A 57,671-nucleotide genomic window follows, 5' to 3' on the forward strand; every position below is an offset into this window, starting at 1 on the left:
ATCTGGTCATGATCACTCATCATGCTGCCACCTCCTTGAGAAGTTTGTCATAAAGGGTTAAATCAACTGCCGGAATATGGATATCATCTGGTCCGGCAACAGGGGCATTGGATTCCATAAGGCGCTGAACCGCATCTTTGCTGATTTCATGGCTTTCGTTTATTAAAACCGTCAGAGCACTGTCTACAGCCACTTCACTGTCTTTTGCGGCAAGGTATAGAATCTTCAAATATCTTGAGGCAGCGCTTTGAACAGTATAGCGTTCTTTTAAATAGTCATAGGCAATCCGGAAACGGCTGGTGGGAAACATGGCATCACGATAGCGGTAGTTTTCAAACGCCCTCGGCTTTTTGACCAGGCTGTCAATGATATGCCGGTAATTGATTTTGTGCTTCCCCTCACCCCGTAACCGTGGCAAGGTGTCGATCTTTTTCTGTCCGTACCAGATTTCCAGACATTCCATGTAAAGACGAACCTGTATTTTTTCTCCTATGAGCCTGCTGTTCACTGAGTAGACATTGTGATTGACTCGTATGGTACTGCTGGGACCGACTTTTAAATCCAGTTTTTTACATGAGTCGATCCGGCGTTTGGGGAGCCGATGCAGGAGTTCCACTTCTTCTGCAAGGCGGCCTTTTCGGCCGGCATTCAGTTGCCCAAACAACCTGGACAGAAAACTCTCATACTCTTCCCGGTCTTTAAAATCCCGGTGACCTCTCAATAACAGGGCTTGTTCAACGGCTTTTTTGAACCGGTAATTGCGCTGCTCCACATCACCATTTTCATTGGGGCTGGACGGGTTCGTTTTAGAAGGAGTCAGACCGTAATGGTCGACAAGATCCTGATATCTGCGGGTGAACTCTTCCGGGTGGGTCTCCTTGTTGACAGCGGCAGCCAAGCGATCTGTGCGGTGATGATACGGTACACCGCCCAATTCCCATAAAGCATTTTGCAGGCCCTGGCTCAGGCTTTCAAAACTCTCGGAGAAACATATGGTACCGGTTTCCCAGTTGGAATAGGTTAAAACAAAATGATAAATCATGTGATCAAAAGGAACGCCGGATATGGTGATGCCCAGCTCATCCATATGGGTGAAGTCAGACTGGCATAATTCGCCCGGCTTATGAATTTGAGCGAAGAAAATTTCTTTACCCGGTCCTTCTGTTGCCCTCCAATGTTTTATCCTCCGTTGCAAGGTCCTCAACTGCCCATCGGCAAATCGGCTTGGCTGGTTTCTTTGAAGATCCTCAAAAATGGTTTTGGCTTCCAACCCCGGATTTATTGATAACATTCCTTTGATACCATCCCATACGTCTTCAAACGGGTCCTTACGTGTTCTCCAGTTATGCTCCTGTTTAAGTTCGCTTGGCAATTTGCCCATTTTACGGTACTTTCGAGCCGTTTTTTCATCCATACCTGCTTTCATTGCTGCTATCCCGAAATTTTTTTCAGTTTGAATCAACTTGAATAACCTCCTCACTTGCTGGTCCGTTACCATCCAAATCTCTCCTTTCATAAGATTTGGCGGCTTTTACCATTTTTTTGATTTATATTTCAGGAATTTTAATTGTCGTTCGGCGGGTATTATATATGACGCTGATCACAATATGTCTATTTATGTTGGGTGTAGCCCTTGCCAGTAAAGGTGTTGACTTCATTTGTTATTGTTGGCTTGATATGCAAAATTTGGCCGATCAAACCGTAATATTTGAGACGCTGTTTTCATTCAAAAAAAGTCTCGTTTTACCGCTTTATATTATGAATTGGTTTCCACATTTCCGGCATTTTAATTTTGCTGGGATTTCCACCCCAAAGCATAATTTGTAAATCTCTTGGCAACAATTGTACGACTTCAGTATCATGAGGCCACCAACTGATTTTTCCCTCTGAGTATCTTTTTATACACCATTGAATTCCATGGCCATCATAGGTTAATAAGCCTATTTGGGTTTCGTTTTCATCTCTGAAGGCATAAATATCCCCTGAAAAATAATCTAATCTGTATCTTTTACAAATGCCTGTTATTTGATCGATAGGAATATCAAAACTGATATGTTTCGGAATCGCAAAAATAATTGATTGTGGTGGTATGTATATCATGTTTTTTGTCGATTCCTTAAGCCTGTCACCGGGTTAATCAACGCTTTATCCAGCGCATTCATTGGTTATAAATCAATAATCAAGACCTGATGATCAGCCTGATCCGATCTTCTTTCCTTCTATTCTTCAGGTTTCGGTAATGGCGGTATCAATGGCAAGATCTCCTCGAACACATTATTGAACGAGTAATCGCTATTTCCTTGCCAATGCTGTATGGCAATTATTTCCCGCAAAGAGAGACGCCCCTTTAGACTGGATATCCCATCTTCATAGAAATGAATGGGCATACGTTCAACTTCCGGAATGGATTTTTGAAACTCTTCCATCATTCGGGGATATGCGGCATTGATTTTTTCCATGGGGTTTTCGATAGTGGACGTAACCCTCTTCAGGTCGTTGATCACCTCCAACCCCTTATCGAAATAGTCCTGGTGTTTAGGGATAAATCCTTTCGAACCATCATGAAACTTATTCAAAAAAGTAATATCTTTAACCTTAGCAGCCTTTCTTGGTAAATATTTGTCGAAAAATACGACTGCTTTGATGGCCCGATCAAAGGAATTGAGGTCAAGAACCATTTCCCTGTTGTTCCTGAAGAAAAAAGCCCCAAGAACGATCGGCCTTCTTTCAATAGGGATATCCTTATATGTGCCCTTGAACTTCAATCTCTTGGCTTCCGCCTTGTACAGCCATACCCATCTATCTCGAAACGGATCATGTTGCATACAACGAAGTTTTAAAAATACCCGATGTATTTTTTCTGAATCCAACAAATCATAATGCAATCTGGCCAGCATATAGATTTCTTTGGTCATGGTAGTTAGGAGCCTTCTGTCCTCATTCCCTCCTTGAGGCATTAAATCCTTTGACACCTCTACTCTGGGGGCTGGCGATTGCCTGTTGGCGGCATTACGGATTGACATCGTTTTTTTAAGTCTTCTTTTATTCTTCTTTTTGCTTTTTTTTCCCACAAGCTACTCCCAATGATGAATCCACCAGCAAAACGTACTTTTTCCGATTTTTAAATTTTTATCTTTACCCTCTATCTCGTTCAGATGCAATTCATATATTTCCCAAGCCTTTATTGAAGCGGCGTGGGGTACTTTTGTTATTTCTGACCTGGATCGAAAATTTGGAAAATCAAATCAAGGGTCTGAAGTGAAGACTACCTACGTAACAATGTCCGCGTTTCATACGAATGAACACAGTAGACTATCCCTGTCAATCATCACTTACCTAACAGGATAATGCCCAAAAAGTAAAATATCCAAATCAGCTTAATTTCCCATAATATCAATGAAAAAATTCTTACCACCATCCGAAATAGTTTGCAAAGTTTTATTCAACTCATCATATAAGTGTGGCACAAAACGTTTGACAATAAATCAAGGCTCATGTTGTGTTTCAGGGTCTTTTAGACCTCAGTTGCTCCAACTGTTTGAATTTATTTAAAATTTGCCAAGATTTTACAAATTATAATCTTGGGTATTATTTCCAATTATTTCAAACAATTATGGCTCACCATAAAAATAAGACCCCGGAATCCAACAAGAGCCTAAATCAAAATAGATTTAATGCTTTGAATGTTATTACGGGGAATGTCTAATAGGTTGCATTAGTAATGGCCATTTTCCTTTAAAAGCAAGGCTGTCAGTATAAAAATGCAGCCTGAAAGACATTCAGGGTAATAAATGTCGAAAAATTCAGAAGTTTCGATTTTAAGGACTGCGGACAGGCGACAGATATTCACGATACTGATATTCCTTTTCCCCAGTTCCACGCTGCTGATATATGTTCTATCCAGGTCTGAAAGTTCAGCCAATTTTTCTTGGGATAGGCCTTTTGATGTTCTGAGCGAACGTAGTTTCTTCCCGAAAGCAGTTTTAATATTCTGGCAATCAATATCCATGATGCCTTAATATATTTGCCTTGACGACTATCAGTCTACGGACTATAAGTCACATAAGTGTATTCTTGTTTCCTTTATACAAGGGTCCGATAAATGCCAAAAAATAATTTCATTAACTCCGTTTGCATCATAATTTTTAGATTGTGCAATCGCTACTAAATATTAAGAGGATGATATGGGATTTTTAAAAAACCTTACGATTAAAACCAACACTAAACGTGTTTTTTCTGACTTCAATAATGCTTACATGAATTTTTTTTCGAATAAACCGGAGGTTGGTATTAATGAGGCTCTTCGAGACTATTCATTTCTACAGACTATACCTGTTAAAGGTTTAACTGGAGGTGCTATGGCGGATGCGTCTATTTTTCATGAATATATGACGACCCTTCCAGAGGATGAAAATTTCATGCTCCTTTTCCAGCTTATTTGGTCAATTGTATCTTATGAATTACAATACGATGATACGATAGGAAACGATAAGGATATGCAACTTGTGATGAAGACTTTAGAATCCCAGATAAATAAAGGAAGAAGTAGGTATTCCTGATGTCTGTCAAAAAAAGGTTATGATTGAAAAATCGATTATAATGTTAGAGCGAAGTGATAGCCAAATGAAGTTCTGGCTTGTTATTTAAGTTTTGTTAATTTCAAGAATTGGTACATTTTGTACTCATTCTTGAAATGATTTTCCAGAAAATGTAATAAATCGTTTATGCGAACGGGCCTGATAGCTGGAAAAAAGAGATTATATTGAAGCAGTTAGCGAAAGGTGTAGTATAGGCATAGGAAACAGTAAAAGGAGATAAAGGCATGAATCATAAAGAATCTTACGTTGGAACTGCGATGGTCGTTTGGTTTATCACGTCCATTGTAGGTTTTATTGATAGTGGAGGCTGTGATGTAAGATTTTTTTCCTTAAAATTCTTATTTTTTCTTTTGGGTGGAGTCTTTATTCTTTCGAGCATTTTTGGATATATTTTTACAATGTTATTTGGATACGCCACATCAATAGTTTTAAAAAACTCTGAACTTGTCTCATTTGATCCAGAAAGGGAAAATATCGCCCTCATCCTAAAGATTGGTAAAATAATAAAGTAAGCGATGTTTTAACCCCACTCAGGGGGCGGAAGGTCAAGCCAACTGTTTTTTATCGACATTGTATGGAAGCAACGCCTTAAAATCATCTTCCGTCATAGCCTCAGGCAAGTGTTCAAACAGATATTTGAGATACCAATATGGCTCCAGCCCATTTGATTTGGCTGTTTCAATCAAGCTGTAAATCAGTGCACTGGCCCGGGCACCCTTAACGGTGTCCGAGAAAAGCCAATTCTTTCGTCCGACCACAAAAGGTCGGATGGCATTTTCAACCAGATTGTTATCAGGCCTGATGATTCCGTCGGTCGTGTATTGGATGAGCCTGTGCCATTGGTTGAGAGTATAATGGATCGCCTTGCCAAGCAGACTTTTGGGAGGAACTTTTTCCACTCTTGCATCAAGCCATTTCTTGAACTCTTCTAAAATTGGAACCGCTTCTTTTTGCCTCCGAGCATATAATTGGTCAGGCGTTAATTCCTGCACCCGGGCTTCTTTTTCAATTTTATAAAGCAGACTGATATACTTTAAAGCGGTGCCGGCATTGCCCGACGAACTCTTTTTATTCCCTGCAGCTTTTGTTACATTTTTAAATCCCCTGCGGGCGTGAGTCCAGCATGCCACATGAATGATATCTGTTATTTTGTCCAGAAAATCATATCCTTTATAGCCATCCGTCTGAACAATGCCTTTGTATCCATTCAAAAATGATGCGGCAACATCTCCGGATCGTGTCGGATGATATTGGAATTGAATAATTGGCATATCAGGCGGACCACCTCTAAAAATCCACATATATGATTTTGATTTCCGGGGGCCCTTTAAGACCAGAAGAGGTGTTTCATCAGCACCAATCATCGGGCTTGCCAGTATGTCCTTTTGCATCATGTCGATTAGAATATCACAGGCGTCAGCGACTTTCATGGCCCATGTACACATGGTCGACCGGCCAAGTTCAATACCGATCCTGGTAAATTGCTTTTCCTGACGGTAAAACGGCAGGGCATCTGCAAATTTTGCGGTCAGAATATGTGCCAGAAGGCCCGGGGTAGCAATGCTTTTGGGGATAATCTGTTCAGGCATCCTGGCAATTGACACGGTGGGGCCGTCGTCTTCCACACCTTCACAATTTTTGCAGGCGTATTTATACCGGATGTTTCGAAGTACCCTTACTTTGGCAGGGATATAGTCCAGTTGTTCTGACTCTTCCTGGCCGATGCGTTCCTTAAGGCAACCGCAGTTGCACTGTCTTTCATCCTCGCTGAGTTCATGTATAACATCTATACGGGGAAGATCGGCGGGTAAAGGCTTGCGGCCACGTTTTTTACGGGTATGTTCACCAATCGTTACGTCTTCCTCCTCTTTTTCCAGGATAGGAAGTTCGGGTTCAGGCATATCGAACAGAGACATTTGCCCGTCATCTTTAGGCGTTTTCTCTGATTTGCGACCAAAGATCATATTCTGAAGTGATTTAACCTGCTCTTTAAGGATTTGATTCTCATCAATCAAATCACAAGCAATTTTCTTCACTTCATCCAGATTCCGATTACCTTTTACCTTGCCTTTAGTCATGGACTGTATATACCATAACCACGGGCTTTTTCATAGTTTTAACATCAATAAATCATGGAATATTTCAAGGGTTTATGTGCCTGATTTATATTCAGGCCGTCAACTAACCAGGACAACTCTCGACTGGTAATATTCATGACATCGTCAGATGTTTTCGGCCACTTGAAACGGTCTTTTTCAAGACGTTTCTGCCACATACAGAAGCCATTTTTATCCCAGTATAAAATTTTTAAAATGGTCTGCGTCCGGTTGCAGAATACAAACAAGTTGGAGGAAAATATGTCAAGTTGCATCTGTTCACTGACAATGACGGACAATCCGTTAATAGCTTTGCGCATATCCGTTGCGCCTAAGAATAGATAGACCTTGGTGTCTGACGGAAAATTCATCATTGGACAGCCTTCAATACAGAAAGCACCTGCTCAAGGGTTTCTTTCTTAAAACCGTCAGGGATTTCCACTTGCAGTTCCCGGCCTATATTCAGTTTTAGCCCTGCTTGACAAAAGTGAGTCGGCACAGGAACCTGAACCAGTCCTGTGGGCTGATTTGGTTTACCGAATTTAATCTTCCAATAGGTGAACCTGTTCGGCCTCAGGCCATTCTGGCGGCAGTACTCTATTTGGGACAGGCGGGATTCAGTCCATTGATCGATATGTGTTTTCCAGAATATTGCCTTTTCTTCGTTTATTTTCTTCCACGATTTGCTCAATACACACCTCCTTTTTGAGAAGAGATATTAAGCGAAATCTGGAGGCCTTAGTAGATGGGGTTTAATTACCGCTTACATAATAAAATATTTAGAGGTTGTTATAGTTTTAATAATAACGGCATTTTGTTTCAGAGCCATATTCTGTTAGGGTTAACCGCCCTTTTTATTCCAAGCATAATAATACAATTACACTGTCTGCCTGACATATACATCTCATAAAGACTTCTTTGCGAAACCATAATATAATTATGCTAATCTCCTGTCTCTCTCTTTTCCAATTCTATCAAATACTCAGTCAATCCAGTGATTTTAATTCTGTCTTTCTCTAATCCAAGTTCTGCTGACTTTAAAACCTTAAAGGCCCTTACAAGATCCACCAAGGAAGCATCCTCTATTTTTTCCGGTGTTACTGCTTCAAGAATCCTTGCCTGTAATGATGTCAGCTGCAGAGTTTGTAAAGACCTGTATTTTAGTAAAATCCCTTTTTTTGATTTTATCTCAGCAATACGCTTTGCCAACGTAACGTGAGAAACTCCAAGTGTTTTGGCAATTTCCTTCTGGGTCATTCCCTTAGAAAACATCGAATGTAACACAACAGGATTTATTTCTTTTCTCTTTCTTCCCATAAGAACCTCAGTTTATTTTTATTGAACCATTATTGAACTGGATTTCTTTCTTTTTTCGTTTCGTTTTTGGGGTTGAATGTTGCGCGAATTGCCGTTTTATGGGCCGTAATAGGCCATATAACGGGCGTTGGCGCATTACCGAATATCAATGATCAATTAAATGTTTGCCGCATTATGATTGATTTTAATTGATTCGGAATAATGGAAGGAATGGAAGGAACAATAAGACTGCTTCGATATCAATAGAATGATTTTTGAAAAAATTTATTTTTATTAAAAATCATTCCATTGTTCCAATCATTCCAGATAATACGAATAATCTTGTTTTAAGCCAATACCAAGGTAGTATATGCCGTTAGACCGTTTCACCTTGAATTTTTTTCTAATTTCTGCTCCAAAAGATTTTAGTCCTAATGCATCATAGCCACTATCCCTACACCAATCTTTATATGCTTCATACAAATTGCTCGATTTAATCTGCTGGCCATCTTTTTCAATACAGGCCTCATCAATAAACAGCCTGATTGGATCACTCTGTTTTTTATATTCAGCGGTTGCCAAAAGAACTTCCTTTGGAGGTTTTAAAGTAATCCTTTGGTATTCTAAACAGCCTTGAACAAGCCAACTCAATATCCCTTCAGCTTCTTCCTTGAGTTTATCGGGCAAATCTTTGTCGATTTCACATTGTGAAAGCCCTTTTGGATTTTCAACAAAAGAAACATTAAAAGGTACAAGGTGAACTCTCTTCCAAAATGCGAATTCATCTTCTCCGCCTGGTATTTTAGGTTCGTGGTTAGTTATTAGCAGCAAGGTATGACTTGGGGGAAAACGACGTTCCGATTTACCGTACATCGGTCTGCCTACTAATTCATCCCCTCCAGTCAACCATTTGACTACTCCTGTATCCAATTTATTTTGTTTATTCGTCTCACTACACCATATAAGTCTTTTACCCTTTAAGTCTAAAATGTCTGGATTAGGTGATGAGCTCGATATTGTTCTTCCTTGATCAAGTAACAAACCAGATTTTACAGGACCACCTAAAGGGCCTAAAATATGGTACATAATTTGAAGCAATGTGGTTTTCCCGTTACGACCATTTCCACACATTATTACAAAGATATGTTCACGAGAAGTTCCTAAAAGGGAATATCCAAAAAGCCGCTGGATATAATCAATGATATCTTGGTTGCCATTGAAAACACCCTTCAAAAAATTCAAAAAAGTTAATGGGCTTGGAGAATTCGCAGAATATATTATTGGTGAGGCTGATTTTATATACTGACCAGGCATCCCTTGAGTAAGTTTACCGGTTTTTAGATTTATTATACCGTTGGCACATGGAAATAGGTTTGAAGCGTTATTCCACTCATCTCCGGAAATACCCAAAGAGTTTTTCCCACTGGAAGCAAGCTGCAGAACCGCCTTTTTACGATACATCGTATGCAGAGCGCTTATTCTTTTTTTGATATATTTAGAATAACCTCCAAATGTCTTGGAAGCTTCATCATCTCCGTCTTTTGTAGCTTCAACAGATTGAATACTGTATTTAGTTGCAAGCCTGCCGTAGGCATAAATAAGCTTTCCGAATCCATCATATACTTCTTGAACCTTGTCTATTTCCCAGAAATTACCGTTAAACTTGAACCAAGTTTTGTCTGAATGGTCATAACAAAACCTTCCTTTGTTCAATTTTATAAAAAGCTTCGTATCACCATCCTGATTTGATTCTAAGGCTTCCCAAATATCTTTTTCTGAGAAGAGTTCTCCCGTGGAAAAATCTGAATTTATTGGTTTTGGCATAGGTATCAAGGGAACACTTTAAGCTTAATCAATTTCGCGAGCGCGTAAGGATAACCAATCGCACAGATCATCAACATGATACACGACCTTCCGGCCAACTCTGTAGCGTTGTGGACCAAGGCCCTTGCTATCTAAATTGGCGAGGGTTCTTGGGTGAAGGATACCACCCGAAAACTCTCCCACTTTTTCTCTGGAAACATAAGTAGAAGGCCATTTATCAGCCATTGAATGGAACTTTTTTAGAATTGATGAAAAGGACATAACACCTCCGTAAATACATTCGTTATCATTTACGTATGGTTATACCTCATTGTGAATAATATGAACCGGGGATAGAATGCGGTGTCAGTATTATTCCGGGATTAAAATGTGTTTTCTATATCCACCATTTATAAGCTCTTTCGCAGTTTTATAGTTCTTTTTAACCTTGCCATTCGCTGGATAGTCTGTATCCCTATTATCATCATTCGGATAAATCTCAGATGCAATCTCCCTGGTTTTAGCATTGTCAGAATATCCATCAAATATTCTTAGATAGACAGCGAATTTATCCAAATGTGTTTTTGGGGATTCGACCTTTAATTTATCAGTTTTCTTCAAAGCTTCTTGTGTGTGAAGTAAAAGTTCTTGAGCCTTTTTAAGTTGAGGTTTGATTGGCAATCTTAGATCGAAAATCAGATTTGCTTTGCCATCTGGTACGTTTAGCGGTTTAATTTTTTCAATATCATCAATGGGTGTTCCGAGATGGAACTCATTTAGCCGACTGAGTTGGATATCCCCGTATTGCCTCTCAAAAATAATATATGGACTATTAACATCTGGATTGCATAACCAGCAAAGTCCCCATTTTGATACTGTGGACTTCTTTTGAGGTGCAATGAAAAACCATGGATCATTAATGTCCAAATCTTCAAAACCCTCCAGCTCCTTTTTTTCAAGGTAATGCTGTAATTCGCGTTCCCAATCCTTCCGATACTCAGCATTCCTTCTTATAAATTGCCAAGCGTAAAATTGCTTTTCGGTCCAAAAACCTGGCTTAAAGGCATAATCATCTGGATTGCGCCAGTCAGGTGACCTGACAGTTTTTTTATTTGATTCCAATATATTATTCTCCTGTTGCATATCGAAGGTGGACAAAGTCTTACGCTCCCATTATAAATCTACTTTCTCTTTAACCCTCTTTAATGGGAAACCTTCCCATTCGATCTTTTAACAATGGAGTTTTGCTCCATTGCCTTTACAGCCTGTTTTAAGTCGTCGTCGGCCAGCTTGCTATACCAGTTCAAACCGGTTAATTACTCCGATTCTATCCCAGGGAAGTGTTATCAGCCATTTTTGTCTTTTCAAGTGGGGCAATGTTATTTTTTATAACCTTTTCATCAAAGTTTTGTGCTGCTTTTTTTAAACCATCAGGCCTTAGATGGCTGTAGCGCTCAGTAAGTTGTATGGTTGAATGCCCGAGTAAATTTTTGACTGTGTAAAGGTCAGTGCCGTTCTGAACATGCCAGGATGCAAAGGTGTGGCGGCAAGTATGGAAGGTGACTTTATCACGCCGGTCAGTGACACCATCATTAAATCCAAGTTCTTTAACTGTTCTATCAAAAGTATGGCTGATAAATTGAATTTGTTTCCCGTTGGTATCTTTAAACACCAGTTCAGAAGGGGATTGACCTTCATAGATTCTTTCAAACATGGCTTGTGTGGCATCAGTTAGATAAACATGACGTGGTTTTCCTTTGGCATCTCGTACTAATGCAAAACCATTTTCAAGATCAATAACTCCCCAAGTCAAAGAAAATATTTCTCCGGCCCTTACTCCGGTATGTAATGATAACAAGGTCATATCATGGATTTTTTGGCTTTTGATTTTCAAGCTTTTCAAAAGGATTTCAGCTTCCTCATGACTTAAAAAACGTAATCTCTGGTTTTCAACTTTAGGTAATTTTACATTTCGTGTTGGGCTCTCGTTATTAATAAGGCCATTTATTCGTGCATGGTTCCATATTTGTCTGAAAGTTGCAAAACAATATTGCACGCTTCTTGGCGCTCTTCCTTCATCAAGCATGTTCTTTCTTAAACGTTCCAGATCAAAACTGGAAATATCTTTAAATGTTTTATGGCCTATTGCTGGGTTAATCCATGTTCTGAATAAGGATTCTTCTCTGATATGTGTTTTATGCTTTTTTTCTTGCTGGATAGCAGGGTAATAGGTCTTGTAAAAATAATTTTTTATGGTAATAGCATCTTTTTCTTTTCGTGCTTTTTCTTTCTGGATCTCTATTTTTTTTATTCTGGCTTTTTCCCGTTTCTCAGATAATCTTGTCTCGCCGTTTCCAGTAACGGCGGCCTCTTTTAACTCTGCAAGTTTCAAAGCAGCTTTTTGCAGAGTCCAGCCCCCAGACGTCCACCCCAGGCCCTCTTCTTTCCTTTTGCCGTCTCTCTGGTATCGAATAGCAAAATATTTATCAAATGAAACACCGTGCTTTCTGGTGGGGTGTTCCCTGAATCTGACACCAGGATATTTTGAGCTTTTCCATTTGGCCATATTTCTCCTTTAAATTGATAGTCTGCTTGTTTGGTCTGTCCCCATTCTGTCCCCATTTTTTTGCTGAATATTGATGTTGTTGAGTGATAATTAATGAAACCTACAGATATAAAATAGGTCAAAAAACTTTTAAAGTCAATGCGTTAATTATGAATAATGACGATATGTGAAATTAAATAAAGCGGACTTCTAATCCGTAGGTCGCAGGTTCGAATCCTGCCAGGCGTACCATTTAAAATCAAGGGTTTTCAGCTTTTAGTTGAAAACCTTTTTTGTTTCAAATCGTATTCATTAAAAAATTGTGAATAAGGCGCAATATCATAAATAAATAGTCCGCAAGAAAATTCTGTAATTGCTGTCTGAAATTTGGAAATAGTGAGCTGTGACCAAACCGTTTATAGGCAAATTGAGCCGATGGAACATTTTAATTTGATACTGCGCCTAAGCGTGTAGTGGGCCTGCCTTTTGGGAAAAGAGGGGGGTACTGTTTTGTGTAGAATATTGAGTTTATTTATCATCAAACCAACGCAGCTCATACAGATCGGTTCGTCGATTCTCGGCATTTAGCACGCTTCCCATCGCTCTTATCTCCTTGATTAAATCTAAATCCAGATTGGCAATTAAGGTCGTTTCTATACCTGGTGTTGCTTCGGAGGCTATCGCATCGTGAGGACATGAAAAATCTGATGGGGTAAAAATTGCAGACTGCGAATATTGGATGCCCATGGTTTCGACTTTAGGGATATTGCCTACGCTCCCTGAAATGGCAACATAGTACTCGTTTTCAATCGCTCTGGCCTGCGCACACCGCCGAACCCGTAAATAGGCAGTCTTGGTGTCGGTCCAGAAAGGCACTAACAATATCTTTACACCCTTTAAAGCCTGCAATCTGGCCAGCTCTGGAAACTCGACATCATAACAAATCAGGATTCCGATCTTGCCCACATCAGTATCAAAGACTTTTAAATCATGACCGCCGGAAAAACCCCAGTCAGTAGCTTCTTCCGGGGTTATATGTAATTTTTCCTGGCTGTCCCAAGTACCATCTCGTTTGCACAAAAAACTCACGTTGTACAGTTTCCCATCATCCCTCAGCTGCGGAACACTGCCTGTTACAATATTGATGTTATAGCTGAGTGCCATTTCAGTCATGAGCATGCGCATATCTTCCGTATAGCTAGCTAACATTCGCATGGCATCAGCCGGGTTGTTACCTTCATAGGTATGAATGAGTGGTGCATTGAGCAATTCAGGAAAGAGGATTATGTCAGCTTTGTAATCGCTCACAGTATCGATAAAGAACTCAACCTGCTGCATAAAATCCTCAAATGTGTCGAAACGACGCATTTTCCACTGAACGACACCAAGCCTGGCAATGGATTTGGTCTTGCCAATCAGCTTGGTTTTTTTTTGATAATAGATGTTGATCCATTCCAACAGGACTGCATTGCCGCGGGATTGAAGATCTTCCGGCCAGTAGTCATCGAGGAGGTTGCGGACATGGAAATCGTTGGAGAGCTGGAAGGTGAGTACCGGGTCGTACAGTTCTCGATTTTTCACTTTAAGAATGTACTGCTGGGCCTTCATCTCTTTAGAATATTTATGGTAATCAGGTATGCGTCCGCCGAGTAAAATTCCTTTGAGGTTGAGATTTTCTGCCAGCTCCCTGCGAGCGTCATACAGGCGACGGCCAAGACGCATTCCCTGGTATTCCGGGTTTACTGAGATATCTATACCATAAAGATAGTCTCCTTCCGGGTCGTGCGATTTAAAGGTTCCGTCTCGAACAATCTGGTTATAGGAGTGTTGATCCCCGAACAGACTAAAATCGATAATCAAAGACAGGGCAATGGCAACTGGTTTTCCCTTATCCTCAATACATATCTGGCCTTCTGGGAATAATTTAATTAATCGATTTACTTGTGCCTCAGTCCAGGGAGAGGCAATGTCTTTATAGACTTTATTAGAAAGATCATACAATACTGAGTAGTCATCCAATCTGAGATGTCTGGTTTTAAGTTTGTGCTTTATTTCATCAATCATTTTTCAATTGTCCTTTACAATCTAAGAAACTAATTTTGAGAATACACTTTTACCTTTCTGTAACTTTTGCCTGAATTCAGCATGGCAGGCAATCATGACAATATCTTTATTGTTATGGATAACCTTGTTTTGATTGGTGATAGTGGTGATTTTGCCTCTGTTATGGCCATGGCGAAATATCTGCATTATTCTTAATTATGTGATACAGAAATACGTCTATTGTCAATAAATACGATTAGTTAAGTTTAGGATGGAATTTACTTTTTGTCAACAAAAGTATCAAATTTAATGATTAGCTAAGGTGAGTTTTATGTGTTCATTAAATATTAGTGTGAACTGAATTTGATCAAAAAGTATTGATCCTCTGTCTTGTTGATGTTATTTTGTACAGAGCCATTTTTGAAGAGATTTGGTTTATGATATTTGATTGGGTCGAAATAAGCATTATGAGTATTAAGTTTGAGGTCTAAAATGGAAAAAAAGGACGAAAAATACGCTCCGCCTCAGATGAGTCCCTATATTTTTACAATTTTATTGATCGGGTTTGGTTTGTGGTGCTTTTGGGATGGTTGGCTGACAAACAACCCTGATATGGTTGAACATGAAACTTTATAATAAGGTGTTAAGTGTGATTCTGCTTCCATGGGGCGTTTATGATTTTTTTAAAATAAAAAAGAGACAAAAGATTAAGAAACAATCAGAAGATTAACACGTTATAACCACTATTAGTTGCAAAAAAATTAAATCTAATACTCTCTTCTAATGATCTGAAATTATTTAAAATTTGTCATGATAGAATATTTTTCTGTTGATAAATAGAAAAAATGCTGTTAGGTTTCAACCCTTAAAATTTAGCGTATAAGGAATTCGAAGTTAATGAATTCAAATAATAATATAGATAAAAACCTTTTAAATCAAATTAATAAACGCAGAACTTTTGCGATCATAAGCCATCCTGATGCAGGCAAAACAACTTTGACTGAAAAGTTACTTTTATTTGGCGGTGCCATACAGCAAGCTGGCGCTGTAAAATCCAGAAAAGTTGCAAAAGCTGCCACCAGTGATTTTATGTCCATTGAACAGGAAAGAGGGATAAGTGTGTCTTCTTCTGTTATGAAGTTTACCTATCAAGGATATGAAATTAATCTTCTGGATACTCCAGGGCATAAAGATTTTTCTGAAGATACTTACAGAGTTTTGACTGCTGTTGACTGTGCAGTCATGATAATCGATAATGCAAAAGGGGTTGAACCACAGACTCAGAAATTGATGGAAGTCTGTCGAATGAGAAACACTCCCATCATTACCTTTATTAACAAACTGGATCGAGAAGGAATGGAACCGCTTGATATTTTTGAAGATATTGAGGATAAACTACAGATTGAGTGTGTTCCTTTGACCTGGCCTATTGGTATGGGCAAGCGGTTTAAAGGGGTTTATAACCTTGAAAAAAAAGAGCTGGGTATCTTTTCTTCCGGGTACACACCAAAGAATAATGATGGTGTTATCATTGATGATTTATCGGATTGTCGGCTTGATGAACTCATTTCCGAGAGTCAGGCTGAGCAGCTCAGAGAAAGTGTGGAATTAATTTGCGGAGCATCAGATCCTTTTGATATGGATTTGTATCTAAATGGTACTCAGACCCCTGTTTTTTTTGGTTCGGCCATTAATAACTTCGGGGTAAAAGAGATGCTGGATACTTTTGTGAAAATTGCACCTCAACCAGGAGTTAGATCTACGGCTACACGGGATGTGGAACCCCATGAAAATGCATTTTCCGGATTTACCTTTAAGATTCAGGCTAATATGGACCCGGAACACAGGGATCGAATCGCTTTTTTCAGGATCTGTTCCGGAAAATTTACCAAAGGAATGAAAGTAAAACACCATAGAATTGGCAAAGAAATTAAAATTTCCAATGCCACAATTTTCATGGCCCAGGAACGAAATAATATTGAGGAAGCTTATCCCGGAGATATTATTGGAATACATAATCATGGCACCATCAAAATTGGTGATACATTTACAACCAAGGAACCCTTAAAGTTTTTAGGCATTCCCAATTTTGCTCCCGAGCATTTCAGACGGGTGATTTTAAAAGATCCAATGAAGGCAAAGGCACTTCAAAAAGGATTGACTCAGCTTTCCGAAGAGGGAACCATACAGGTTTTTAGACCGTTGCTTGGAAATATGCATATTATTGGTGCTGTTGGGGTGCTTCAGTTTGATGTGACCATGGCGCGGCTTAAAGCGGAATATAATGTAAATGCCGGTTATGAAACAATTGATTTGTCCGTTGCAAGATGGGTAACCTGTGAAGATGAAACAATATTAAAAGATTTTAAAAGAAAAAATGAATCCAGTCTTACAATGGATTCAGAAGATTGGCTGACCTTTTTGACAACTAGTGAGTATCAGTTGGGATTTGTCATGGAAGAGTGGCCTCAGATTCAATTTCATAAAACCCGTGAACATAATTAACGAACTTATTAAAACAAAAGGAAAACGATGACAGACAAACGAATTTTTAATTTCAATGCCGGACCTGCTGCTTTGCCTTTACCTGTTCTGGAAGAAATAAGGTCTTCTTTTTTGAATTTTAATCAATCTGGTATGTCTATCACGGAAATCAGTCACAGGTCTTCTTATTTTGATGATGTTATCAATGATGCCGTTGATAGGACAAAAAGGCTTTTAAAACTTGATAACCGGTTTCATGTCCTTTTTTTACAAGGCGGAGCTTCTTTTCAATTTGCCATGATTCCTATGAATTTTTTATCTGAAAATGATACGGCAGATTATATCAATACCGGTACCTGGTCAACAAAAGCCATAAAAGAAGCTCAGATTCAAAAAAAGAAGTATTGTGTTGTGGCATCTTCGGAAGACAAGGATTTTTCATATATTCCAAACAATATCAAGTTTTCAGGCAATGCCAAGTATGTTCACATGACGTCAAACAATACCATTAAGGGAACACAGTTTCAGCAATTTCCGGATACAAACACAGTTCCCATTATCTGTGATATGTCTTCAGATATTTGTTCGCGTCCCCTTGATATGGATAAATTCGGATTGATCTATGCCGGGGCTCAAAAAAATCTTGGACCGTCAGGAACCTGCATGGTTATTATCAGAAAAGATATGCTGGATGCGGCCAATACTGATTTGCCAACCATGTTGAAATATTCTACCTATGCATATAAAAATTCCATGTATAACACACCTCCTTGTTTTGGAATATATACCATTAATCTTGTGTTGAAATGGATTGAGCAAGAAATGGGCGGACTTGAAAAAATGGAACAATATAATATTAAAAAGGCCGGTCTTTTGTATGATTTTATTGATACAAGTTCCATTTATAAAACAACTGTGGAAAAATCTTCGCGGTCTTTAATGAATGTAACCTTCCGGTTGCCAAGCAATGAATTGGAAAAAAAATTTATAGCCCAAGCCACTGAAAAAGGCTTTGGAGGACTCAAAGGGCACAAATCGGTTGGCGGTTGCAGAGCATCCATTTACAATGCAGCAACCATGGAGAGTATTACAGCGTTAATTGAATTTATGGAATCCTTTGAAAAGGAGAATACATAATGAAAGTTCTTGTCAGCGATAATATAGGGGAGGCAGGCGTTGAAATATTTCAACTGCAAGAAGGCATTGATGTTGATGTAAAGACAGATTTGACAAAGGATGAGTTAAAACAAATCATTGGCGAATATGATGCGTTGGCAATCCGAAGTGAAACAAAAGTGACCAAAGAAATCCTTGATGCGGCAACCCGTCTTAAAGTGATTGCAAGAGCCGGGATTGGTCTTGATAATGTGGATATTGACGAAGCCACTAAAAAGGGTGTGGCAGTGATGAACACCCCGGGTGGAAATACAGTGACTTCAGCAGAGCATGCCATTGCCATGATGATGGCAATGAGCCGGAATATTCCAAGGGGCACTCAGTCTATGAAAGCTGGAAAATGGGAAAAACATTTGCTTCAGGGAACGGAAATCTGCAACAAGATTTTTGGTGTGATAGGTTTTGGCAATATCGGCTCCAGAGTGGCAAGCCTTGCAAAAGGCTTGAGAATGAAAGTTATTGTCTTTGATCCCAATATTTCTTCGGAACATATTAAAAAGGCCGGGTTTGAATATGTTTCTTTGGAGCAATTGTATGAACGCTCTGATTATATCTCCATCCATGTTCCGAAAATTGATACCACCATTGATTTGCTGGATTTTGAGGCCTTTAACAAGATGAAAAAAGGCGTCATGATCATCAATTGTGCCAGCGGTGGAATTGTTAATGAGTCTGCCCTTTATGATGCTGTCTTGTCAGGTACGGTTGCCGGTGCTGCTTTGGATGTTTTTTCCACGGAACCTCCAGGGGATCATCCATTATTAAAGCTTGACCAGGTCATTGCAACTCCCCATATAGGAGCATTTACCAAAGAAGCCCAGACAAATGTGGCAGTGGCTGCAGCAAATCAGATTATTGCTTATTTGTTGCATGGTACTGTTATGAATGCAGTCAATGTTCCATCGGTTTCCGGTGAATTGTTAAAAGAGCTTAAACCCTTTTTGTATCTTGCAGGAAAAATGGGTAAGATGATGGCACAGATTACAAAAGGCGGCATAAGGCAACTGGACATTGAATATATCGGAAAATTTCCTGATCTGGACCTTAAACCCGTTACCATATCCGCCATCAATGCATTGCTTGCCCATTTTGTTCAAGATGAGGTTAATTCGGTTAACGCAATTACCTTTGCCAATGAAATGGGAATTAAAATTTCAGAATCTACGTCCAAGGAAGCCGGTAATTTTTTAAATCTTATCAGGGTAACCGCAGTCACAGACGAAGAAACCAATCTTCTTGAGGGCACTATTTTCGGCAAGGATGATGCCAGGATTGTCAGAATTAATAAATTTCGCTTAGAGGTTATTCCAGAAGGGCATCTTGGATTAATTCATAATCTTGACAAGCCTGGCTCCATAGGTTCAATGGGCATCACCCTTGGAAAACATAATATCAATATTTGCCGTATGATGGTGGGCAGAGAAGAGGATGGGGACAGGAATATTATATTTTTGGAAACAGATACACCGGTTCCGCCTGAGGTTATAAAGGAAATCGAAGACCTGGAACTTGTTATCAGTATGAAAACCTTTGAATTGTAGCAATTATGGATTTAACAAGGAAAATACCCTATAATTACACTTCAGCCGACGATGATCAGATAATTAAACATCTTTTCGGATTTGATCTGCTCCAAGTCATTAAAAAACTGGAGTTTCAAAAAGATACCGGCAGATCCTCCAGGCTTTTGCACAGATTTATGGGTGATTTGTTTATTATCCAGAGGAATCCGTTTCTTTTTCAGGAACTTGTTGAGGACCCATTGCTCAAAAAACGCTTGTTTCATGAGTTTAAAAATGACCTTGACTTGATTGGAAATCGTGTTCAGCAAGAAGATGTTCTTGTGGTTCTGGAACAGTGCAGACTTGAACTGAAAAGACTTGCAAAAAAAATCAAAACCATCCGTTCTTATCAGAATAAAATTTTAAAGCAGTTGTCGCCTATTATAGGTAAAGGCAATATTTATTTTGATCCGTTTAATATTCTTGCCCATGCAACCGATGCGACTGACTGGCGTCTTTATATGCCGCTTGCAGTTCTGCGTCCTGATAAAGAATCCCAGGTGCCAAGCCTTGTAAAAAAAATTGAAAGCCTGGGACTTCATATTATACCAAGGGGAGGCGGCACCGGTTTGACCGGAGGAGCAACTCCGTTGACCCAAACCTGTGTTATGCTCAATACTGAAAAATTGAATAAAATTTCAGATATTGAGTATGAAAAAGATAAAAACAATATCCCGTATGCTGCTATTACTCTTGAGGCAGGTGTCATTACACAGGATGCTATGGCAGCGGCAAAAAAACACGGACTTATCTTTGCTACAGACCCGACCAGTTCATGGGCATGCACCATTGGCGGGAATCTTGCGGAAAATGCAGGTGGGAAAACTGCTGTATTGTATGGCACTGCAATTGATAATGTCCTCTCCTATAAAATTACCATGCCGGATGCGGTATCCTATACGGTCAAACGAAAAGATCATCCCTTGAGAAAAACACTTCCCGAAGATATTGTTGTGTTTGATATTTATCATGAAGACGGTCAGTTGAGCCATACGGTTACCATAAACGGAAATCAAATGCGTAAAAAAGGTCTTGGCAAAGATGTTACCAATAAGACCTTGAACGGGCTTTTTGGACTTCAAAAAGAGGGTTGTGACGGGATCATAACTTCTGCCAGATTTATTTTATATCCTGAATTTAAATTTAAAAAGACATTCTGCATTGAGTTTTTCGGCAATGATATGAGCCAGGCAGGGCTTGTTATTGCTGATATATGTAAGGCATTTGCAAATCATGATCCGGCTTTGATGGCACTGGAACATTTTGATGAAGAGTATGTTAAAGCCATTAATTATAAAACCAAAACATCCGTGGGAACAAGGCTTATTGCGGTTCTTCTCGTAGATATGGTTTCCAATGATCAACTTCGGCTGCAAACTGGGGTTGATACCCTTGAAAAAATTCTTGAGCCATATGACAAAACCGGTTTGAGTATTGCCGAAAATGACAGGCAATCCAAAAGGTTCTGGCAGGACAGGAAACGTTTAGGAGCAATCGCCGCCCATACCAATGCATTTAAATTAAATGAAGATATTGTTTTGCCCATTGATTCATTGGCTGAGTTTGCAAAATTTGTGGATCAGTATAATATTGAAGAAAAAAAATTCAACCAGACCCAGATCATTCAAAATATTGTTCATTATCTGGATACGGCAATTCCTTTATCAGATCCTGAATTATTGCAAAAAAGGGTAGGGCAGGCAAAGGATCTTGCCTATAAAACAAGAAAAAAACTGGATATTGCTTCCAGAGACGCTCTTGAAGCCTATATCCATTCTAAAAATTTTTACCGGGAAGTCATTGGCAATCTGCGAGGTTATACGCTTGTAATTGATAATGTGAACAGGATCTATGAAGAAACCAAGTCACGGCTGATTGTCATTGCTACCCATATGCATGCGGGTGATGGAAATGTTCATGTTAATATTCCTGTTTTACCCAATGACCGCCAAATGATGGAAAGAGCCAATCAAACAGCTGACAAAATAATGGAAAAAACCATTAGCTTGAAAGGAGTTGTTTCAGGTGAACATGGAATTGGCATTACAAAATTTAAACATCTTGACCAGGAAACAATAGACGAGTTTACCGATTATAGAAAGAAAATTGATCCTAACGGATTAATGAACCCTAACAAGCTTTTTGAACCGGATATTATTGAAAAGGTGTTTACCCCTTCTTTGAATCTGCTGGAACTTGAAGCCAGGATTTTAAAACACGGGTCTTTGTCAGAACTTGCCATTAATATTGCCAATTGCGTACGGTGTGGAAGATGCAAACCCAAGTGTCCGGTATTTGTTCCGGCCAAAAATATGTTTTTTCATCCGAGAAATAAGAATCTATCCATTGGTGCATTGATAGAGGCATTGCTGTATATAACCCAGAGAACACAATCCACTGGTTTTAAAGTTTTAAAAAATATTGAACAGATTGCCGATCATTGTACCATTTGCCACAAGTGTTTTACTGAATGTCCCGTTAATATTGATTCTGGAAATATTGCCATCAAAGAGCGTGAAATCCTTGATAATATTGGATTCAAGCATACACCCATATCAACTAATATAACTTTGAAATATCTTTCAACTAAAAATAAAATTTTAAATCCTGTTTTGAGAACCGCCCTTCTGGGTATTGGTGCAAGGGTTCAAAGGACAGCAGCAACTGTTTTATCGCCGTTGAAGAATGTTAAGGGGTTGAAGCAGACAAGAAATTTTCAGTTGCTTCGGACACCTGTGGCAAAACCGGAAGGTAAAGCCTTAAGCAGGCTGTTACCCAATACCAATAAAAACCAGGCCATTATTCTTGAACCAGAAGGTGAAGCTCACACAACTGTTTTTTATTTTCCCGGATGCGGAAGTGAACGGATATTTTCAAAAATATCAATGGCTTCTATTTTTTTATTGCTGGAAAATCATAACAGGGTTATTTTACCTCCTTCATACATGTGTTGCGGCTATCCTTTTTTGGTCAATGCCAAACGGGATGACTATGAAAGGATTACCCTTGAAAATATTATTATTTTAAGCCAGATAAGAGATATGTTCAGGGAGTTTACCTTTGATGCCTGTATTATCAGCTGCGGAACATGTATGGAATCGCTCAAGGAAATTGATGTTTCCAGTATATTTGACTGTTCCATTCAAGATATTTCAGAATATATACTCAAAAGTGATGATACATTTGAATTACATAAAAATTATTTATATCATGCACCCTGTCACGATTCTTTAAACGACACTGCACTGGATTTGTTGAAATCTTGCTGCACGGACAATGTTATTCAAAAAATTCCATATTGCTGCTCTGAAGCCGGGACCCTTGCGCTTTCAAGGCCGGATATCAGCAATGGCATGCTGGATCGAAAAAAAGATGCCATTAAAAAAGGAATGAAGGAAAATTCATTTCATACGATACTCACCAATTGCCCTTCCTGTCTGCAGGGACTTGGCAGGCATAATGATTTGAAATTAAAACCAATCCATCTGGCAGTGGAACTTGCGTCTCTTAAAGGCGGAAAAAACTGGAAAAAAAAGTTAAAACGCCTTTTGCGTAGAAATGAGGTGGTAACATTTTGATATGAATCTTGTTCTGTTGGGAAATGAGGATTTTATTGACAAGAATTATGTCGTTATTCAAGGAAGACGTTTTAAGCATCTCATATCGGTAAACAAGGTTGCAAAAAATGATCGGCTGGCGTGCGGACTTTTAAATGATAAAATAGGTACTGGCCTGATAACAAAAATCTCCCGTGATTTTCTTGAGATGAAAATTCATCTTGATACTGACCCCCCAAAACCATTGCCGTTAACCCTTTTGTTAGCCCTTCCAAGGCCAAAAATGCTCAAACGGATCATCGAAAGCGTTACCAGTATGGGGGTCAAACAAATTTATCTGATCAATTCGTGGAGAGTGGAAAAAAGTTTCTGGCAAAGTCCATGGCTGAATGAAGATCATCTTAGAAAGCAGATGGTTCTGGGTCTGGAACAAAGCCGGGATACGGTATTGCCTCAAATTCATCAAAAACGATTTTTTACCCGGTTTGTAAATGAGGAACTGCCTTTGATTTCAAAAAACACCTTGTGTATGACGGCTCACCCTAAAACACCAACTCTCTGTCCGTCCGGTGTGAACAAGGCGATAACCCTTGCTGTTGGACCGGAAGGGGGATTTATCGATATTGAAGTGCAAACTCTGGAAAAACAAGGTTTTTTTTCCTGTCATATCGGACAAAGAATTTTAAAGGTTGAAACAGCGGTTACATATTTGATTTCTCGGCTGTATTCTTAAAAAACAAGAACTCTATTTCAAGGAACTTTTATATGAAAGATAAAAAGAAAATTGATAAGGAACGGCAGATGTCCTATGACAGCTTGCCGCCGAGTATTAAAGAAAGCTTGACTGAAGAAGAAAAAGAAATTTTTCTTTATGCTGAAGTGTGGCCTGATTCTTTGTTTGAAAAACTCGATGAATTTATTGTTAAAGATTAAAATTGACAGTTTTGTGCGTACCCTCTAAATTTGTCAGCAGTTGAATTCATTATTAAAGGGGTATGAATGGGTAACCCATTTGAAAAAAAAATTGATTATGAAAAATATGTAAGATATGCCCAGATACTTGAAAAAACAAAATGGGCCAATGAATTTTCCTGGGATCACATCCGTACAATTTGCCTTTATATCCATCCGGTAAGTGCAAAAAAAGGTGCGGTTATTTTCAAGGAAGGACAAAAAGAAGAAAGCCTTGGCATTATTGTTAAAGGATCAATTGATATCTTTAAGAAAAACAATGATCAAATTAAAAAGATAGCCAGACTTAAAAATTCACAAACATTTGGAGAAATGGCTCTGCTGGATGGTGAGCCTCGATCTGCAACAGGCATAGCAGTAGAAGATTCTATTATTTTTTTTATTTCAAAAGAAAATTTATTGGATATTGCCGAAGACCATCCCAAGTTAGGGTTTCAGATTTTATGGAAAATTTCAAAATTAATCAGTCAGCACCTGAGAAAAACCACAGGAAAATTAGTCGATTATATGGAAAAATAGGATACTAATCTTTTTTCGTATTCGTTTTTAGAATGGAAGAATGCTGCATGATTTTATGCTGTGACATTTTTAACAATTCAACGGATTTTGAAGCCGGAATTTGAAGGCGGCTTTCATAACTTGCTGAAATTTTGATTATTTTTTCTCTGATATGGCTATCTCCCATGGAAAAATTAATATTGCACAATTCATTTGAGAATGCACAGATAGTGCGTTTAAATTCCTCTATGGTCATATCTTTTTTTAAAACATTGATATCTTCAACCGGTTTCATGGAATGGATGATAGACTCGGGCAAATTCCATTTTGATACCATAAATCTTCCCAGCATGCCGTAGGATATGCCAATGATGGATTTGGAAGCCTGATCCCTTGTCAGGTGCTTTTCGTCTACAAGCAGTTCTATTTTGATAAAAATTTCTGGTGAAAATAAGGCAACCAGATATTCTCCAAAATCATACAGCATGGCACTGATTTGAATGGCTTCTGCATCTTTGAGATCTTCATCAAGTGCTATTTGCCGGGCAATGATACTTCGTTGCAAGGCTCTGAGTGTTTTTATTTTTAAAACTTTAATGTTTGAAAGATCCTGCATATGGTCATAAATTTTAAGGCTGGCCGCTGCAAGTTTTATCTCTTGTGTTCCTAATATGATCATAGCTTCTGAAATTGATGTAATCCCCTTGTGTGAAAATTGACCATAAAATGAAGAATTTACAAGCTTTAATAATTTGATTGTAAGTGCCACATCCTTTAAAATAATATTGGCAATATCATTGGCGGAAGAGTACTTCATTTTTAATATTTGATTCACATTTTTAATTTGAGCGGAAAATGATAAGAACGAGGTATTATCAAGCATTTTTTTTAAAATGTATTTAATAAAGGCTTTATAATTTATTTTGCCGTTGCTCGAGTTTAAGTTGCTTTGAAAAACAGACTGGTTATTTTCTTTGGATAAATCAATTACATCCAATTCAATACCGGCATGAGGTGTTGCACAAGCTGTCATTTATTCTCCAAATTAATAAAACAAAAAAAATTAAAAAACCTTTGTATTTAGCAATATAATGTGTGAATAATAGACTTTTTTTATGCCATTTTCAATTGGTTTGTATTTATGCATAAAAGGTCTTTGATATCGGTAAAACGAATAACATATTAACCGCTCTTAAAATTCAAATTGAGAAAAACCGCTTTGCTTTTTCCAATTATAACATGGTCAGAATGCGGGAGGCTGTTCGTAATTTAAGCACAAAAAAGTTAGAGATTTTTATAAAAATACCGTTTTTGCTGCACATTAATTCTCCAGGATACCCGGGATTTATCGAGACAAGGGTTCCAGCTCACGGTATCTGGAATTTTGAGCAATCCGGGTTCTATAATGAGATCATAAAAGCAAAAATTTTTCCAAAATCAATCATTGAAAATAATCAGATTGATAGCCCGGCAATTCTTGGATTTTATCATATCGGAAGCATCGGCACCTTTACACAGTCAATTGGCTCGGATTTTGATTATTGGATCATCATAGATAAAAAAAAGTTTTCTAAAGAACGCTATGACGCCCTTGAAAAAAAACTTGATGCCATATTGAGATACTGCAGGGAATCATATGATCAAAAAGTAAGCTTTTTTATAATGGATCAAAGGGAAATTAAAAACAATTGTTATGCTCCGTTTAAGGGTGAAGAAACGCTTACCGTACCCAAGATATTTTTAAAGGAAGAGTTTTACAGAACATTTTTGATGATTGCCGGCAAAATTCCTGTCTGGTCTGTTTTGCCCGGAAAAAAGGATTTGGAAAAAACGGGTATATGGAATTCGGATGGCTTAACCGCACAGATTTTATCCATGTATGATGATTTGATTGATCTTGGACAGATAACTTCCATTCCCATTGAAGATGTCTTAAAAGGATTTTTGTGGCATATTTGTAAGTCCAAAGCTGATCCGATTAAAGCCGTTATCAAAGCCACAATGATTTTTTGTTATGGGTTCAGCCAAAAGTTACCCCAAACTTTATTGTGTGAAAAAATAAAACAGGGATATTCAACAGCCGGGATTGACGATTATGGAGTTGATCCTTACAAGGCTCTCTTTGATCAAATCCTTGAATTTCATGACATTGAAGATCCCAAAGGACTTTCTTTGATAAAAAATGCTGTTTTCTTCAGGTTGTGCGAGTATCCTGATGTAAAACTTCCTGATAAAAATACTCCCAAAAGGTATTTGCTGGATAAATATATCCTCAGATGGAAGTTGAATAAAAATCAGGTAAAAAAGCTGTTATCGTATTCAAACTGGTCAGAGTCGGAAAAACTGGTTCTGGAAAAAACATATATTAACAGGCTTGCCCAGATGTATAATTATGCTATTCGGAGAATAGGCAAGATAAATAATCGTTTTGACAGCAGAACTGAAAAAAGAAACTGGATTATTTTAAGAAATAAAACAAAAGAGAGACTGCGAAAAAGTGCTGATAAAATTTGTGAATGTTCAACCTATTTAAAGCGAAGACATATTTTGTGCCTGGATATCATAAAAAAAACAAATTTATGGGAAGTTAATTTTCAAACTCAAACCGGTCAAAGAATGGATAAGATTTATAAGCATTCCAATTTCTTAGGAGTTCTTGGGTGGATTTTAGAAAATCAGCTTTACCGGCGACAAACAGCATCCATAAGCCTTCATACAAATTTTTTGCTGTTTGAATCATCTGATACTGCCATTACTGCAGATACGCTATATATGGCATTTCAGCCCTTAAAGCCCTTGTCGGATTCTTGCTATGATCATGATGCATCATGGTCAAAAATGATGATTCTTTTATTCTATGATACTCCCGGTATCATTAAGGCTGAGTTTCTGATTTCCAATAATTGGGGTGAGTTATTTCTTGACAGTATCGAGTTTGCACTAACAAACAACAGGCAGGTGCAATGCAGCCAAATGGCAAATCTCATGTTAAAGTACTCAGATGAAAATTTAAGATTGTTTATTTTTCAATTTTCCGATACCCATGATCCTGATATTGTTTGTCAGCTTAAAAAAGCATATTATGAACTGGCTTGCCCGGACAGTGCTGCCATGAGCATAAAGAAAAAACCATATTTAGACAGATTGTAGGGGGCTTTTAGACAATATTACAGGGGACTGGATGGAAGAAAATAAGCAGATTTTATTAGTTGATGATGACAGGCACAAATTGCAGCAACTGGACACAATGATAAAAACAGTTGGGTTTAATCATGTACTATTGGCTGATGACGGGGATACTGCATGGGGTATTTTGAAAGACAGAAAAATTGATTGTGTAATTGCAGCTTATGAAATGAAAGAAATTTCCGGTCTTGCATTGCTTAAGATTATCAGACGGGATGACAGCCTTTTTGATACTCCGTTTTTTCTGGCAGACAATGCATTTACAAAAATTAAAGTTATAAAAGCAGGGCAGACAGGTGTAACAGGTCTTTTTGTGACACCTTATGATGAAAAAGTGATACTCCGTAAAATACCGTCTGCCCTTAAAAAGCTTAAAGCACCTGTGGTCCGAAAAACTGAAAATACAGTCAATCAAGGCATCCGATTAATAGAAAAAAAAGAATATGGTAAGGCGATAGAAGTTTTTACCTCAGTTATCAAAAAAAAAGAAATTGCTCCTGAAATCTATTTTAATATCGGGTATTGTAAAACATTACAGGGTAAGCATACGGAAGCAATTGAAGCTTTTTCCATGGCAACACGCCTGGACAAACTTTTTGCCAAGGCTTATGAAGAGATGGGCCGGGTTTACAAGCTCATGGGGGATTTTGCAAAGGCAGAGGAGTGTATGCATCAGGCAGCTGAAATATATATGGATTCGGATAAAATAGGTGCTGCAGAAGAGGTACTCAATGAAGTTCTTGAATCCGGGACAAATTCACTTAATATATTCAATACTCTTGGTGTGTTATACAGAAAAAAAGGTGAACCACAAACTGCACTGACCCAATACAAAAAAGCCTTGAAAGTTCATCCGGATGAACCCTATATTTATTATAATATTGGTAGACTCTACCTGGATATTAAAGACATTTCAGCAGCAAAAAAAAATTTTCAGCAAGCCCTTGAAAAAGATCCTGAATTTCAGGAAGCAAAACAGGTTATAAAGGCCATTGACCTTGGGATGGTTTAATGTGAAGCTCAATCAGCGCCAGCTTTTTTTTCTTCAAGATATTCCCATCTGTCATACAGCTCTTGAACCTGTTCTTGTGTCTGTTTGAGCAAAGAACAATAGTGCTTCATTTTTTCCGGGTTACTGATAATTTCCGGATTTTGAATTTTAGCTGTCAGGCCTTCAACCTCATCTTCAGCCTCAAGAATTTTTTCTTCAATATGGTCTAACTCATATTTGTCTTTATATGAAAACGCAATGTTTGCGGGTTTTTTCTTTGTTTGTCTGTTTTTTTCCTGTTTTTCAACTTTTTCAGGTTTTTGAACCAGGGTTAGGCTTTTCCGGTAATTCATAATTTGTTGAAAATCTTTAAAAAAACGGGCTTGTGCAGCCGTATCAAGATATAAAATTTTGTGGCAGACTTTGTCCATAAGGTAACGGTCATGGGAAACGAGGATAACCGCTCCTGGAAATTGCCGTATGCTATCCTCAAGGACTTCCAGGGACAATATATCAAGATCATTGGTGGGTTCGTCCAGAAGAAGTATATCACAAGGGGTCAGCATGATATTGGCAATTATGATCCTTGCCTTTTCACCGCCGGAAAGACTTTTGACCGGCATATCAAGCTGGTCCGGCATAAACAGGAACCGCTTTGCCCAGGTTACCACATGGATGGACCGGCCTTTATAATTAACACTGTCTGAGCCGCCTGGGTTGAGGGCTTGTTTCAAGGTGTGCTGGGGATTCAGACTTGAACGGGTTTGATCAAATACGGATATTTTCAGGTCTTGTGCCCATTCGACCTTGCCATCATCAGGCAGGATTTTTTTTTCAAGGATGGATAAGAACGTAGACTTTCCGCTGCCGTTTTCTCCAACAACTCCAAGGCAAAATCCGGGACCGATTTCAAAGGTAAGATCAGAAAATAAATTTTTCCCATCCATGTTTTTTTTCAGATTATAGGCCCGTAACAGTTTTTTAGTCTGTCTGCCTGTTGCGTGAAAGTCAATCTCCACCTTGGCTGTATTTTTATTCCTGTCTTTTAAGGCAAACAATTCCATTCTCAGTTTTTGGGCCTGTTCAATTCGATATTTTGCTTTGGTGCTTCTGGCTTTGGGGCCTTGTCTGAGCCATTCATCCTCTCGTCTCATTTTGCCAGCTAAAGAGATCTGTTTTTTTTGTTGGGCATCTAAAAATTTATTTCTCTCTTTTTCAAATTTTTGATACTGGCCCTGGATTTTAAAATACCCGGAAGCATAATATCTGCCGATTTCCATCACATTTAAACATACATTTTCAAGAAAGGTTCGATCATGACTGACAACGATAAATGAAAAATCAGCTGTTTTTAAAATGTCTTCCAGCCATAAAATACCGTTAATATCAAGATGATTGGTTGGTTCGTCCAATAAAAGAATATCAGGTTTACAGCAAAGGGCCCTGGTAATTGCTAATTTTTTTTTCCATCCGCCCGACAATTGTTTTGACGTCATGGTCGGATCGACAAATTTGCCTTTTCCCAATAATTTTTGAACAATTTTATGGCGCTGTTTATCATCAAAAGTGCTGTCTTTAATACTGTCGTATAAGAGTTGTTCCACTGTCTGATCCGGATTAAGCTGATCTTCTTGTGGCAGATAGATAAATCTTAAGCCTGTTTTTGTTATCAACTCACCAGTGTCGGGTTGGGTTTGACCGGCAATGAGTTTTAACAGCGTTGATTTACCCGATCCGTTCATTCCGATAAGCCCAAGCTGTTCATTTGATTTAAAATCAATGGACAGGCTCTGAAAAAGGGTGTCATCTCCATAGGTTTTTGAAATGTTTTTAAGGCTGAAAATTAGACTCATAAGTTATTAATTGGTATTGTTTTTAATATGACGGTAGACCCGGATCATTTTAATTAAAAAACTGATCATCAGGGTTAAACTAATCAAAATAATAAAACTTGCTGCAAAAAAAGTCATAATAAAATTAAAAGGATTATTCAAAGAATAGGCACTGATTAACAGATCCAATCCAAAGATCAGAAAAAAAATAGAAACCAGCGTCATTATAACCTGAAAAAACCACCACCTGTATTTCATAAAGAAATATTTTCCTTTTGTCATGTTTTATAATTGCAACATCAGGGGGCTGATTCTACAGTGTTGATGCTGAAAAATCAAATCTATTTGCTTTTTAAAAATCCACAGCCTGACTTATTTGTTTTGGGGAAAAGGTAACCTGGGCAAGATTGGGGTTTAAAATAAAGTCAAGGGGAAAGATTCTCGTAAGATCCTTTTTATAAAACAATGGTTTATTATTAATTGCTGCTGTCGGCGAGGCATTACCCTGGGTGTCCTGGCTTAAGTTCCTGCCATTTTCATCCACAGTTTTATTATTTTATCTTTTATGTGTCTGTTTGAGTCGTCCTGTTTACGGTGATATCAGTAGCCTGCCCGGGCAGTTAAATTTTTATTTCGTTTTTTCGAAAGGATGGGTTACAAAAAAGCGGTTGACCCTTTAATTCCAGGTTTGATATATTCATTTGTTTATGATGATGAAATTTAAGTTTTTTTAAATGAAGGGGAAAAATATGTCTACAGCAAAATCAGAAAACCTTTTTAAACAAGCTCTGGATTTAATACCGGGAGGGGTAAACTCCCCGGTAAGAGCTTGTGGATCTGTCGGTGGCCGGCCAGTGTTCATAGAAAAAGGAAACCAGAGCAGGGTTTATGATGCTGATGCAAATGAATATATTGATTATGTGCTTTCCTGGGGTCCTTTGATTTTAGGACACCGACCGCCTTGTGTTATCAAAGCCTTGAAAAAGGTAATTGAAACCGGGACCAGTTTTGGTGCGCCAACTGAACTTGAAACAGATCTTGCCCGTCTTGTGGTAGAACTTGTGCCTTCTGTGGAAAAAATAAGAATGGTTAATTCAGGCACGGAAGCAACCATGAGTGCGGTTCGTCTTGCCCGCGGATATACCGGCAGGGACGTAATTATAAAATTTGACGGCTGTTATCATGGTCATGCCGACACCCTTCTTGTAGCAGCAGGGTCCGGGATTGCAACACTGAATATCCCGGGAAGCCCCGGTATACCCAAGTCAGTTATTTCAAATACATTGTCTTTGAAATTCAATGACATTGATGGGTTTGTAAAAATAATGGAAGAAAAGGGAGACAAAGTTGCCTGCGTCATTGTTGAACCTGTTGCCGGTAATATGGGTATGGTGCCTCCTGTAAAAGGTTTTCTTGAAACCTTGCGGGAAGTTACATCAAAATTTGGGTCACTTCTTATCTTTGATGAGGTGATGACAGGATTCAGGGTTGCAAGAGGATCTGCCCAGGGTCTGTTTGGCATAACACCGGATCTGTCCTGCTTTGGAAAAATTATTGGCGGTGGCTTGCCTGTCGGGGCCTATGGCGGCCGCAAAGAGATAATGGATCATATCGCACCCGTGGGAACCGTGTACCAGGCAGGAACTCTTTCCGGCAATCCTCTGGCAATGGCAGCAGGAATTGCCACTTTGACGGAGCTTAAGAAAAAAGGTGTTTACAAAGCCCTGGATGATAAAACAGAAAAATTGATGACCGGTTTACAGTCTGCTGCGGACGATAACAACATCAGCTTGAAAACAGGCCATATCGGTTCCATGGCAGGATTCTTTTTTACAGGAGAAGATGTTCATAATTTTGATGATGCTAAAAAATGTGATTTGGAACAATTTGCAAAATTTTATCGGATCATGCTTGAAAAAGGGGTATACCTTGCACCATCACAATTTGAAGCCTGCTTTTTGTCCCTGGCCCATTCTGATGATGATATTGATAAGACCATTGCAGCTGCACAGCAGGCAATGGCAGCTTTGTAACCTGACATGGTAAAAAAAATACATTTGATTGCCGCCTGCGGCACCGGAATGGGAACCCTTGCCTGCATTTTAAAGGATATGGGATATTCAATATCAGGTTCCGACCAGAATGTTTATCCGCCCATGAGTGATTTTTTAGCAGACAAGGGGGTCAAGCTTTTTGAAGGATATGATGAGGCAAATCTGGATCATTCGCCTGATCTTGTGGTTATCGGCAATGCAATAACACGGCAAAATCTTGAAGCCCAGGCAGTATTAAAAAAAAAAATTCCCTATATATCAATGCCCCAGGCCGTGAATAAGTTTATTGCAAAGGATAAGAAAATCATTCTGGTGACGGGAACCCACGGGAAAACAACCACCTCGTCCATCATGGCTCATATTCTGTTTGAGGCGGGAATGGACCCGTCTTTTATGATCGGAGGTATTTTAAAGGATTTTAATTCAAGTTTCAGGATAGGAAATGGTGAGTATATGGTGATTGAGGGGGATGAATATGACACGGCTTTTTTTGATAAAGGGCCCAAGTTTATGCATTATGATCCCGACATAACCATCATGACAGGAATTGAATTTGATCATGCAGATATTTTTACAGGCATTGATCATATCAAGAAAGTTTTTTCAAAGTTTGTAAAAAAAAACGAAAAAACCAGTCATATCATCGCATTTGATAACAATGACAATTTAAATCAGATTCTTGCCGCTTCAAAAGCATCTGTTGAGACCTACGGAAATAAGGGTCAATGGTCTTTTTCAAATCATATGCAAAAAACATCAAAAACTTTTTTTGATGTTCAAGGGCCTGATAAAGCCATTTGTGTTGAAACAGACCTGGTTGGCCGGCATAACCTGTTTAATTGTCTTGCCTGCATTGCTGCAGCCCATAGGATCGGCATTAATGATCAAATCGTATGCCGTGCTTTGAAAACTTTTTCCGGCATCAAAAGACGACAGGAGGTTAGGGGCATAAAACACGGTATTACGGTAATGGATGATTTTGCCCATCACCCCACAGCAGTCAGAGAAACCATTAAGGCGGTAAAACCATTCTATAAAGACGGCAGGGTGATTGCAGTGTTTGAACCCAGAACAAACACAAGCATGCGAAATGTTTTTCAAGATATCTATCCTGATTCATTTTTGGATGCAGATATGGTGTGTGTTTGTGAGCCGGGAGTTAAAAAAAATATACCTGAAAAAGAAAAATTTTCCACCCGAAAACTTGTGGCAGACATAGAGACAAAGGGGATATCGGCATATCATTTTGAAAACAGTGATGCAGTTATAAATTTCTTGAAGCCTGAATTAAGAAGTAACGATCTTGTTTTAATCATGTCAAATGGCGGATTTGATAATATTCACAACAAATTACTTGAGTCTATTGAATGAAAAAAAAGATCATATTTCGTATTATTGGAATTGGTATCTTTCATATGGTGTTATATTTATATATTGTTCCTTTTTTGATTTATCCAAAATTTGGCGATAGTGGGTTTAATTTTGCAGTCTTAGTTGCCATTATTATTTCTATAGCTGTTTTGGGAACAATGTTTTTTGAAAGAAGAATAAAAGGAGATAAAAAATGATTGATATTGAAAAAATAGAGTGGGACCCCAAATATAGCGTTGATATTGAAGAAATAGATGTGCATCAGAAAAAGATGTTTGAATTGTTCAACCAGTTGATTGACATGAAAAAAACAAAAACAGACAACAAAGACTGTATCAATATGATTTCCGATATAAACGAATACAGTAAATTTTATTTCAGTTCAGAAGAAAGATACTTGAAAAAAAAAGGATATCCTGACTTCGGAGCCCATGCAAAGGCACATCGCCAATTTACCAAGGCATCCATCACTTTGCGGCGAGAGATTTCCGACGATATTGGAAATTTAACAGGTGAGGTCATAAAAGAATTAAGAGACTGGTTGATAGATCATATCCTTACTTTGGATTCTTTGTATATTCCGTTTTTAAGAATTGATAAGTATATAGAAGACTCAAAACGTAAAAATTAAAAGCTTTTTTAATTTGGGAATACGGAACATTATCAATTAATCATGTATGTGAAAATATTTTGCGGACAAAGGATAATTTTGATATACAAAAAAGAGTTTTAACCTGATTGTCATGGCTATAGCCGTGATTATAAAATGATGATAACGACTGTTTTTTTTAGTTAATCAAAAAAACTTTGACGGCCCTTTATCGTATCGAAAAAAAACAAACAAGAAAGAAAGAAAAAATTTTGAAAAAAAATCAAACAATTCCCGAATTAATCTGGCGGTTTTTTTGTTCTGTAAAACTGACCGTTTATCTGCTTGTGCTTCTTGCCAGCACATCTATTATCGGAACGGTTATCCTTCAGAATGGAACAGGCCAGCAATATGTAAAACTTTATGGCGAAGCGTTTTATAAACTGATTAAGGTTTTAAATATTGATGATATGTATAATGCATGGTGGTTTCTTGCCCTGATCTTTATGCTGTGTATCAATATAGTTGTGTGTTCAATTGAAAGGCTTTCCTTTACATGGAAAATTATTTTTCCCAAAAAAATTACATTTAATCCTGAACGATTCAGGAAACTGAAAAATTGTGAAGCTTTTACGGTTGATAAAGATGCTTCATCCTTGTCCGAAGCTTATGAAAGCGTTTTATTCAAAACAATTGGAAAAGTCATTAAAGAGAAAAACGACACCGGGATAATGATGTATGCGGAAAAAGGAAGGTGGACAAGAATTGGTGTGTATGTAGTTCATTCCAGTATTCTTTTGTTGCTCATCGGGGCATTAATCGGGTCTGTTTTTGGATTCAAGGCCAACCTGCAATTGGATGAGGGAGAAACCTCTGACACGGTTTTTGTCGTTAAAAAAAGAGTGCCGGTAAAACTTGATTTTTCCATCCGGTGTAATGACTTTGATGTTAAATTTTATGATACAGGCGCACCTGAAGAGTTTAAATCAAATTTGACGATAATTGAGAACGGCAAAGAAAGCTTTACCAAAGATATCCTTGTCAATCATCCTCTCAGATACAAAGGCATCAATATTTTTCAATCCTCTTACGGCACGGCTAAACCGGACAGGGTCCAGCTTGATATGATCCAACATTCTGACAACCATGTTACAAGCAAAATCGTAAAAATCGGAGATGAAATTCAATTGCCCCAGGACCAGGGATTATTCAAGCTTGAAGGGTTTTTGCCCCATTTTGATTTCAGAGGTCATAATCTTGGAGAAGCATTTATAGGAAGAATCACACAAAATGACGGCAAAAGTTTTCAAATTGGTATTCCCGTCAAATTCCCGACTTTTGATAAGATGAGAAAAGGGACCTTTGCCTTTGTCATCAAAGAATTTGAAAAAAAATACTATACAGGTCTTCAGATTACCAAAGATCCTGGAATATGGTATGTTTATTCAGGCTTTATCCTGATGATTATCGGATGCTGGATTACTTTTTTTATGTCGCATCAGTCCTGTTATATTGAAATTAAATCCTCCCAAGGCAATGGTTCAAAGGTTTTTGTTTCAGGCAGCACCAATCGAAACCGCCAGGGAATGAAACTTAAAATTCAAAAAATTGTAACAAAATTAAAGGATAAGTAATTCTTATGAATAGTTCTCTTGCATTATCGTCTGCAACATTTATTTATGCGCTGGCCTCGGTTTTTTATATCGGGTCTTTTACCTTTAAAAAGCAAGTCCTTTCAAAACTTGGTTTTATTGTTCTGGTAATAGGGTTTTTGGCGAATACCGCCGGCATCATTCTACGGTGGATCGAGTCTTATCAGATGGGATACGGTCATGCACCTTTTGCCAATATGTATGAATCCCTGGTGTTTTTTTCCTGGACGGTTGCCATCCTTTATATTTTTGTTGAACTAAAATACAAAGAACGTATTATCGGCGTATTTGCATCTCCCCTGGTATTTCTTGCCATTGCCTATGCATCCCTTTCTCCTGATATCAGCAGTAAAATTTCCCCCTTAATCCCGGCACTGAAAAGCAATTGGCTCATCGCCCATGTCATTACCTGTTTTTTAGGTTATTCAGGTTTTGCCGTAGCTTTCGGTTTCAGTATCATGTATTTTGTCAAACCCAAAAACCCTGATGCCAAATCCATATTTGCAAAGCTTCCTTCGTGGGAACTCATTGATGAATTGACGTATCAGATGGTGGTTTTCGGATTTCTTTTCCTTACCATCGGCATTATTACCGGTGCGGTCTGGGCCAATTCAGCATGGGGTAAGTACTGGGGCTGGGACCCCAAAGAAACCTGGTCTCTTATCACCTGGTTTGTTTATGCTATTTTTATGCATTTAAGAATGATGAAAGGCTGGTATGGCAGAAAGCTTGCCTGGGTTTCCATTATCGGTTTCATAGCTGTTTTGTTTACTTATTTCGGAGTAAATTATTTGCTTAGCGGGCTTCATAGTTACGCTTAACCATCCTTGATCATTGCCGGTGTTGTCTTAATTTGTCTTGACAAGAAAACAAGATATTAATATAGATTAACGCAAATTATGGACGTGATTGCAAAACAGTTTAAGATAACTGTCTGCAAAGGAAATAGTCCGGGTTAAAGCTTTGATAGATTGTGGCCCGGATAAAATGGTTAACGTATCATCAACATTTTAAATTGATGGAGTTTTCATGAGTGAAATAGAAAACAAAACTGAAAATGGTTCTATGGAGAGTGCGGGGGAATGCACTGCCGGAGATGCAAAAGATGATAAAGGATTAGGACTTGGCATCATCTTTTTTATTGTTGCATTTGTTGTATGCTTTTTATCCGGTACTCTGTTGTTTCCCAAATTGCTCTATTCAAAAAAAGAGCAACCTTTTAATTTTGATCACGCGCTTCATGTTGGTGAGGCCGGTGATTGTGATGCTTGTCATTCTTTTAGAGAAGACGGCAGTTTTACCGGTATCCCCAAGCTCGCTGCCTGCCTGGATTGTCATTCTGAAGAGCCATTGGGTGAGACAGAAGATGAGGCCCTGTTCGTAGAAGAGTATGTGGCAAATGAGAAAGAAATCCCATGGTATATTTATTCGCAACAACCGGATTGTGTCTTTTTCTCCCATGCGGCACACACCCAGGCTGCTGGTATGGATTGCGTAGCATGTCATGGCCCGATTGGAGAATCAACATCTTCAAGACCCTATGAAGAGAACAGAATTACCGGCTATAGTCGTGATATCTGGGGTAAAAATATCTGGGGAATTAAAAAACATTCCTGGGATCGTATGAAGATGGATGACTGCGCAGAGTGTCACAAAGAGGAAACAGGCCACCAGGGATATTGTTTCCAGTGCCACAAGTAAAAACACCTGAAACACAAGAATTCAAAACTTTATAGAGGAATAATTTATGAAAGTTGACAGAAGAAGCTTCTTGGGATTGGGACTTGGCGCAGTTGCGGGTATTGCAGTTTCCCCTGTGGGGATTAAACTTACAGATGATTCTTCCATCTGGACCCAGAACTGGCCATGGACTCCTGTCCCTGTTGACGGAGAAGTAAAATATGAAAGTTCGGTTTGCAGCCTCTGTCCCGGAAGCTGTGGTATAAATGTCAGGAAAATAGACGACAGGCCCGTTAAAATTGAAGGCCTTGCAGACCATCCTATAAATGCCGGCGGTGCCTGCCTTCATGGAATTGCCGGTCTTCAGTATTTGTATGACCCTTCAAGAGTTAAAACTCCATTAAAAAAGAATGGTGATAACTTCGAAGAAATATCCTGGGATGATGCTATTGCACTTGTCGCTGAAAAACTTTCTGCTATACGGAAAAGCGGATCACCTGAAAAACTTGCCTGCATCACAGATAATGATCAGGGATCGGTTTGCGGCCTGTTTAAACGCTTGCTCAAAACATTTGGTTCTCCCAATTTTTATACCATGCCAAGCCTTGAATCTTATCTTGAAATGACGGCAGCAACAGTACATGGTAAAGGGAATACAATTGGATTCGATCTTGAAAATTCAAGTTTTGTTTTAAGCTTTGGCGCAGGGATCATCGAAGGTTGGGGGTCTCCTGTTAATTGCTTTAAGGCAAATGCATCCAGAAAAGAAAGGCATGCAAAACTTTATCAAATTGAGCCTCGGTTATCCAATACTGCTGCAAATGCTGATAAATGGATACCCATAAAACCTGGAACCGAAGCGGATCTGGCCCTTGGAATGTGCGCGGTTATTTTGAAAAACAACTTGTTTGACAGTGCAGCTGCAGCTAATTTTAAAGGTGGATTGAACAAATTGGATGCATTGCTCCAAAAGGATTATACTCCTGCAAAAACGTCTGAAATTACCGGGGTAAAAGTCTCTGATATTGAAAAAATCGCCACTTTGTTTGCCAAATCAAAGATGCCGGTTGCAGTTTTTGGCAAAGGCCGTGGCAATGGTTCCCAAAGTCTGAAAGAACTTGTTGCTGTTCATACCTTGAACTGTCTGGTGGGCAATATCAATAAAAAGGGTGGTGTTTTTGTCCAGCCCCAAAATGAGTATCTTAAGTTTCCGAATAAATTAATGGATGGCGTTGCAGATACCGGAGTTGCAAAAAATAGAGCAGGACAAGAAATCAACCAGCTTTTTGAAACAATAACCAAATCTTCAAAACCTGCTGTTGAAGCTCTTTTTGTCTACAATGCAAATCCGTGTTACGAGTTGCATGATTCCAAGCGTATCAAGCAGGCCTTTGAAAAAATTCCTTTTGTTGTGAGCTTTTCTTCGTTCCTTGATGAAACAGCAAAACAAGCGGATATTATTCTGCCAAGCCATACGTTCATTGAACGACTTGAAGACGTTCCTTCAGGTGGCGGGCTTTCAAAGAAGGTTGTAGGGCTGACCAAGCCTGTGAGCAAACCGGTATTTAACACGAAAAATCCCGGAGATACTCTCATCTTGATTGCAAAAGCCTTGGAAGGCAATATTGCCCGGAGCTTTGACTGGGAATCTTATGAACAATGTCTGGAAAGTGTTACTCCTGGCATCTGGGATGCCTTGTCAGAAGACGGTTATGCTGTTTTGTCCGAAGGCGTTCCAACCCGTTTAGTATCTGTTAATGTCTCTTTTATTGCCGATAACCCTGCAAAGGTTCAGGCCCAGGGAGATTATGAGCTTACATTGATCCCCATTGACAACATAAGACTGATCAGTTCAGGAACTTCTGCATCTCCTTTTGCCGTTAAGACGGTTTCAGATAAGGTTTTAAAAGGCATGGACAGTTTTGTAGAGATTAATCCTTTAACTGCCAGGGGCTTTGGTCTTAAAGATAATGGTTATGCTACATTGACAACACCCATGGGCTCAGCCCGTGTGATGGTAAATTTTAACGAAGGAATGATGCCGGGTGTGATCGGAATGGTCAAAGGCCTTGGTCATACCTTTGATAATAAGTATGTGTCAAACAAAGGTATCAATGTAAATGACTTAATCGGCCCGGTAATTGAATCTGGTTCAGGACTGGATGCTGCCTTTGGAATTAAAGCAAAAATTTCCAAGGCCTAAATTAAGGATAAATTGCTAAAGAGGTTCTTAATGAAACAAGAAAATAACAAAGCACATAAGTTCGGAATGGTTATTGATCTGGACAAATGCACCGGATGCGGGTCGTGCATGGTTTCGTGCATGTCTGAGAACAATGTTCCGTTTAAGGAGGATGAGTCCAATAAAAAGGATAGCATCACCTGGATGCGTGTTTATAAATTAACAAATGGTAAATCCTTTCCTGATACTGAAATTGCATATGTACCAAGGCCTTGTCAGCACTGCGGAGGAAAAGGTGATCATGGTCACTCTCCTTGTGTTTCCGTTTGCCCTGCCACTGCAACCGACTATGGCTATGATACGGGAATTGTCAGCCAGATTTATACACGCTGTTTTGGATGTCGATATTGCATGGGAGCATGCCCCTATCATGCAAGGTATTTTAACTGGTGGGACCCCAAATGGCCCGAAGGCATGGAAAAATACCTGAGTCCCAATGTATCTCCGAGGATGAGAGGGGTCGTGGAAAAATGCAGCTTCTGTTATCACAGATACCAGGCTGCAAGGGATACTGCATACGTTGAAGGCCGTGATGATATTGAGGAACACGAATATCAGACTGCCTGCACCACAGCTTGTCCGGCAGGTGCAATTGTATTCGGGGATCTTAATAATCCCGATCATCAGGTCCATAAGATTGTCAAACCTGATCCCCACCCTGATCCAAGAAACAAACATGTGGTCGGAAAATCAAGAAATCCTAAAGTATTCAGGCTTCTTGAACGACTTGGAACCAATCCAAAAGTTTATTATCTTTCCGAACGCGAATGGGTTAGAAAAGCAGGTGATAATTACCTGGATGGCGAGTGGGATAAATTTAAGAATCATCATGGGTCTTCATCCCATGATTAAGATATCCGAAATCTTATTTAGGAGTGAATAAATATGGATTCTGCATTAATACCTGAAGGTGCAAAACGGTGTTCATTTCCAAAATTCACCATTGGAATTGCAATCGTTGGTGCCGTACTTCTTTGGGGCGTTTATGCCATGTTCCTTTGCTGGTTTAAAGGCCTGAACCAGACCAATATGAATGATTATTACGGATTTGCCCTTTGGATCTGGGCTGATCTTGCCGTCATTGCAGTTGGGGGGGGCGCATTTTTTACAGGGCTGTTGCGATATATTTTTAAAATTGATGAGCTGAAAAATATCATAAATTTTGCCGTTATCATCGGTTTTATCTGTTATAGTTCGGCATTGCTGATTCTTGCCATTGATATTGGACAGCCGCTTCGGGGCTGGTTTATTTTCTGGCATGCCAATGTTCATTCAATGTTGACAGAGGTGGCATTTTGCCTGTCTTGTTATTTTGCGGTATTGACTATTGAGTTTATCCCCAATATTCTTGAAAACCGTCAGGCTAACAAAGTGCCGTTTTTTCATCACCTTGCACATAATATGCATGGTGTGATGGCTATTTTTGCCGCAACCGGTGCTTTTCTTTCTTTTTTTCATCAAGGATCTCTTGGCGGGGTTGCAGGCGTAATGTATGGCCGTCCTTTTGCCGTCAGGGAAGGTCTGTTGATCTGGCCCTGGACTTTCTTTTTGTTTACATGGTCTGCGGCTGCATTCGGTCCTTGCTTTACCCTTCTGGTGACAAAAATAACTGAAGTTATTACCGGAAAAAAACTGGTTAAAGATAATGTTGTAAATCTTCTGGCCAAAATATCCGGTTGGATGATAACCACCTATATCGTTGCCAAAATTATTGATACCATTTACTGGGCAAGCGTAACAGTCCCAAGTCTTGGATTTAAGCTAAGTCATTTTTATACTGACAACAGTTTTTATGGATACTGGATACTGCTGACTGAAATTGTATTATGCGGCATTGTTCCGGGTTTGATTCTTATCAAAAAATCAACGCGTGAAAATCCGGCTTTGAGACTTATTGCAATTACTCTTGGTGTTATCGGGGTTTGTCTGAACAGATGGGTCATGGTTCTTCAAATCATGGCGGTTCCGGTAATGAGTTTTGATACCTGGGCACTTTATATTCCAAGCTGGCAGGAAGTTGCAACTACTGTTCTGCCCGTGGCCTATGGAATCATCCTGATTGCCATTACATATCGTTACCTTCCTGTTTTCCCCCAGGAGCAGGAACTTAATTCAAATCCAGTGGCAGAGACGGAATAACCTTTTTTGCATAAAGGAGAAAGATTATGTTTCCATTTTGTTTTGAATGGGCATGGGATATCGGGCACGGAATCTTCTTTGGTGGATTCTGGTATGCCATTGGTATTCTGGGTGCCGGCATGACATTCTGTGTTTTAAAAGCAGTTTATGACACCCTGAATGATAGTGGAGATTCCCATCATTAGGCAGAGTTAATCAATTTCATATAGTTTTAAATTTGAATAAAGCGCATTCACGGGTTTCTATAAACGATCCTGGAATGCGCTTTAATTTTTTTATCAATCACTCAACTTCCGGGAATATTTCTTTTTGGATAAATTGAATTTTGATTTCATTATTTGAAGCAATTTATTCAGCATTGTTTGTTATTGATTAGGCTTAATCAAGAAAAATATCTGAGTGCCTCATAACATTATAACATTAGATGGGTATGTGTAAGAAACTTGTTAAACGCGGAGTCTTCCGGAAATTGGCAGCTAAAAAAAGGACGGTGGACTTTATTCTGGAAAACGGCCTTAACATCAAGCCTAATCAATCATTTTCTATTAATGAATTAGGCTGGTGGAAATAAGGTCAAATGACAAAATGAAGAAGGCATTGGTTTGGTATTTATCAATTGATAAAAGTGATATGGGACTGTGTATGGACACATAAGAAAGGTTCTTTGGTCTGGAGGGGAGGTCACTGTTGGGACTTCCCCTCCGATCCAATATTCATTTTTTAGCTTGATGGTTTTGGAGGTTAAAGAGCCGTTTCCGGGTGAAATACGTTAACATCTTTCAAGTCATCTCCCAGATATTCCCGCTCATTTGGCCCTAATATTCCTAATGACAGGCAAATCAAAGTCCATAGATGAACTACAGGGTAATTCCCACCATAATGCTCGCTCAGTTCATGGATCTGGGCATGACAATTATGACAGCCTGCAATGCAATAATCGGCCCCTGTGGCCTTGATTTGATTGTCTTTTAATCTTCCGTATTCGAGTCGCTCCTCTTTAAACCCTGATTGGAGAAAACCGCCGCCGCCGCCGCAACAATAATTATTAGATTTGTTTGGCTGCATATCTACAAAATTTTCTTCTCCAACAACCGATTTTACAACAAAACGCAAATCATCGGCAATGGGATCACCATAGCTTTTTCTGACAATTTGACATGGATCCTGTACGGTAAATTTTATTTTAAGATCTTTATTCCAATCGGAATTGACCTTTAGTTTTCCTTCACGGATCCATTTTGCATAATATTCATATATGTTTTTAATTTCAAAGTTATGCTCAAGGTTGTATTTTTTCACTCCGGCCCGGACTGAAAATGTTACGTGACCTCATTCGGTATTGAGAAAGGTCTTACACCCAAGCTTGTTGGCCTGATCCACTGTTGTTCCGGTTACCTTTTTCCATGCATCGTCATCCGCCAGGAACATGCAATAGTTTTCACCTGCCCATCCTCGACTGCCATAGGTCCAGTCAACGCCAGCCAAGTGAAGAATTTTCCATTGGGGTATCATTTCGTCAGGTTCTGTCACAGGTTCCCTGGAATTCTGGTTCAGAAAAAATTCAGCACCTTCTTTATCAATAGGGGCCTGCATATCTGCGAATTCAGGCTGAGCCTCCCTGTATTCTTCCAATACATCACCGACGACAAATTCAAAATCCTCCGGAGAGGCTCCCATGGCACTTGTACTTTCATTTCTCAGGGCCATGTCACAGGACCCAAGGATACCTGTAGGTCTTTCTTCTCTGGGGCGAAGTGCTCTGGCATTAAAGACCAATTGGGGGATATCGATCTGCATGGGACATACATAAATGCAACGCTGGCACATGGTACACATCCAGGGCCAGTCAGATTTGGCGATTTCATCATCCATACCTAACGCAGCCATTCGAAGAAATTTTCTGGGATCCATATTATCAAGTCCTGTGGCAGGACACCCTGAGGCGCAAGCGCCGCAAGTTAAACAAGCACTTAAATTGCCGCCTTCAGGCAGCAATTCTTTGACTTTGTTCAAAAAAATATTTTTTCGGTTTTTATTTCCAAGCCTAATGACAGCTTCTGCCATTGATCATTCCTTTCAATTTTTAATGGTAATCGTGGGTACCTACAACAACACCAATTCCGGTTTTCTTTTCTATGATGTCTGCCAGGTCCTTTGCACCGGTATAGGGACATCCCGGAACGGCATTGGCCAGGCAGGAACTCAAATATATTTTATCAGGTTTGATTTCAGACAATTTCATTGCCATGCCAATACTGGGAACAACGGTTCGTCCGGGGCATTCACATTTGACAAAACCAATAACCTGGGATGGATTTTCGAATGTGCCATCGCCCTGTGCGGCTGCCTTCAAGCAACGCCATTCGCCCGGGCAGCCATATCCCTGGTCCATATATGAACCGCATCCGACAACCACTACTTTTTCCATTTTTCAACCTCTCCTTGATTTAGAGTCATCTTAAAACTTAAATCCCAGTTTTGTATAGATAGCATAATGCATGCCAAAAAACATACTTGTCAATATTTTCTGAAAAATCTATAAATTTAGCTGGTTATGATTTGGAAAAGTGCCTATTTGTTTTGAGTGGTTGCGATTATGCGACCATTTATCCATTAATAGTATTAAATCTGCGACGTATTGTTAAGTTCTACACTAAATTTACTTGATTAAGGCTTGAATTCTCAAAAAGCCAAAGGCAAACGTTTGAAGTCTTGCTTGAAAACATTAACCTCTCTGTCCTCTCTATGAGGCCGGCACAGATTCATCCAGCACGTCACGAATTTTCTGGGCAAAATCCCTCATTACAATCGGTTTCATCAACAAACCTTTAATGCCCAAAGACGCTGCTTTTTCTTCAGAAATTCTTTCACTGAATCCTGTGCAAAGCAATATGGAGATATCAGGGCGTATTCTTGCCATCTCAGCAGATAATTTATCTCCCGGCATGTTTGGCATTGCCATGTCTGTAATCACCAAGTCAAATTTATCGGGATTTGTGTGAAAAACTTCAAGAGCTTCAATGCTGTCGGTACATGAAGTAATTTGGTATCCTAAACGCTCCAGCATCCTTTTCTCCATTAAAATGATTGCATTTTCATCATCCACAAGCAAAAGTCTTTCTGTGCCTCCCTGAATTAACTTTTTTGTTAGAGAATCCTGTTCTTCAGAAGAACTCCTCGCTACAGGAAAATAGACATTGAATTCACTGCCTTTGCCAGGCTCACTATGTACCCGGATAGTTCCACCCATTCTATTCACAATGCCATGCACCACTGAAAGTCCCATGCCTGTGCCTTTTTCTTTTGTGGTAAAAAACGGGTCAAAGATTTTTTCAGTTATATTTTTATCCATACCTATACCGGTATCAGCCACTGTCAAACAAGCATAGGTTCCTGGCAGCATATCAGGGATTATTGCGTTATTCCTGCTCAATTTAACTTCTTTGAGACTAACTTTCAATTCACCGCCAATATCTTGCATAGCATGATAAGCATTGGTTGTAAGATTCATCATAATCTGATGAATTTGTGTGGGATCAGCTTTGACTAAGCCACAATCGGTTTCAATATTTTGTTTTATTTCAATTGTTGTAGGAATTGTGGATCTGATAAGTTTTAATACTTCTTTAATAATAGGCTGAGTCTTTGTCAGTATTAATTCAATGCTTTCTTGACGTGAAAAAGTAAGAATTTGTTTAACAAGGTCCCTTGCCCTAAGGGCTCCAATATAAATTTCATTCAGATCATCCCTCCATAAGCTGCCTTCAGGGACATCTTCCAAAAGCATTTCCGTATGGCCTACAATGGGAAAAAGTATGTTGTTGAAATCATGGGCTATACCACCTGCAAGGGTGCCAATGGATTCCATTCGTTGTGCTTGTTGCAGTTGGGCTTCAAGCATTTTACGCTCTTTTGTCTGTTTGTCTTTTTGTAACTTTGCATTGAGAAGGGGTGCAAGATGCCCGGCGATTGACTCCATTAGCTGGACATCGCTATTGTCATAGTCTGTTTTCTTATTTCCGACCATTATATTGCCTATAACATTTCCTCTGTGGATAATGGGAACATTCAGGATTCTTGTTATTTGAATATGACCTTCCGGCACCCGGAAGGGTTCGTTGGAATACAAGGTTTCCTTCCCGCTAACTGCATTGCCACTGATGCCGGCCCATGACGCGTGGGGCCATATGATATTTTTATTCGACATCTCGCACTCTTTTTTAACCTCACTTGTAACAGAAGAGCATGTGTATGAACCAGATTCATCAGTGTATCCGTAGATACCATATTCGCTTTTTAAGGCTTTTAAAACAACCTGCAGAACATTTTCAAATAATTTGTCGTCAGACGCAGTGATAAAGACTTGAGATATCTGATTTTTGATCGCCAGCTTATTCTCAGATTGCCGCAACGCTTCTTCAACATGCTTTCTTTCCTCAATTTCTTTTTGCAGTTGAACATTAGATTTTGAAAGTTCAGCCGTCCGTTCCAGCACACGCCGTTCCAGTTCATCCTTGATTTGCTCAAGTTCCTGGTTAGCCTTTTTAAGATCGTGGCTTTTTTGAATGGCAACTTCATATGTAGAAAGCAGCAGGTCTATCATCTGCACTCGTTCGGAAGATATAAAATATTTTTTATCTCTGAAAAATATTTCAATGCCCATCTGCGAGAAGGCACTGTCTCTCATTTCCTTGTTTATGAGGATGTACTTGATTCGCGACAGCAAAAATTGTTCATCAAAAGGTTTGACAATAAAGTTTGTGGCTCCGCAAACCAGTCCGTTAATAACGTTTTCCGGTTCGGAAAGGCTTGTCAAAAGAATTATCGGGATATCCTTTAACTTATCGTTTTTCTTGATCTCGTCACAGAGTTCATAGCCGTTCATCTTGGGCATAACAATGTCGGATATGATGATTGTGGGGATAATATCTTTTAACATGACAAGCGCCTGTTCGCCATCTTTAGCCATTGAGACCTTGTAGCCGTTCTGCTCCAGAAAATATTGAATTTTCAGAGCCTGAGTGGGGCTGTCTTCCACAATTAATAAATGGACATCATCCTTCATGCTTCATTCCTTTGATTGTTTTATTCAATGATCATTTTATTAATATTTAATATCAATTGTTATTGAACAATTGATATCAGTTTATCAGAAATACTTTCCGGGGAAAGTTCATACATGACCGCATCAAGTTTTATCGCCTCTCCGGCCATACCGTGAACCAATGAACTTTTTTTGTCCTGTGCAATTGTAACAGCTCCTTTGTCTCTCATGAGTTTCAATTCATCAGCCCCGTCTTTACCCATGCCCGTAAGCAAGACACCGGATGCTTCGGCACCATACACTTTTGCCATGCTCCTGAAGAGAAACGATATGGCGGGTCTGGAGCTGTTTTCCGGCTCAGCCTTGCTCAAGATGATTTGGTTTGAGTTGTTGACTCCCATGTGATAATCGTCCGGTGCAAAATAGACATGACCCGGGAGCAATATCTCCCCGTGAGCTGCCAGTTGAATTGTACATTCAGTGGTTTGGCCGAGCCACTTTATTAAGCCGTCTATAAAGCCGCTTGAAATATGCTGAACAATCAATATGGGAACGGGAAAATTTTTGGGTATTTTTAAAAGAATTTCCTGTAAAACAAGAGGTCCACCCGCAGATGCGCCTATTGCTATAACACTGATTCTGCCGGATTTTGCTATCTGTTTGGCCACGGGTTTGACCACGGGTCTTGCCACAGGAGGTCTCGTCTCAGGCATTCTTGCCGGTTCCCGTATTGATTTGCTGCGTTTGATCACCTTTACTTCCGACATTAATTTTATATTTTGAAGCAGATCTTCAGAATCACGTTTATAGTCGGGATGATCCATCCCCCATGGTTTGTTTAAAAGGGTTACAGCACCGGCTTCCATGGCTCGGAATACTACGGCAGTATCTTTAATATCATGGATTGAACTCATAATAATGATGGGCACGGGATTGTTTTCCATAATGATGCGGGTTGCCTCAAATCCGTTCATTTTGGGCATGTTGATGTCCATCAGAATCACGTCAGGCTGCTTTTTTTTTGATAATTCAATTGCTTGTTTACCGTTTTGCGCAATTCCCACAATCATAATTTCATCGTCCGAATCAAGAAGATATTTTAGATATTCCATGGTTGTATGTGAATCATCGACTATCAGGACTTTAATCATAATAATTTCCTGCCTGCTAAATATATTTTTTGACCACTTCCAATAGATTGCTTTGGTCAAAGCTGCTCTTGACAATGTATGCATTTGCGCCAACGTCAATTCCGCGCTCTCGGTCTTCGCGGGAGTGGAGTGCGGTTACAAGTATCACCGGCAGATCACCAAGTTTTTTGTCCTCACGGATTTTTCCGGTAAGCACAAACCCGTTCATTCTGGGCATATCAACATCTGATACCAATAAATTGTATTCGCCTTCTTTGAGTTCTGTTAACGCCTCTAAGCCGTCAACCACGGTTTTTACCTGATATCCGGCTGACTCCAGAATGGTTTTCAAAAGCATGCGCGATGTAATGGAGTCCTCAGCAACCAAAACGGATATCTTTTCTGATTCTTGTTCTTCCATGCGAACTGGGACTTCTGCGGACATGGGGCTTATGTGTACTGCTGATTTCATCAAGTCCATGACGTTCAAAATAGGTACCACTTTTCTGTTTCCAAGTACCGTTGCACCATATATGTTTCTGACACGGGAGAGCTGTTTGCCGAGGCTTTTAAACAGGATTTCTTCTTCATCCAATACCTTGTCAAGGCTGAAGGCAATCCTTTTTTCCCCGGTTCCAAGGACCAGAGCAGGGTATGTTTCCGATGCGGATACTCTTTCTTTGTGATGGATTTCCAGTACGTCATCAAGCCGCACCAGCGGCACGGTCTTGCCGTTTAGAAGAATGGTTTCCTTGTTTTCAACGGTTTTAATGTCATCAGGCCTGACTCTAACCACCCGGTCAACATTCACCGTTGGTATGATAAACTGCTGTTCCCCAGCCGACACAAGTATGCCCCTGAAGGTGGCAAGTGTTATGGGAAGAAGTGCCCGGAACTTAGTTCCTTTGCCAGGGGTGCTTTCAACAGAAACTTCGCCGCCAAGTCTTTCGATTTTTTCGCGTACTATGGCCATACCCAGTCCCCTTCCGGATATGTCGGTTATGATCAAGCTTGTTGTTACATCTGATTGAAAAATAAGATCAAGAGCCTCTTTTTCGGAAAGCTCACTTGCTTCCTGTCTGGATATGACTTTTTTCTTGATGGCTGCTTCTTTTACTTTTTTTATGTCAATTCCCTCTCCATCATCGGATATAATAATTTCAATCTTGTCACTGTTTGTCTGGCTGATTATGACATTAACCGTTCCGGTTTCCGGTTTTTTGTTTTTCTTTCTTATTTCTGATTTTTCAATTCCATGGTCCACGCAGTTGCGAAGTAAATGTATCAGCGGGTCTTTCATTTCTTCCAGAATCTTTCTGTTTATTTCAACATCTCCGCCCTCCATTGATACCTTGACTTTCTTGTTTTGATCGCGTGCAAGATCACGCACTATTTTGGGGATCATTTCCAGAAAAAAAGAAAAGGGAAGCATCAGCACGTCCTTCATGTCTTCAAGCAGCCTGTCCACAAGTTCGCCGACCAGCCTCTTATCCTGATGCGCTGATTTAAAAAGAGCAAGGAGCCTGTCTTCAAATAATCTTGACTGGTTTTGATTTGATTCAATCAACTCTATCAACTTGGATAAGGATACCAGGGCGGTCTTTTTTTTTCTGCCAGGTTCTGTTTCTTTGTTAATCATTTGTGACAAAGCATGTGTGGCCGTTGTTATCTGTGCCCAGTCCTTTTTCCACAACTCCAGCATTTCAATAAGATCCTGAAGCTCGTTTTTGTGTCTGTTTGCCAAAAGTTTGGCTTGGAGTATCTCTTCTGCTTGCAGCATGAGCGAATCCAGTTTGTTTATGGAGACCCTTATGGTTTGTGTTTGAGGATCAGCCTCTTTGAAAGCTTCCTGTCCTTTCTTCTGAGGGGCGGCAGGTTCTGGCTGTGGTGCAATTTCTTTTTGTGTTTTTTTTATTGCCATGGCCGGAAGAAGCTTATCAACTGGCTTGGGTTCTTTTTCAACAGGTTTGGTTTCGTTCACGCTTTTGCCTGAACTCAGCTCTTTGATTTGTTTTATGATTTTGGAAATCTGATTTCCATGAACATTTGTATGTTCACTTTCGGGAGTAGCGGCTAAGTCCGCTAATGTGTCAGTTGCATCATAAAGCACATTTGTCATTTCAAACGAAATTTTAATCTCATTTCGTTTTAATGCTGAAAATATGTCCTCAAGTGCCCCTGAAATTTTTTCTATCACAGGCAGGTCTGCAGAGCGTGCTGCACCCTTCAGGCTGTGGGTTTGCCGGAATATGGATTCAATCACTTCATCATACTTGTCACCTGCAGGTTTTTTCTCCAGTTCGACCAGATCGGAGTTGATTATTTTCAGGCGGTCTTCAGCCTCAGCCTTAAAGGCGGCCCGGAGTCTTTTCAGCAGATCTTTGTTTGTTAAGCCCATGAGACTCCCTTTTCTTATGCTTCAAACTTATACCATTCCATTTTCTGCTTGAGTTTTTGGCCCAGCTCGTCCAGGTTCCGGGCCGCGATTTCCAGTTGCTTGGTGCCGGATGCGTTTTGGGCGCTGGCTTCTTTGATGTTCATCATTGCCATTCCCACCTGGTCCATTCCAACCAACTGCTGCTGGCTTGACGCCGCAATCTGGATCGCTGTATGGGCAGCTGTGGTAATGCTGCCTGTCAAGGTTGAGATTGCATCCCCTGATTTCCTGGCTTGTTTTATTCCTTCTTCAACAGTCTTGCTTCCCTCTTCAGTCACCAGGACTGCTTTGCCGGTGGCTTTTTGTACCTCGTTGAGTATTGTCCTCACCCTTTTGGTGGCCTGTTTGGATTGTTTTGCAAGGCTCTTGATTTCCTGGGCTACCACGGAAAAACCCTTGCCCATCTCACCTGCTTTAACTGCCTCAATAGAGGAGTTAACCGCGAGCAGGTTTGTCTGCTCTGCAATGTCATCCACCGTGGCAATGATTTCTCCGATGGCCTGGTTCTGTTCGCTCAGCGTTACAATTGATTCGGCAATAGATCCTATATGGGTTTTTATCCGGCTCATTCCATCAATGGTTTCATCTGTGGCCTGCTTGCCTGTAATTGATATTTGCTGGGCCTGTTGAGCATTTTCGGAAACAGTTTTTGATTTTTTATTGGCAAGGTCCGCAGTCTGTTTTATTTCCTCCATTGTGGTGGTGGTCTCATTTGCTGACGTAGCAGTCTCCGAGACACTGGTGGCAAGCTCGGTAACTGTGGCGGCGATTTCAGAAGTTGAAGAGGAAATAACATTAATCGCCTCTTTTAATGAAACAGACTGTTCCTGAAGTCTTTTGGTCATGGCTGCCAGGGCATTTCCCAGCACGTCCTTTGTTGATCTGGGTTTTACTTTAATATTTAAATCTCCTTTGGATATTTTTTCAGCCAATTGTGTCTTCTCCTGCAAGCTTTCTTTCAGGTTTCTGAAAATATCTGCCAGTTGGCCGATTTCATCGTTTTGCACAATTTCTACTTCATAAGTAAAATCACCGTCAGATATTTTTCTTGCAATTTCTGTGATCCTGGAAATAGGAATAGTAATGGCCCTGATGATGATAAACGAGAGGATTATTCCCAAAACAATAGCGGCAATTATGCCGCTGAGCATCCTGTTTTTTGCCGAAGCCATCTCGTTGAGCATCTTGTTTTTCTGGTCTGCCTCCACTTCCTTACAAATGTAATTAAATGAATTTGCTACATGCATCATTTTTTCTAAATTTACCTTGAATCCATCACTTAGTTCCTTGTAATTGAAAAAAGCCTTTTGGTACTCTTTAGCTTTAATAATAATTTGTTCAGCCATTTTTTGAGTTTCTTCTTTATCTAAACGGCGTTTAAGATCTGTTGCATGGTCGATGATATTTTTTATATTTTTGATTAATTGTTGAGAAGACTTTTCATCATTGCGCAAGATAAAGTTTTTTTCATTCCGCCTGCATTCATGAATCCAGTTGATAATCAGGTTTGCATCGTCAGACTTTGTCAATATGTCGTTTTGCTCAGCCTTGCTTGCATTTTTTTCGCGTAACCGGGAGTATTCTTTTTTCTGGTACTGTTTTAAATCATCAGCTATTTTTTCCAGGTCACGGGCTGCTTGAACCATGTCGGCATCCAGTGTTTTCTGTTGTGCTTCAATATCCAAATATTTATGAAAAGCATCGTCATAATTATCTGTAATGGCTAATACTTCGGACATATGAGTTTTATTTACATCCTGTTTGAATTTTTCCCTGGTCTTTTTGGCCTGCTTTTTCATTCCATCCAGGTTGGCAAGTACCTCATCGGCATACTGCCGATCATGTGTCAGAGCATAATTCTTACCTGATCTGTTTATCCCGAGCGCGTATTTGACCAGACGGTTAACGCTTTCAACCTTGTCAACCCGGTCCTCCATTGCGAGCAAGCCTTTGTGGCCGAAATACATCACCGCCATCGCCAGAAGCAAAATAACGATAAAACCAAATCCTATTTTTATGCCGATCCTCATATTTTTGAACATTTGCCTCTCTCCTTTACTTATGTATCAACTTCTTCGTGAACGATTATTTTTGAGTCAGATAGAATCATTGCCGCCTCAAGCACAACGATTCTATCCTCTAAAATACCTTTGAGATATTCTTCACGAACTCCGGTTAAAGTGGGCAGCGATGGCTGGATTTCACTTGTCATGATGGACCTTACATCTGTAATGCTGTCCACTACTATACCGAATTCGTTCAGCTCTGAACTGATGATGATGACTTTATTGAAGTCGGCAATTCCCTTATCCGGCAAGTCAAAGAATTTTTTGAGATCAATAATTGAGATAATCCTTCCGCGAACGTTGATAATACCCAGAACAAAGTTTGGTGTGCATGGTATGGCTGTGAATTCCTTTAATGGATAGACTTCACTGATGTACTTGGATTCAATGGCATAATTTTCATAGGCCAGGACAAACTCCACTATTTCAATTTGAGCCTTTTTCCCCTCGATTTTCCCGGTTTCCCTGGAAAGCAGTTGAGCCCTTTTTTTAAGGATTTTAATTTTTTTGTCCGGGTCTGCTGGGAAACCTTTTCCAATAGCAGTATTTGATTCGTCCAAATGCCGATGAATCCGGTCCCAGTCTATTTTTTTTGACATTAAATCATTATTGCTCATTTGCGGCCTCCTGGCCGGATGTTAATTTTATGATTTCCATGAGACGACCGGCGGTTATTCCGTCCGACTCCGGCACAATATCGTCTGTTTGCATCCCGCTCAAAATGGAGATGGCATTATCAAAATTTTTTTTTGATTCTTTCAGCTTGCCCAGCCGGCAGTTGATATTTCCGAGAGAAAAATAGGCAAGCACAAAGTTATAGTCGAGATAAAGCACGTTCTTTAGTGCTGATGCCGCCTCTTCCATTCGGCCCATCTCGGCCATGATGGTTGATAATAAATAATGGAAGGACGGGTTGAGCTTGTCTGTGACAATCGCCTTTTCACACCATTGTGCCGCTTTGGCCAGGTCTCCTTTGTTGGCGTATGTTCGAGCCAGCAAGGTCATGGCATCGGCGTTGAATTGGTCGTTTGATAATAGTTCACGGAGTAATTCAGCGGCCTTGGTATATTCACCTCTCTCAAATAATTGCAGAGCCTGTTTGCTGGAACTTTTGTCCGGTTCTGTTGATTTGGGAGATTCCGGGGATATTTTCAGCGGTTGGGGCATGATTTCATCGGTTATATCGGTCTTTTCCAAAAAAAGAAGTTCTTGCTGAAAATAATTTTGATAATCAAGCTGGTTTTTCGGCTGGTTTTCCGGGATTGGGAATACCGGATTTTCTTTGAAATCTTGTTTAAAAGAAGTTTGACTGCTGCCTTTTTGGTAGAAAATAGCCCCATCGCAGTACACGGTATTAAATTTTGAATGAAATTGGTTGGGCATTTCTCCCGGACTTACCACAAACCATCCTCCCTTTGAGTTAGATCGGTATATGCGGCTGATAACCTTTTTGACATATTCAGGTGGAAAATACATAAGTACGTTTCGGCAAAAGATTAAATCCATGGCGTTGGTATTATTTGTTATCGAGGGGTAACAATTATCCATAAGATTAAGGTATGAAAATTTGACCATCTTTTTGATCAGCGGATCAAGCCTGTAATGTCCGTTTTTTGTTTTTGTGAAGTATGTGTCCTTGAACCGCTCAGAAGTTCCCCGGAATGACCATTTGGTATAAATTCCGCCTAAAGCCTTTTTTAAAAATTGAGGATTAATATCAGTCGCACAAATGGTGATATTCCAATCGCTTAAATCCGGGATCATTTTTGAAAGCAATATGGCCAGAGAATATGGCTCCTCACCTGTGGAGCAGGCCGCGCTCCACAGCCGCAGACACTTGCCGGTCTTTTGGCGTGCTTGCATCAATTTTGGAAGGATGTGTGTTTCAAGAGCATTGAAAACGTTTTTGTCCCGGAAAAAATAGGTTTCCCCAATGGTGAGATGGATTGCCAGGGACTCAATTCGGCTTTTTGTGAGCGACGAGGATAAAAGCCATTGGATAAACGATTCCGGGTCTTTGTGATCAAACTCTTGGCAGGCTGATACAATGCCCCGGCTAAGATCCGGCCAACGTTCTTTTGGAAAATAAAGTCCCATATTAGCGGATAGAAATTTGCTGATCAAGCTCAGTGATGATTCTGAAATTGCTGTTTCATTTTCACTATATAAAGGTTTATTGATATAGTGCATCATCCAATGCTTTTTCTTCATCAAGAGATAGAAATTGATTGAGATCATGAATGAAGATCATGCCGTTTTCGAATTTGACTATACCTTCTATATATCCCATGCCGGGAATAATTTTTTCAGTTTTAGTGACCTCCTGCTCTGAACACTCAATAACGCCGTTTACGCTGTCTGTTAAAAGAATGACCGTCCGTCTTATTGTGTGGGCAATAATCAAATGATCGGTCAAGTCAATTTCTTTATCAGGAATTCCAAAGCGTTTTCTTATATTAAAAACCGGAAGAACCCGGCCCTGAACATTCACCACTCCGAGAACAATATCCGGTGCATTGGGCAATCGAGTTATCTCAACAGAGCTTATAACCCTGTCAACAGCATCAAGATGCAACGCATATCTCTGACCGGAGAGTGAAAATCCCAATAGTCGAACAAGACTGCTCATAATGTTTGTCCTTGCAGCAGAGCTTGTCTTTGTCTGCCTGATTATTAAACCATGAAATTACTAGAATATTTTTAATATTCCAGTTAATTTAAAAATAAATCCTTTTACTATATATTATAGGACAATACAATCCGAATTTAAGAAATAAAATCCCGCTTTTTTAGTTGTTTTTTAGTACTTTTGTGTTTTTTACCCCTTTTGGAAGTGGTTTTTACCCTTGACAGAAAAACAAATTTAATGGATGAATAGGGCGTAAAATCAAAGAACAGGAAGTTTAAGTTAAGGAAAAAAAATGGATATTCAAGCAATAGCCACGCAATGTAAAGATGCTGCTATTTTGATGTCGGCACTTTCAACAGATATCAAAGATAAGGCACTGAAAAATATTATTAAGGCCTTGGAAACTAATATGGATCTTATTATTGATGCCAATAAAAACGATCTGGAACAGGCCCGAAAAGATAATCTGGACGCTCCTTTATTAAAACGGTTGAAATTTGATCAACCAAAAATATCCGAAGCCTGTGACGGGATTGCCAGTCTGATAAAACTGGAAGACCCGGTGGGAAAGACATTGTCCGCAACTGAGCTTGACAAAGGTTTGACCCTTTTTAAGGTTAGCCGGCCCATTGGCGTGATAGGGGTTATTTTTGAATCCCGCCCGGATGCCCTGGTACAGATTGCCGCGCTTTGTTTGAAAAGCGGGAATGCTGTTTTGCTCAAAGGGGGCAGTGAGGCTTCGGCTACCAATCAAATCCTGGCGTCCGTCATTTCCAAAGCCGGTGTGGATACCGGGTTGCCTGAAGGATGGCTGGGGTTGCTGGAAACCCGAAGCGATGTGGATCAGATGCTGAAGCTTGAAAAATATGTTGATCTGATTATCCCAAGAGGCAGTAATGAATTTGTGCGTTATATAATGGATAATACCGTCATTCCGGTTCTGGGACATGCAGACGGGATTTGTCACCTTTATATTGATCGGCTTGCCGATCCCAAAATGGCGGTTGACCTGTCCGTGGACAGCAAATGCCAGTATGTGGCGGTGTGTAATGCAACAGAAACCATCCTGGTTCATGAAGCTTTGGCCAAAGATATTCTTCCTGTGTTAAAAAAAGAACTGGAAGCAAAGGGTGTTAAAATTTACGGGTGTGAGAAGACAGGTGATATCATTGATGTTGAAGCCGCCACCGAGAAAGACTGGCAGACCGAATACCTTGATTTGATTGTCTCCATTAAGGTTGTGCCGTCTTTGAAAGAGGCTGTGGCGCATATTAACCGGTATGGATCGGGCCACACAGATGTGATCGTGACTTCGGATAAGAAAAGGGCCCTGTATTTTATGGATCATACAGATACGGCAGATGCGTTCTGGAACTGCAGCAGCAGGTTCAGTGACGGGTTTCGGTTCGGCCTGGGTGCTGAAGTGGGAATCAGCACCAATAAAATTCATGCGCGGGGACCGGTGGGGCTTGAAGGGCTTATGATTTACCAGTGGCGAATGATAGGTGACGGGCATATGGTAAAAGATTATACCGGCGAGGCTGCAAAACCGTTCACCCATAAATCCTTGAATAAAGATTTTTAGTTAGAGAGAAACATGCCAAAACAACGTTTGATTACTGCCAGACGGGTAGTTGTAAAATTGGGCAGTAATGTTATTACAGCTAAAAACAGTTTGAATCTGGAGGTGATTGAATCCATCTCCAGGCAGATCAGCAGCCTTATGGACAGGGGGATTGAGGTGATCCTGGTTTCATCAGGTGCCATGGCGGCCGGACTTAGAAAAATGCAAATGATGCGCCGTCCGGATGAGATCCCCAAACGTCAGGCCATTGCAGCCATAGGCCAGAGCGGACTGATGAATGCCTATGAAAAAAGTTTTTCTGAATGTGATAAAAAAGTGGCTCAGATTCTGTTGACCGCGGAAGACCTGAACAACCGGAAACGTTATCTGAATGCAAGAAATACATTGCATACACTCATGGAGTGGAAGGTTGTG

The 57,671-nt window shown here is 39.6% G+C and carries 51 protein-coding genes and 1 tRNA gene (2 of these 52 running past the window's edge); 26 read left to right on the forward strand and 26 right to left on the reverse strand.

Annotation, left to right across the window (positions count from 1 at the left end):
• The 5 genes from istB to TOL2_RS10005 form a co-directional block, all read right to left on the reverse strand.
• A protein-coding gene (gene istB, locus TOL2_RS09985; RefSeq protein WP_014956934.1) for an IS21-like element helper ATPase IstB crosses the window boundary here: on the reverse strand, positions 1-23 show its 5' end (the start). The gene continues 727 nt to the left of window position 1, outside the view; the window shows 23 of its 750 coding nt (coding positions 1-23); its start codon is at positions 21-23; the stop codon falls past the left edge of the window.
• Positions 20-1,459: an IS21 family transposase gene (istA, locus tag TOL2_RS09990; RefSeq protein WP_083863884.1), complete on the reverse strand. Its 1,440-nt coding sequence runs from the start codon at positions 1,457-1,459 to the stop codon at positions 20-22. The genes istB and istA overlap by 4 nt, the downstream gene beginning before the upstream one ends.
• Before the next feature lie 284 nt (positions 1,460-1,743).
• Positions 1,744-2,100, reverse strand: a complete 357-nt coding sequence (gene tnpB / locus TOL2_RS09995) for an IS66 family insertion sequence element accessory protein TnpB (protein ID WP_014957361.1) — start codon at positions 2,098-2,100, stop codon at positions 1,744-1,746.
• A gap of 119 nt (positions 2,101-2,219) precedes the next feature.
• A complete protein-coding gene (locus TOL2_RS10000) occupies positions 2,220-3,071 on the reverse strand; it encodes a hypothetical protein (protein WP_014957362.1) in 852 nt (283 codons plus the stop codon).
• Between the two features lie 644 nt (positions 3,072-3,715).
• Complete coding sequence (locus TOL2_RS10005; RefSeq protein WP_014957363.1) at positions 3,716-4,009, reverse strand: helix-turn-helix domain-containing protein; 294 nt, start codon at positions 4,007-4,009, stop codon at positions 3,716-3,718.
• Positions 4,010-4,184: 175 nt separating this feature from the next.
• Here TOL2_RS10005 and TOL2_RS10010 point away from each other — a divergent pair, with 175 nt between their 5' ends.
• Entirely contained in the window at positions 4,185-4,559 is a 375-nt protein-coding gene (locus TOL2_RS10010; protein ID WP_041279403.1) for a hypothetical protein, read from the forward strand.
• A 263-nt stretch (positions 4,560-4,822) separates the two neighbouring features.
• Positions 4,823-5,110 (forward strand): hypothetical protein, encoded by a 288-nt coding sequence (locus TOL2_RS10015; protein ID WP_041279404.1) that lies wholly within the window; start codon positions 4,823-4,825, stop codon positions 5,108-5,110.
• Positions 5,111-5,143: 33 nt separating this feature from the next.
• Here TOL2_RS10015 and tnpC read toward each other — a convergent pair whose 3' ends face one another.
• The 8 genes from tnpC to TOL2_RS10055 form a co-directional block, all read right to left on the reverse strand.
• Positions 5,144-6,676: an IS66 family transposase gene (gene tnpC, locus TOL2_RS10020; protein WP_014956144.1), complete on the reverse strand. Its 1,533-nt coding sequence runs from the start codon at positions 6,674-6,676 to the stop codon at positions 5,144-5,146.
• Positions 6,677-6,720: 44 nt separating this feature from the next.
• Positions 6,721-7,068, reverse strand: a complete 348-nt coding sequence (gene tnpB / locus TOL2_RS10025; protein WP_014956143.1) for an IS66 family insertion sequence element accessory protein TnpB — start codon at positions 7,066-7,068, stop codon at positions 6,721-6,723.
• Entirely contained in the window at positions 7,065-7,385 is a 321-nt protein-coding gene (gene tnpA, locus TOL2_RS10030) for an IS66 family insertion sequence element accessory protein TnpA (RefSeq protein WP_014956142.1), read from the reverse strand. The genes tnpB (TOL2_RS10025) and tnpA overlap by 4 nt, the downstream gene beginning before the upstream one ends.
• Positions 7,386-7,636: 251 nt before the next feature.
• On the reverse strand, positions 7,637-8,011 hold the full coding sequence (locus TOL2_RS10035; RefSeq protein ID WP_014957364.1) for a hypothetical protein: 375 nt from the start codon (positions 8,009-8,011) through the stop codon (positions 7,637-7,639).
• 297 nt (positions 8,012-8,308) lie between these two features.
• Positions 8,309-9,814 (reverse strand): DNA primase family protein, encoded by a 1,506-nt coding sequence (locus TOL2_RS10040; protein WP_014957365.1) that lies wholly within the window; start codon positions 9,812-9,814, stop codon positions 8,309-8,311.
• A 24-nt stretch (positions 9,815-9,838) separates the two neighbouring features.
• The gene (locus TOL2_RS10045; protein ID WP_041279405.1) at positions 9,839-10,075 is read right to left on the reverse strand and encodes a hypothetical protein; all 237 of its coding nucleotides are present in this window, start codon (positions 10,073-10,075) and stop codon (positions 9,839-9,841) included.
• A gap of 90 nt (positions 10,076-10,165) precedes the next feature.
• Positions 10,166-10,915 carry a DUF2285 domain-containing protein gene (locus tag TOL2_RS10050; protein WP_014957366.1) on the reverse strand — a complete coding sequence of 250 codons (750 nt, stop codon included), beginning with the start codon at positions 10,913-10,915 and terminating at the stop codon, positions 10,166-10,168.
• A 205-nt stretch (positions 10,916-11,120) separates the two neighbouring features.
• Complete coding sequence (locus TOL2_RS10055) at positions 11,121-12,359, reverse strand: tyrosine-type recombinase/integrase (RefSeq protein WP_014957367.1); 1,239 nt, start codon at positions 12,357-12,359, stop codon at positions 11,121-11,123.
• A gap of 159 nt (positions 12,360-12,518) precedes the next feature.
• Here TOL2_RS10055 and TOL2_RS10060 point away from each other — a divergent pair.
• A tRNA-Ser gene (locus TOL2_RS10060) sits at positions 12,519-12,590 on the forward strand.
• Positions 12,591-12,866: 276 nt separating this feature from the next.
• Here TOL2_RS10060 and TOL2_RS10065 read toward each other — a convergent pair.
• Positions 12,867-14,402: a carbon-nitrogen hydrolase family protein gene (locus tag TOL2_RS10065; RefSeq protein ID WP_014957368.1), complete on the reverse strand. Its 1,536-nt coding sequence runs from the start codon at positions 14,400-14,402 to the stop codon at positions 12,867-12,869.
• A 471-nt stretch (positions 14,403-14,873) separates the two neighbouring features.
• Here TOL2_RS10065 and TOL2_RS25470 point away from each other — a divergent pair, with 471 nt between their 5' ends.
• From TOL2_RS25470 to TOL2_RS10095, 8 genes are all read left to right on the forward strand, one after another.
• Positions 14,874-15,017, forward strand: a complete 144-nt coding sequence (locus tag TOL2_RS25470; RefSeq protein WP_232508114.1) for a hypothetical protein — start codon at positions 14,874-14,876, stop codon at positions 15,015-15,017.
• Between the two features lie 261 nt (positions 15,018-15,278).
• Positions 15,279-16,886 (forward strand): peptide chain release factor 3, encoded by a 1,608-nt coding sequence (locus TOL2_RS10070; protein WP_014957369.1) that lies wholly within the window; start codon positions 15,279-15,281, stop codon positions 16,884-16,886.
• Between the two features lie 27 nt (positions 16,887-16,913).
• Positions 16,914-18,002: a 3-phosphoserine/phosphohydroxythreonine transaminase gene (gene serC, locus TOL2_RS10075; protein WP_014957370.1), complete on the forward strand. Its 1,089-nt coding sequence runs from the start codon at positions 16,914-16,916 to the stop codon at positions 18,000-18,002.
• The gene (gene serA / locus TOL2_RS10080) at positions 18,002-19,582 is read left to right on the forward strand and encodes a phosphoglycerate dehydrogenase (protein WP_014957371.1); all 1,581 of its coding nucleotides are present in this window, start codon (positions 18,002-18,004) and stop codon (positions 19,580-19,582) included. The genes serC and serA overlap by 1 nt, the downstream gene beginning before the upstream one ends.
• Positions 19,583-19,587: 5 nt before the next feature.
• Entirely contained in the window at positions 19,588-23,181 is a 3,594-nt protein-coding gene (locus TOL2_RS10085) for a DUF3683 domain-containing protein (protein ID WP_014957372.1), read from the forward strand.
• A 1-nt stretch (position 23,182) separates the two neighbouring features.
• Positions 23,183-23,893 carry a 16S rRNA (uracil(1498)-N(3))-methyltransferase gene (locus TOL2_RS10090; RefSeq protein ID WP_014957373.1) on the forward strand — a complete coding sequence of 237 codons (711 nt, stop codon included), beginning with the start codon at positions 23,183-23,185 and terminating at the stop codon, positions 23,891-23,893.
• Between the two features lie 32 nt (positions 23,894-23,925).
• Positions 23,926-24,093: a hypothetical protein gene (locus tag TOL2_RS25145; protein ID WP_173391122.1), complete on the forward strand. Its 168-nt coding sequence runs from the start codon at positions 23,926-23,928 to the stop codon at positions 24,091-24,093.
• 66 nt (positions 24,094-24,159) lie between these two features.
• Positions 24,160-24,651 carry a cyclic nucleotide-binding domain-containing protein gene (locus TOL2_RS10095; protein ID WP_014957374.1) on the forward strand — a complete coding sequence of 164 codons (492 nt, stop codon included), beginning with the start codon at positions 24,160-24,162 and terminating at the stop codon, positions 24,649-24,651.
• Positions 24,652-24,655: 4 nt separating this feature from the next.
• On the opposite strand, the gene TOL2_RS10100 is transcribed toward TOL2_RS10095, so the two are convergent.
• Entirely contained in the window at positions 24,656-25,663 is a 1,008-nt protein-coding gene (locus TOL2_RS10100) for an HDOD domain-containing protein (protein ID WP_014957375.1), read from the reverse strand.
• Between the two features lie 170 nt (positions 25,664-25,833).
• On the opposite strand from TOL2_RS10100, the gene TOL2_RS10105 reads away from it, so the two are divergent.
• Complete coding sequence (locus tag TOL2_RS10105) at positions 25,834-27,780, forward strand: class I adenylate cyclase (protein WP_269764202.1); 1,947 nt, start codon at positions 25,834-25,836, stop codon at positions 27,778-27,780.
• Positions 27,781-27,811: 31 nt separating this feature from the next.
• Positions 27,812-28,828 (forward strand): tetratricopeptide repeat protein, encoded by a 1,017-nt coding sequence (locus TOL2_RS10110; RefSeq protein ID WP_014957377.1) that lies wholly within the window; start codon positions 27,812-27,814, stop codon positions 28,826-28,828.
• 8 nt (positions 28,829-28,836) lie between these two features.
• Here TOL2_RS10110 and TOL2_RS10115 read toward each other — a convergent pair whose 3' ends face one another.
• The gene (locus TOL2_RS10115; protein ID WP_014957378.1) at positions 28,837-30,660 is read right to left on the reverse strand and encodes an ABC-F family ATP-binding cassette domain-containing protein; all 1,824 of its coding nucleotides are present in this window, start codon (positions 30,658-30,660) and stop codon (positions 28,837-28,839) included.
• 6 nt (positions 30,661-30,666) lie between these two features.
• Positions 30,667-30,897 carry a hypothetical protein gene (locus TOL2_RS10120; protein ID WP_014957379.1) on the reverse strand — a complete coding sequence of 77 codons (231 nt, stop codon included), beginning with the start codon at positions 30,895-30,897 and terminating at the stop codon, positions 30,667-30,669.
• Positions 30,898-31,388: 491 nt separating this feature from the next.
• Between TOL2_RS10120 and hemL the strand changes: the two genes are divergently transcribed.
• The 11 genes from hemL to TOL2_RS25150 all read left to right on the forward strand — a co-directional run bounded on the left by hemL (position 31,389) and on the right by TOL2_RS25150 (position 42,551).
• Positions 31,389-32,672 (forward strand): glutamate-1-semialdehyde 2,1-aminomutase, encoded by a 1,284-nt coding sequence (hemL, locus tag TOL2_RS10130; RefSeq protein ID WP_014957380.1) that lies wholly within the window; start codon positions 31,389-31,391, stop codon positions 32,670-32,672.
• Between the two features lie 6 nt (positions 32,673-32,678).
• Positions 32,679-34,064, forward strand: coding sequence for a UDP-N-acetylmuramate:L-alanyl-gamma-D-glutamyl-meso-diaminopimelate ligase (gene mpl, locus TOL2_RS10135; RefSeq protein ID WP_014957381.1), 1,386 nt, complete (start codon positions 32,679-32,681; stop codon positions 34,062-34,064).
• A complete protein-coding gene (locus TOL2_RS10140) occupies positions 34,061-34,261 on the forward strand; it encodes a hypothetical protein (protein WP_041279409.1) in 201 nt (66 codons plus the stop codon). Before mpl ends, TOL2_RS10140 begins: the two co-directional genes overlap by 4 nt.
• A complete protein-coding gene (locus tag TOL2_RS10145; protein WP_014957382.1) occupies positions 34,258-34,695 on the forward strand; it encodes a bacteriohemerythrin in 438 nt (145 codons plus the stop codon). The genes TOL2_RS10140 and TOL2_RS10145 overlap by 4 nt, the downstream gene beginning before the upstream one ends.
• Before the next feature lie 230 nt (positions 34,696-34,925).
• Positions 34,926-36,287 carry a cytochrome c biogenesis protein ResB gene (gene resB / locus TOL2_RS10150; RefSeq protein ID WP_148278095.1) on the forward strand — a complete coding sequence of 454 codons (1,362 nt, stop codon included), beginning with the start codon at positions 34,926-34,928 and terminating at the stop codon, positions 36,285-36,287.
• Between the two features lie 5 nt (positions 36,288-36,292).
• Positions 36,293-37,126, forward strand: coding sequence for a c-type cytochrome biogenesis protein CcsB (gene ccsB / locus TOL2_RS10155; RefSeq protein ID WP_014957384.1), 834 nt, complete (start codon positions 36,293-36,295; stop codon positions 37,124-37,126).
• A 208-nt stretch (positions 37,127-37,334) separates the two neighbouring features.
• Positions 37,335-38,006, forward strand: a complete 672-nt coding sequence (qrcA, locus tag TOL2_RS10160) for a menaquinone reductase multiheme cytochrome c subunit QrcA (protein WP_014957385.1) — start codon at positions 37,335-37,337, stop codon at positions 38,004-38,006.
• A gap of 46 nt (positions 38,007-38,052) precedes the next feature.
• The gene (qrcB, locus tag TOL2_RS10165; protein WP_014957386.1) at positions 38,053-40,188 is read left to right on the forward strand and encodes a menaquinone reductase molybdopterin-binding-like subunit QrcB; all 2,136 of its coding nucleotides are present in this window, start codon (positions 38,053-38,055) and stop codon (positions 40,186-40,188) included.
• Positions 40,189-40,218: 30 nt separating this feature from the next.
• Positions 40,219-41,079 (forward strand): menaquinone reductase iron-sulfur cluster-binding subunit QrcC, encoded by an 861-nt coding sequence (gene qrcC, locus TOL2_RS10170; RefSeq protein ID WP_014957387.1) that lies wholly within the window; start codon positions 40,219-40,221, stop codon positions 41,077-41,079.
• Positions 41,080-41,112: 33 nt separating this feature from the next.
• The gene (qrcD, locus tag TOL2_RS10175) at positions 41,113-42,366 is read left to right on the forward strand and encodes a menaquinone reductase integral membrane subunit QrcD (protein WP_014957388.1); all 1,254 of its coding nucleotides are present in this window, start codon (positions 41,113-41,115) and stop codon (positions 42,364-42,366) included.
• A 26-nt stretch (positions 42,367-42,392) separates the two neighbouring features.
• Positions 42,393-42,551: a hypothetical protein gene (locus TOL2_RS25150; RefSeq protein WP_173391123.1), complete on the forward strand. Its 159-nt coding sequence runs from the start codon at positions 42,393-42,395 to the stop codon at positions 42,549-42,551.
• 556 nt (positions 42,552-43,107) lie between these two features.
• Here TOL2_RS25150 and TOL2_RS24110 read toward each other — a convergent pair.
• From TOL2_RS24110 to TOL2_RS10225, 9 genes are all read right to left on the reverse strand, one after another.
• Positions 43,108-44,430, reverse strand: coding sequence for a (Fe-S)-binding protein (locus TOL2_RS24110; RefSeq protein ID WP_014957389.1), 1,323 nt, complete (start codon positions 44,428-44,430; stop codon positions 43,108-43,110).
• A gap of 19 nt (positions 44,431-44,449) precedes the next feature.
• Positions 44,450-44,794, reverse strand: coding sequence for a CGGC domain-containing protein (locus TOL2_RS10190; protein ID WP_014957390.1), 345 nt, complete (start codon positions 44,792-44,794; stop codon positions 44,450-44,452).
• A gap of 315 nt (positions 44,795-45,109) precedes the next feature.
• Complete coding sequence (locus tag TOL2_RS23595; protein ID WP_014957391.1) at positions 45,110-47,431, reverse strand: response regulator; 2,322 nt, start codon at positions 47,429-47,431, stop codon at positions 45,110-45,112.
• A 59-nt stretch (positions 47,432-47,490) separates the two neighbouring features.
• Complete coding sequence (gene cheB, locus TOL2_RS10200) at positions 47,491-48,561, reverse strand: chemotaxis-specific protein-glutamate methyltransferase CheB (protein WP_014957392.1); 1,071 nt, start codon at positions 48,559-48,561, stop codon at positions 47,491-47,493.
• Between the two features lie 16 nt (positions 48,562-48,577).
• Positions 48,578-50,938 carry a hybrid sensor histidine kinase/response regulator gene (locus tag TOL2_RS10205; RefSeq protein WP_014957393.1) on the reverse strand — a complete coding sequence of 787 codons (2,361 nt, stop codon included), beginning with the start codon at positions 50,936-50,938 and terminating at the stop codon, positions 48,578-48,580.
• 14 nt (positions 50,939-50,952) lie between these two features.
• Positions 50,953-53,019, reverse strand: coding sequence for a methyl-accepting chemotaxis protein (locus TOL2_RS10210; RefSeq protein ID WP_014957394.1), 2,067 nt, complete (start codon positions 53,017-53,019; stop codon positions 50,953-50,955).
• A gap of 17 nt (positions 53,020-53,036) precedes the next feature.
• Positions 53,037-53,660 (reverse strand): chemotaxis protein CheW, encoded by a 624-nt coding sequence (locus tag TOL2_RS10215; RefSeq protein WP_014957395.1) that lies wholly within the window; start codon positions 53,658-53,660, stop codon positions 53,037-53,039.
• On the reverse strand, positions 53,650-55,236 hold the full coding sequence (locus TOL2_RS10220; protein ID WP_041279412.1) for a CheR family methyltransferase: 1,587 nt from the start codon (positions 55,234-55,236) through the stop codon (positions 53,650-53,652). Before TOL2_RS10220 ends, TOL2_RS10215 begins: the two co-directional genes overlap by 11 nt.
• Positions 55,217-55,672, reverse strand: coding sequence for a chemotaxis protein CheW (locus TOL2_RS10225; RefSeq protein WP_014957397.1), 456 nt, complete (start codon positions 55,670-55,672; stop codon positions 55,217-55,219). Before TOL2_RS10225 ends, TOL2_RS10220 begins: the two co-directional genes overlap by 20 nt.
• Positions 55,673-55,964: 292 nt before the next feature.
• On the opposite strand from TOL2_RS10225, the gene TOL2_RS10230 reads away from it, so the two are divergent.
• On the forward strand, positions 55,965-57,257 hold the full coding sequence (locus TOL2_RS10230) for a glutamate-5-semialdehyde dehydrogenase (RefSeq protein ID WP_014957398.1): 1,293 nt from the start codon (positions 55,965-55,967) through the stop codon (positions 57,255-57,257).
• A gap of 12 nt (positions 57,258-57,269) precedes the next feature.
• Positions 57,270-57,671, forward strand: partial view of a glutamate 5-kinase gene (gene proB, locus TOL2_RS10235; RefSeq protein WP_014957399.1) — the 5' portion only. The gene runs 729 nt beyond the window's last position; 402 of the gene's 1,131 nt are visible here — the first part of the coding sequence; its start codon is at positions 57,270-57,272; the stop codon falls past the right edge of the window.

The sequence above is a fragment of the Desulfobacula toluolica Tol2 genome, from assembly GCF_000307105.1.
Classification (GTDB): Bacteria; Desulfobacterota; Desulfobacteria; order Desulfobacterales; family Desulfobacteraceae; genus Desulfobacula; species Desulfobacula toluolica.

Coding starts and splice junctions, on each gene's coding strand:
- tnpB (WP_014957361.1), bottom strand. CDS start 2,100: ATGATATACATACCACCACAATCAATTATTTTTGCGATTCCGAAACAT.
- TOL2_RS10005 (WP_014957363.1), bottom strand. CDS start 4,009: ATGGATATTGATTGCCAGAATATTAAAACTGCTTTCGGGAAGAAACTA.
- TOL2_RS10010 (WP_041279403.1), top strand. CDS start 4,185: ATGGGATTTTTAAAAAACCTTACGATTAAAACCAACACTAAACGTGTT.
- TOL2_RS10015 (WP_041279404.1), top strand. CDS start 4,823: ATGAATCATAAAGAATCTTACGTTGGAACTGCGATGGTCGTTTGGTTT.
- tnpC (WP_014956144.1), bottom strand. CDS start 6,676: ATGACTAAAGGCAAGGTAAAAGGTAATCGGAATCTGGATGAAGTGAAG.
- tnpB (WP_014956143.1), bottom strand. CDS start 7,068: ATGATGAATTTTCCGTCAGACACCAAGGTCTATCTATTCTTAGGCGCA.
- TOL2_RS10035 (WP_014957364.1), bottom strand. CDS start 8,011: ATGGGAAGAAAGAGAAAAGAAATAAATCCTGTTGTGTTACATTCGATG.
- TOL2_RS10040 (WP_014957365.1), bottom strand. CDS start 9,814: ATGCCAAAACCAATAAATTCAGATTTTTCCACGGGAGAACTCTTCTCA.
- TOL2_RS10045 (WP_041279405.1), bottom strand. CDS start 10,075: ATGTCCTTTTCATCAATTCTAAAAAAGTTCCATTCAATGGCTGATAAA.
- TOL2_RS10055 (WP_014957367.1), bottom strand. CDS start 12,359: ATGGCCAAATGGAAAAGCTCAAAATATCCTGGTGTCAGATTCAGGGAA.
- TOL2_RS10065 (WP_014957368.1), bottom strand. CDS start 14,402: ATGATTGATGAAATAAAGCACAAACTTAAAACCAGACATCTCAGATTG.
- TOL2_RS25470 (WP_232508114.1), top strand. CDS start 14,874: ATGGAAAAAAAGGACGAAAAATACGCTCCGCCTCAGATGAGTCCCTAT.
- TOL2_RS10070 (WP_014957369.1), top strand. CDS start 15,279: ATGAATTCAAATAATAATATAGATAAAAACCTTTTAAATCAAATTAAT.
- serC (WP_014957370.1), top strand. CDS start 16,914: ATGACAGACAAACGAATTTTTAATTTCAATGCCGGACCTGCTGCTTTG.
- serA (WP_014957371.1), top strand. CDS start 18,002: ATGAAAGTTCTTGTCAGCGATAATATAGGGGAGGCAGGCGTTGAAATA.
- TOL2_RS10085 (WP_014957372.1), top strand. CDS start 19,588: ATGGATTTAACAAGGAAAATACCCTATAATTACACTTCAGCCGACGAT.
- TOL2_RS10090 (WP_014957373.1), top strand. CDS start 23,183: ATGAATCTTGTTCTGTTGGGAAATGAGGATTTTATTGACAAGAATTAT.
- TOL2_RS25145 (WP_173391122.1), top strand. CDS start 23,926: ATGAAAGATAAAAAGAAAATTGATAAGGAACGGCAGATGTCCTATGAC.
- TOL2_RS10095 (WP_014957374.1), top strand. CDS start 24,160: ATGGGTAACCCATTTGAAAAAAAAATTGATTATGAAAAATATGTAAGA.
- TOL2_RS10100 (WP_014957375.1), bottom strand. CDS start 25,663: ATGACAGCTTGTGCAACACCTCATGCCGGTATTGAATTGGATGTAATT.
- TOL2_RS10110 (WP_014957377.1), top strand. CDS start 27,812: ATGGAAGAAAATAAGCAGATTTTATTAGTTGATGATGACAGGCACAAA.
- TOL2_RS10115 (WP_014957378.1), bottom strand. CDS start 30,660: ATGAGTCTAATTTTCAGCCTTAAAAACATTTCAAAAACCTATGGAGAT.
- TOL2_RS10120 (WP_014957379.1), bottom strand. CDS start 30,897: ATGAAATACAGGTGGTGGTTTTTTCAGGTTATAATGACGCTGGTTTCT.
- hemL (WP_014957380.1), top strand. CDS start 31,389: ATGTCTACAGCAAAATCAGAAAACCTTTTTAAACAAGCTCTGGATTTA.
- mpl (WP_014957381.1), top strand. CDS start 32,679: ATGGTAAAAAAAATACATTTGATTGCCGCCTGCGGCACCGGAATGGGA.
- TOL2_RS10140 (WP_041279409.1), top strand. CDS start 34,061: ATGAAAAAAAAGATCATATTTCGTATTATTGGAATTGGTATCTTTCAT.
- TOL2_RS10145 (WP_014957382.1), top strand. CDS start 34,258: ATGATTGATATTGAAAAAATAGAGTGGGACCCCAAATATAGCGTTGAT.
- ccsB (WP_014957384.1), top strand. CDS start 36,293: ATGAATAGTTCTCTTGCATTATCGTCTGCAACATTTATTTATGCGCTG.
- qrcA (WP_014957385.1), top strand. CDS start 37,335: ATGAGTGAAATAGAAAACAAAACTGAAAATGGTTCTATGGAGAGTGCG.
- qrcB (WP_014957386.1), top strand. CDS start 38,053: ATGAAAGTTGACAGAAGAAGCTTCTTGGGATTGGGACTTGGCGCAGTT.
- qrcC (WP_014957387.1), top strand. CDS start 40,219: ATGAAACAAGAAAATAACAAAGCACATAAGTTCGGAATGGTTATTGAT.
- qrcD (WP_014957388.1), top strand. CDS start 41,113: ATGGATTCTGCATTAATACCTGAAGGTGCAAAACGGTGTTCATTTCCA.
- TOL2_RS25150 (WP_173391123.1), top strand. CDS start 42,393: ATGTTTCCATTTTGTTTTGAATGGGCATGGGATATCGGGCACGGAATC.
- TOL2_RS10190 (WP_014957390.1), bottom strand. CDS start 44,794: ATGGAAAAAGTAGTGGTTGTCGGATGCGGTTCATATATGGACCAGGGA.
- TOL2_RS23595 (WP_014957391.1), bottom strand. CDS start 47,431: ATGAAGGATGATGTCCATTTATTAATTGTGGAAGACAGCCCCACTCAG.
- cheB (WP_014957392.1), bottom strand. CDS start 48,561: ATGATTAAAGTCCTGATAGTCGATGATTCACATACAACCATGGAATAT.
- TOL2_RS10205 (WP_014957393.1), bottom strand. CDS start 50,938: ATGGGCTTAACAAACAAAGATCTGCTGAAAAGACTCCGGGCCGCCTTT.
- TOL2_RS10210 (WP_014957394.1), bottom strand. CDS start 53,019: ATGTTCAAAAATATGAGGATCGGCATAAAAATAGGATTTGGTTTTATC.
- TOL2_RS10215 (WP_014957395.1), bottom strand. CDS start 53,660: ATGAGCAATAATGATTTAATGTCAAAAAAAATAGACTGGGACCGGATT.
- TOL2_RS10220 (WP_041279412.1), bottom strand. CDS start 55,236: ATGATGCACTATATCAATAAACCTTTATATAGTGAAAATGAAACAGCA.
- TOL2_RS10225 (WP_014957397.1), bottom strand. CDS start 55,672: ATGAGCAGTCTTGTTCGACTATTGGGATTTTCACTCTCCGGTCAGAGA.
- TOL2_RS10230 (WP_014957398.1), top strand. CDS start 55,965: ATGGATATTCAAGCAATAGCCACGCAATGTAAAGATGCTGCTATTTTG.